At 62.3% G+C, this 56410-nt stretch carries 51 protein-coding genes, 9 tRNA genes and 1 other RNA gene (2 of these 61 only partly in view); 41 read left to right on the top strand and 20 right to left on the bottom strand.

Going from position 1 to position 56410, the window contains the following annotated elements:
• Together AB6O04_RS02460 and creB are read left to right on the top strand one after the other, a co-directional pair.
• A protein-coding gene (locus AB6O04_RS02460) for an FMN-dependent NADH-azoreductase (protein WP_368562076.1) crosses the window boundary here: on the top strand, nt 1-592 show its 3' portion. It extends 104 nt beyond the left edge of the window; 592 of the gene's 696 nt are visible here — the last part of the coding sequence; its start codon lies beyond the left edge, outside the window; it ends in the stop codon at nt 590-592.
• A gap of 52 nt (nt 593-644) precedes the next feature.
• Complete coding sequence (gene creB, locus AB6O04_RS02455) at nt 645-1322, top strand: two-component system response regulator CreB (protein WP_368562075.1); 678 nt, start codon at nt 645-647, stop codon at nt 1320-1322.
• On the opposite strand, the gene AB6O04_RS02450 is transcribed toward creB, so the two are convergent.
• Complete coding sequence (locus AB6O04_RS02450) at nt 1319-1579, bottom strand: hypothetical protein (protein WP_368562073.1); 261 nt, start codon at nt 1577-1579, stop codon at nt 1319-1321. The two genes, creB and AB6O04_RS02450, sit on opposite strands and share 4 nt — an antisense overlap.
• Before the next feature lie 11 nt (nt 1580-1590).
• Between AB6O04_RS02450 and creC the strand changes: the two genes are divergently transcribed.
• The 5 genes from creC (at nt 1591) to AB6O04_RS02425 (ending at nt 6774) form a co-directional block, all read left to right on the top strand.
• Nucleotides 1591-3021: a two-component system sensor histidine kinase CreC gene (gene creC / locus AB6O04_RS02445; RefSeq protein ID WP_368562072.1), complete on the top strand. Its 1431-nt coding sequence runs from the start codon at nt 1591-1593 to the stop codon at nt 3019-3021.
• 360 nt (nt 3022-3381) lie between these two features.
• Nucleotides 3382-4758: a cell envelope integrity protein CreD gene (creD, locus tag AB6O04_RS02440; RefSeq protein WP_368562071.1), complete on the top strand. Its 1377-nt coding sequence runs from the start codon at nt 3382-3384 to the stop codon at nt 4756-4758.
• Nucleotides 4759-4782: 24 nt separating this feature from the next.
• Complete coding sequence (locus tag AB6O04_RS02435) at nt 4783-5217, top strand: hypothetical protein (protein WP_368562070.1); 435 nt, start codon at nt 4783-4785, stop codon at nt 5215-5217.
• Nucleotides 5218-5290: 73 nt separating this feature from the next.
• Nucleotides 5291-5896: a GNAT family N-acetyltransferase gene (locus tag AB6O04_RS02430; protein ID WP_368562069.1), complete on the top strand. Its 606-nt coding sequence runs from the start codon at nt 5291-5293 to the stop codon at nt 5894-5896.
• On the top strand, nt 5893-6774 hold the full coding sequence (locus AB6O04_RS02425) for a carbon-nitrogen hydrolase family protein (protein ID WP_368562068.1): 882 nt from the start codon (nt 5893-5895) through the stop codon (nt 6772-6774). The genes AB6O04_RS02430 and AB6O04_RS02425 overlap by 4 nt, the downstream gene beginning before the upstream one ends.
• 107 nt (nt 6775-6881) lie before the next feature.
• On the opposite strand, the gene AB6O04_RS02420 is transcribed toward AB6O04_RS02425, so the two are convergent.
• The 8 genes from AB6O04_RS02420 to AB6O04_RS02385 all read right to left on the bottom strand — a co-directional run bounded on the left by AB6O04_RS02420 (nt 6882) and on the right by AB6O04_RS02385 (nt 17782).
• A complete protein-coding gene (locus AB6O04_RS02420; protein ID WP_368562067.1) occupies nt 6882-7406 on the bottom strand; it encodes a phosphatase PAP2 family protein in 525 nt (174 codons plus the stop codon).
• A gap of 34 nt (nt 7407-7440) precedes the next feature.
• The gene (locus tag AB6O04_RS02415) at nt 7441-8577 is read right to left on the bottom strand and encodes a glycosyltransferase family 4 protein (protein ID WP_368562066.1); all 1137 of its coding nucleotides are present in this window, start codon (nt 8575-8577) and stop codon (nt 7441-7443) included.
• A 200-nt stretch (nt 8578-8777) separates the two neighbouring features.
• Complete coding sequence (locus AB6O04_RS02410) at nt 8778-9752, bottom strand: aldo/keto reductase family oxidoreductase (protein ID WP_368562065.1); 975 nt, start codon at nt 9750-9752, stop codon at nt 8778-8780.
• Nucleotides 9749-11278: an exopolyphosphatase gene (gene ppx, locus AB6O04_RS02405; RefSeq protein WP_368562064.1), complete on the bottom strand. Its 1530-nt coding sequence runs from the start codon at nt 11276-11278 to the stop codon at nt 9749-9751. The genes AB6O04_RS02410 and ppx overlap by 4 nt, the downstream gene beginning before the upstream one ends.
• A 270-nt stretch (nt 11279-11548) precedes the next feature.
• Entirely contained in the window at nt 11549-13639 is a 2091-nt protein-coding gene (ppk1, locus tag AB6O04_RS02400) for a polyphosphate kinase 1 (RefSeq protein WP_368562063.1), read from the bottom strand.
• The gene (phoR, locus tag AB6O04_RS02395; RefSeq protein ID WP_368562062.1) at nt 13636-14976 is read right to left on the bottom strand and encodes a phosphate regulon sensor histidine kinase PhoR; all 1341 of its coding nucleotides are present in this window, start codon (nt 14974-14976) and stop codon (nt 13636-13638) included. Before phoR ends, ppk1 begins: the two co-directional genes overlap by 4 nt.
• A 285-nt stretch (nt 14977-15261) precedes the next feature.
• Entirely contained in the window at nt 15262-15951 is a 690-nt protein-coding gene (phoB, locus tag AB6O04_RS02390) for a phosphate regulon transcriptional regulator PhoB (protein WP_368562060.1), read from the bottom strand.
• A gap of 193 nt (nt 15952-16144) precedes the next feature.
• On the bottom strand, nt 16145-17782 hold the full coding sequence (locus AB6O04_RS02385; RefSeq protein WP_368562059.1) for a M48 family metalloprotease: 1638 nt from the start codon (nt 17780-17782) through the stop codon (nt 16145-16147).
• Between the two features lie 282 nt (nt 17783-18064).
• On the opposite strand from AB6O04_RS02385, the gene grxC reads away from it, so the two are divergent.
• The 4 genes from grxC to AB6O04_RS02365 all read left to right on the top strand — a co-directional run bounded on the left by grxC (nt 18065) and on the right by AB6O04_RS02365 (nt 21545).
• Nucleotides 18065-18343 (top strand): glutaredoxin 3, encoded by a 279-nt coding sequence (grxC, locus tag AB6O04_RS02380; RefSeq protein WP_368562215.1) that lies wholly within the window; start codon nt 18065-18067, stop codon nt 18341-18343.
• 98 nt (nt 18344-18441) lie between these two features.
• On the top strand, nt 18442-18777 hold the full coding sequence (locus AB6O04_RS02375) for a carboxymuconolactone decarboxylase family protein (RefSeq protein WP_368562214.1): 336 nt from the start codon (nt 18442-18444) through the stop codon (nt 18775-18777).
• 285 nt (nt 18778-19062) lie between these two features.
• Complete coding sequence (locus AB6O04_RS02370; protein ID WP_368562058.1) at nt 19063-20070, top strand: isocitrate dehydrogenase; 1008 nt, start codon at nt 19063-19065, stop codon at nt 20068-20070.
• Between the two features lie 134 nt (nt 20071-20204).
• Nucleotides 20205-21545 (top strand): Na+/H+ antiporter NhaC family protein, encoded by a 1341-nt coding sequence (locus tag AB6O04_RS02365; RefSeq protein ID WP_368562057.1) that lies wholly within the window; start codon nt 20205-20207, stop codon nt 21543-21545.
• A 128-nt stretch (nt 21546-21673) separates the two neighbouring features.
• On the opposite strand, the gene AB6O04_RS02360 is transcribed toward AB6O04_RS02365, so the two are convergent.
• Entirely contained in the window at nt 21674-22450 is a 777-nt protein-coding gene (locus AB6O04_RS02360; RefSeq protein WP_368562056.1) for a Bax inhibitor-1/YccA family protein, read from the bottom strand.
• Between the two features lie 146 nt (nt 22451-22596).
• Here AB6O04_RS02360 and AB6O04_RS02355 point away from each other — a divergent pair.
• The 13 genes from AB6O04_RS02355 to AB6O04_RS02295 all read left to right on the top strand — a co-directional run bounded on the left by AB6O04_RS02355 (nt 22597) and on the right by AB6O04_RS02295 (nt 32685).
• Nucleotides 22597-22673: transfer RNA gene (locus tag AB6O04_RS02355), tRNA-Pro, on the top strand.
• A 63-nt stretch (nt 22674-22736) separates the two neighbouring features.
• Nucleotides 22737-22813, top strand: a tRNA-Arg gene (locus AB6O04_RS02350).
• Between the two features lie 40 nt (nt 22814-22853).
• Nucleotides 22854-22930, top strand: a tRNA-His gene (locus tag AB6O04_RS02345).
• Nucleotides 22931-23005: 75 nt separating this feature from the next.
• Nucleotides 23006-23081 (top strand) — tRNA-Lys (locus AB6O04_RS02340).
• 83 nt (nt 23082-23164) lie between these two features.
• Nucleotides 23165-23250, top strand: a tRNA-Leu gene (locus tag AB6O04_RS02335).
• Between the two features lie 497 nt (nt 23251-23747).
• On the top strand, nt 23748-25040 hold the full coding sequence (tig, locus tag AB6O04_RS02330) for a trigger factor (protein WP_368562055.1): 1293 nt from the start codon (nt 23748-23750) through the stop codon (nt 25038-25040).
• An 83-nt stretch (nt 25041-25123) separates the two neighbouring features.
• On the top strand, nt 25124-25750 hold the full coding sequence (clpP, locus tag AB6O04_RS02325; protein ID WP_368562054.1) for an ATP-dependent Clp endopeptidase proteolytic subunit ClpP: 627 nt from the start codon (nt 25124-25126) through the stop codon (nt 25748-25750).
• Between the two features lie 126 nt (nt 25751-25876).
• Nucleotides 25877-27160, top strand: a complete 1284-nt coding sequence (gene clpX / locus AB6O04_RS02320; RefSeq protein WP_337342816.1) for an ATP-dependent Clp protease ATP-binding subunit ClpX — start codon at nt 25877-25879, stop codon at nt 27158-27160.
• Between the two features lie 180 nt (nt 27161-27340).
• Nucleotides 27341-29794, top strand: coding sequence for an endopeptidase La (gene lon, locus AB6O04_RS02315; protein WP_368562052.1), 2454 nt, complete (start codon nt 27341-27343; stop codon nt 29792-29794).
• A gap of 221 nt (nt 29795-30015) precedes the next feature.
• Complete coding sequence (locus AB6O04_RS02310) at nt 30016-30288, top strand: HU family DNA-binding protein (protein ID WP_337342814.1); 273 nt, start codon at nt 30016-30018, stop codon at nt 30286-30288.
• Nucleotides 30289-30327: 39 nt separating this feature from the next.
• Nucleotides 30328-30402, top strand: a tRNA-Val gene (locus tag AB6O04_RS02305).
• Between the two features lie 84 nt (nt 30403-30486).
• A tRNA-Asp gene (locus tag AB6O04_RS02300) sits at nt 30487-30563 on the top strand.
• Between the two features lie 145 nt (nt 30564-30708).
• The gene (locus AB6O04_RS02295) at nt 30709-32685 is read left to right on the top strand and encodes a peptidyl-prolyl cis-trans isomerase (RefSeq protein WP_368562051.1); all 1977 of its coding nucleotides are present in this window, start codon (nt 30709-30711) and stop codon (nt 32683-32685) included.
• Nucleotides 32686-33003: 318 nt separating this feature from the next.
• On the opposite strand, the gene AB6O04_RS02290 is transcribed toward AB6O04_RS02295, so the two are convergent.
• Nucleotides 33004-34275, bottom strand: coding sequence for a transglycosylase SLT domain-containing protein (locus AB6O04_RS02290; protein WP_368562050.1), 1272 nt, complete (start codon nt 34273-34275; stop codon nt 33004-33006).
• The gene (gene gloB, locus AB6O04_RS02285) at nt 34272-35051 is read right to left on the bottom strand and encodes a hydroxyacylglutathione hydrolase (protein ID WP_368562049.1); all 780 of its coding nucleotides are present in this window, start codon (nt 35049-35051) and stop codon (nt 34272-34274) included. The genes AB6O04_RS02290 and gloB overlap by 4 nt, the downstream gene beginning before the upstream one ends.
• Before the next feature lie 64 nt (nt 35052-35115).
• Between gloB and AB6O04_RS02280 the strand changes: the two genes are divergently transcribed.
• The 4 genes from AB6O04_RS02280 to dnaQ all read left to right on the top strand — a co-directional run bounded on the left by AB6O04_RS02280 (nt 35116) and on the right by dnaQ (nt 37564).
• Nucleotides 35116-35766 (top strand): methyltransferase domain-containing protein, encoded by a 651-nt coding sequence (locus tag AB6O04_RS02280; RefSeq protein WP_368562046.1) that lies wholly within the window; start codon nt 35116-35118, stop codon nt 35764-35766.
• 62 nt (nt 35767-35828) lie between these two features.
• Nucleotides 35829-36281 carry a ribonuclease HI gene (gene rnhA / locus AB6O04_RS02275; protein WP_368562045.1) on the top strand — a complete coding sequence of 151 codons (453 nt, stop codon included), beginning with the start codon at nt 35829-35831 and terminating at the stop codon, nt 36279-36281.
• Complete coding sequence (locus AB6O04_RS02270) at nt 36282-36809, top strand: GNAT family N-acetyltransferase (RefSeq protein WP_368562044.1); 528 nt, start codon at nt 36282-36284, stop codon at nt 36807-36809.
• Nucleotides 36810-36826: 17 nt separating this feature from the next.
• Nucleotides 36827-37564 carry a DNA polymerase III subunit epsilon gene (gene dnaQ, locus AB6O04_RS02265; RefSeq protein ID WP_368562043.1) on the top strand — a complete coding sequence of 246 codons (738 nt, stop codon included), beginning with the start codon at nt 36827-36829 and terminating at the stop codon, nt 37562-37564.
• 136 nt (nt 37565-37700) lie between these two features.
• On the opposite strand, the gene AB6O04_RS02260 is transcribed toward dnaQ, so the two are convergent.
• Complete coding sequence (locus AB6O04_RS02260) at nt 37701-38405, bottom strand: PP2C family serine/threonine-protein phosphatase (RefSeq protein ID WP_368562042.1); 705 nt, start codon at nt 38403-38405, stop codon at nt 37701-37703.
• A gap of 200 nt (nt 38406-38605) precedes the next feature.
• On the opposite strand from AB6O04_RS02260, the gene AB6O04_RS02255 reads away from it, so the two are divergent.
• Nucleotides 38606-38696: transfer RNA gene (locus AB6O04_RS02255), tRNA-Ser, on the top strand.
• A gap of 402 nt (nt 38697-39098) precedes the next feature.
• Entirely contained in the window at nt 39099-39506 is a 408-nt protein-coding gene (locus AB6O04_RS02250) for a DUF6165 family protein (protein WP_368562041.1), read from the top strand.
• 176 nt (nt 39507-39682) lie between these two features.
• On the opposite strand, the gene AB6O04_RS02245 is transcribed toward AB6O04_RS02250, so the two are convergent.
• From AB6O04_RS02245 to AB6O04_RS02235, 3 genes are all read right to left on the bottom strand, one after another.
• On the bottom strand, nt 39683-40747 hold the full coding sequence (locus AB6O04_RS02245) for an NAD(P)H-dependent flavin oxidoreductase (RefSeq protein WP_368562039.1): 1065 nt from the start codon (nt 40745-40747) through the stop codon (nt 39683-39685).
• Nucleotides 40748-40888: 141 nt separating this feature from the next.
• Nucleotides 40889-43954, bottom strand: coding sequence for a fused MFS/spermidine synthase (locus tag AB6O04_RS02240; protein ID WP_368562037.1), 3066 nt, complete (start codon nt 43952-43954; stop codon nt 40889-40891).
• 66 nt (nt 43955-44020) lie between these two features.
• Nucleotides 44021-45076 (bottom strand): glycosyltransferase family 9 protein, encoded by a 1056-nt coding sequence (locus AB6O04_RS02235; protein ID WP_368562036.1) that lies wholly within the window; start codon nt 45074-45076, stop codon nt 44021-44023.
• 221 nt (nt 45077-45297) lie between these two features.
• On the opposite strand from AB6O04_RS02235, the gene AB6O04_RS02230 reads away from it, so the two are divergent.
• From AB6O04_RS02230 to AB6O04_RS02200, 7 genes are read left to right on the top strand one after another with little or no spacing between them, the layout of a single operon-like run.
• Nucleotides 45298-46047: a 3-deoxy-D-manno-octulosonic acid kinase gene (locus AB6O04_RS02230; RefSeq protein WP_368562034.1), complete on the top strand. Its 750-nt coding sequence runs from the start codon at nt 45298-45300 to the stop codon at nt 46045-46047.
• The gene (locus AB6O04_RS02225; RefSeq protein ID WP_368562032.1) at nt 46047-46805 is read left to right on the top strand and encodes an MBL fold metallo-hydrolase; all 759 of its coding nucleotides are present in this window, start codon (nt 46047-46049) and stop codon (nt 46803-46805) included. The genes AB6O04_RS02230 and AB6O04_RS02225 overlap by 1 nt, the downstream gene beginning before the upstream one ends.
• Complete coding sequence (gene moaA, locus AB6O04_RS02220) at nt 46802-47836, top strand: GTP 3',8-cyclase MoaA (protein WP_368562031.1); 1035 nt, start codon at nt 46802-46804, stop codon at nt 47834-47836. The genes AB6O04_RS02225 and moaA overlap by 4 nt, the downstream gene beginning before the upstream one ends.
• Before the next feature lie 52 nt (nt 47837-47888).
• On the top strand, nt 47889-48380 hold the full coding sequence (gene moaC / locus AB6O04_RS02215; protein WP_368562029.1) for a cyclic pyranopterin monophosphate synthase MoaC: 492 nt from the start codon (nt 47889-47891) through the stop codon (nt 48378-48380).
• Nucleotides 48377-48619, top strand: a complete 243-nt coding sequence (locus AB6O04_RS02210) for a MoaD/ThiS family protein (RefSeq protein WP_368562027.1) — start codon at nt 48377-48379, stop codon at nt 48617-48619. The genes moaC and AB6O04_RS02210 overlap by 4 nt, the downstream gene beginning before the upstream one ends.
• Nucleotide 48620: 1 nt before the next feature.
• On the top strand, nt 48621-49058 hold the full coding sequence (locus AB6O04_RS02205) for a molybdenum cofactor biosynthesis protein MoaE (RefSeq protein ID WP_368562025.1): 438 nt from the start codon (nt 48621-48623) through the stop codon (nt 49056-49058).
• 15 nt (nt 49059-49073) lie between these two features.
• Nucleotides 49074-50102: a cytochrome D1 domain-containing protein gene (locus AB6O04_RS02200; protein ID WP_368562023.1), complete on the top strand. Its 1029-nt coding sequence runs from the start codon at nt 49074-49076 to the stop codon at nt 50100-50102.
• Nucleotides 50103-50806: 704 nt separating this feature from the next.
• On the opposite strand, the gene ffs is transcribed toward AB6O04_RS02200, so the two are convergent.
• Nucleotides 50807-50903: signal recognition particle sRNA small type (gene ffs / locus AB6O04_RS02195), an RNA gene on the bottom strand.
• A gap of 211 nt (nt 50904-51114) precedes the next feature.
• Nucleotides 51115-51207, bottom strand: a tRNA-Ser gene (locus tag AB6O04_RS02190).
• A 152-nt stretch (nt 51208-51359) separates the two neighbouring features.
• Between AB6O04_RS02190 and dnaX the strand changes: the two genes are divergently transcribed.
• The 4 genes from dnaX to AB6O04_RS02170 all read left to right on the top strand — a co-directional run bounded on the left by dnaX (nt 51360) and on the right by AB6O04_RS02170 (nt 54683).
• Nucleotides 51360-53075 carry a DNA polymerase III subunit gamma/tau gene (gene dnaX, locus AB6O04_RS02185; protein WP_368562021.1) on the top strand — a complete coding sequence of 572 codons (1716 nt, stop codon included), beginning with the start codon at nt 51360-51362 and terminating at the stop codon, nt 53073-53075.
• Between the two features lie 114 nt (nt 53076-53189).
• Nucleotides 53190-53510: a YbaB/EbfC family nucleoid-associated protein gene (locus tag AB6O04_RS02180; protein ID WP_368562019.1), complete on the top strand. Its 321-nt coding sequence runs from the start codon at nt 53190-53192 to the stop codon at nt 53508-53510.
• A 191-nt stretch (nt 53511-53701) separates the two neighbouring features.
• On the top strand, nt 53702-54301 hold the full coding sequence (gene recR / locus AB6O04_RS02175; RefSeq protein WP_368562016.1) for a recombination mediator RecR: 600 nt from the start codon (nt 53702-53704) through the stop codon (nt 54299-54301).
• Between the two features lie 22 nt (nt 54302-54323).
• Nucleotides 54324-54683 (top strand): histidine triad nucleotide-binding protein, encoded by a 360-nt coding sequence (locus AB6O04_RS02170; RefSeq protein WP_368562014.1) that lies wholly within the window; start codon nt 54324-54326, stop codon nt 54681-54683.
• A 219-nt stretch (nt 54684-54902) separates the two neighbouring features.
• Here the strand turns inward: AB6O04_RS02170 and AB6O04_RS02165 are convergent, their stop codons facing one another.
• A complete protein-coding gene (locus AB6O04_RS02165) occupies nt 54903-55427 on the bottom strand; it encodes a Slp family lipoprotein (RefSeq protein WP_368562012.1) in 525 nt (174 codons plus the stop codon).
• A gap of 17 nt (nt 55428-55444) precedes the next feature.
• Nucleotides 55445-56410 carry the 3' portion of a transglutaminaseTgpA domain-containing protein gene (locus tag AB6O04_RS02160; RefSeq protein ID WP_368562010.1) on the bottom strand. It continues 978 nt past the right edge of the window, so the window shows 966 of its 1944 coding nt (coding positions 979-1944); its start codon lies beyond the right edge, outside the window; its stop codon occupies nt 55445-55447.

The raw sequence follows: 56410 nt of genomic DNA, 5'->3' as shown, positions 1-56410 counted from the left end.
GTGGCACGCATTGCGGCCGGAGGACACGGTGACCCATCGCGATATCGGCGCTTCGCCTCCTTCGCCCGTCACGGGTGCGTGGATCCACGCGGCGTTCACGTCGCCGGAACAGCGAGAACCCTGGATGCAGGAGGTGCTGGCGGAAAGCGACCGGCTGGTGGATGAGTTGGCGGCCAGCGATCTCATCGTCGCTGGAGTGCCCATGTACAACTTCGGCATGCCCGCGCCGTTCAAGGCCTACCTAGATAACGTGGTCCGGGTAGGGCGCACGTTCGGATTCGATCGCAGCCGCTCGGGTGAACCCTACTGGCCCATGCTGGCGGGGCAGGGCAAACGCCTGATCATTGTCAGTGCGCGTGGCGATTTCGGTTATGGGCCGGGCCAGCGACTGGCGCACGCCAACCATGTGGAAAGTGGCGTCGCCACGCCATTGCAATACCTGGGGATCGATTTCGCCGCCAGTGTGGCGGTGGAATACGACGAATTCGGCGACGAGCGCCTGGCACAGTCGTTGCAGCACGCCGAAGCCGAAGTGGATCGTTGGGTGGAGGTGTTGGCCGACGAGGTGACCACGGCTCCAGCATGCGCCTGAGGAACGGCGCGCACATGGCCTGTCGGCGCCATTGCCCTATATCCTGCGCACCATGCCGACGATCCTGGTTGCCGAAGACGAACCCGCCATCGCCGACGCAGTGCTGTATGCGCTGCGCAGCGAGGGTCTGAGTGCCGAGCACTGCCTGCTGGGGCGCGACGTGGAGCCACGGCTGCGTGCCGGCGGTGTGGACTTGGTGGTGCTGGACGTGGGGTTGCCGGATGTCAGCGGTTTCGATGTCTGCCGCCAATTGCGTGGCTTCAGCGATGTGCCGGTGATCTTCCTGACCGCACGCAACGACGAGATTGACCGGGTGTTGGGATTGGAACTGGGCGCCGATGACTACATGGCCAAGCCATTCTCGCCGCGCGAATTGGTCGCGCGGGTGCGCGCACGACTGCGTCGCACTCATGCTGTAATCGAGGCGAAGGACTGGGCGGTGCAAGGCGATTTCGCCATCGATCATGAAGGCCACCGCATCCGTTTCCGCGGGCAGGTGCTGGAGTTGACCCGCTACGAATACGCGCTGCTGGCCGCACTGCTGCAACGGCCCGGCGCGATTCTCAGCCGTACGCAACTGATGGACCGCGGCTGGGACAGCGACGCCGACAGCACCGACCGCACCGTCGATACGCACATCAAGACATTGCGGAACAAACTGCGCGCCGCCGGCGCCGATCCCGACCCGATCCGCACGCACCGCGGTATCGGCTATGCGATAGAGGTTTAGAGGGTGTTATGGACTTTGGGATGAGATGCGTTGTCCGCCAGCGCCGTTGCAGCAAGACGCCTGGCGCCGTCCTTGGGTGGTGCCCAAGGCAAGCCGGGCAACGCGGCTGCGGCGGCGCTGGCGGACAACCCTTCGGGAAGGCCACTGTTGCGGCGCCATGCCGCGTTGCACGCCTTGACCAGGCGGCCGGCCTGCCCGGCGGCGTGCGCCTTGCCTGGCACCGCAACAGCGGCCTTCGCACTCACCCCAAAGTTCATAACACCCTCTAATGCGCCTAGGCCTGCGGTTGTTCCTGGGTTTTTTCCTGATCGTGGGGTTGGCGGCATTCTTCGTGATGCGCGTCTTCGTCAACGAGGTAAAGCCGGGCGTGCGCCAGGCGATGGAATCGACGCTGGTTGACGCGGCCAATGTGCTGGCAGTGATGGCGGCCGATGATATGAAGGCGGGCCGCATCGCCGACGGCGAATTCGCCCAGCGCATCAATGAAGCCAACCTTCGCGATCTGAACGCGCAAGTGTGGCGCTTTCCCAAGCGTCATCTGGACTATCGCGTGACCGTCACCGATACGCGGGGCGTCGTGGTCTACGACTCGCAAGGCCGCGATATCGGTCGCGACAATTCACGCTGGAACGATGTTTATCGCACCTTGCGCGGCGAGTACGGCGCGCGATCCAGCCCGGAGACGCCCGACGACACGACCCGCACCGTCATGCACGTCGCAGCGCCGATCCGCGACGGCGACAGGTTGATCGGGGTGCTGACGGTCGCCCAGCCCAACCGCACCATCGATCCTTTCATCGCCGCCAGCCAGCGCGCCATCATGCGACAAGGTGGGTGGTTGATTGGCTTGTCGGCCTTGATCGGCGCGTTGATCACGTGGTGGCTGGTGCGTGGTATCCAACGCTTGAATCGATACGCGCAGGCGGTCAGCGCCGGGCAACCCGCCCGCCCGCCGCCGCCACGCCGTGACGAGATCGGCGACCTGGGCCGCGCTGTCGAGGAAATGCGCCGAAAGCTGGAAGGCAAGGCGTACGTCGAGCAATACGTGCAGTCGCTGACCCACGAGATGAAGAGCCCGCTGGCCGCGATTCGTGGCGCGGCTGAACTGTTGCAGGAACCGCTTCCTGAAGAAGATCGCAAGCGCTTCGCCCACAACATCCAGACCCAGCAACAACGGCTGACCGAAACCATCGACAAGCTGTTGGCACTGGCCGAAGTGGAACAGCACGGTTGGCTGCAGAAGCATGAACCGGTCAACGTGGCGTCGTTGCTGGCGGAAGCCGGGGAGGGCGTGTCGGCCAAACTGGCCGCGGCAGGCCTGGCTTTATCGGTGAACGTCGAAGATCCGCAAGCGGTCGTCCAAGGCGATCCGTATCTGTTGCGTCAGTCGCTATCCAACTTACTGGACAACGCCATTGCATTCTCGCCTCCCGGCGGGAAGATATTCCTGTCCAGCGAGGTCGACAACGGCATGCTGGAGATCCGGGTGACCGACCAGGGCCCGGGTATCCCCGACTACGCCTACGACCGGGTGTTCGAACGCTTCTACTCCTTGTCGCGACCGGGTGGTGAGCCACGCAGTTCTGGGCTGGGCCTGCCGTTCGTAGCCGAAGTCGCGCGGCTGCATGGCGGCGAAAGCGATCTGTGCAATCTGGAGCTAGGCGGGGCGATGGCGACGCTGCGGTTGCCGGTGGTTTAGGCGAATCCCTTTATTTGTCCCTGTGGGAGCGACGGCTTTCAACAGCCGAATGGCTGGTCAAGTCGCGACCGGAAGTCTAAAAGCTCTTGGACACGGATCAACGCAGATGAACACGGATAAAAAGCTTTCAATACTTTATTCGCTTTTTTTGTGTTGATCCGTGTCTAAAGCTTTTGATTGTTCTTCCGGTCGCGACTTGACCAGCCATTCGGCTGTTGAAAGCCGTCGTTCCCACAAGGATAGATCCAGATAGGTGCAGGAAAGCTACACCCTGCGCTTCACACAGACTTCAAACTCGGCTCAAACCGCCACCACATGGCACCGGCAAGCTTCGCCTCGTATTCAACCGGGGCGAAATCCATGAAGTCATTACGTTTGTTGTTGCGTTTCCTCACCATCGGCGGCCTGGTGCTGCTGTTGCTGATTCCCTTGATGATGATCCGGGGCACTATCAATGACCGCGAACGCTATCGGGCGCAAGCGGTGGAACGAGTATCCCAAAGCATGGCAGGCCCGCAGCAATTGGTGGGGCCGCTGCGTGTCGTGCCATGGAAGGCGACGCGCAAAGTCAATGTAACCAATGCCAGCGGCCAGCCTGAAGTGCGTGATGAAGTAACCGAAGGCTATATCTATCAGACACCCAAGCGTCTGAGCATTGAGGGAGGGCTCAAGCCTGACAAGCGCAGGATAGGACTGTACGACGTGCGCGTGTTCCAGTTGAAGGCGAACGTCAAAGCCGATTTTGATGAACTGCCCATCACCGAAGTCTCCGACCGCATCTACGGTGAGCCTTACGTTGTCCTGGGCGTTGCCGATGTGCGCGGTTTCGTCGGTACGCCCACATTGAAAATAGATGGAAGACCGTTGGCATTGGAGTCGGGTACGGGCGTGATGGCCGACCGGATGGCAGGTATGCACGCAATTCTGCCGAAGAGCGAGCTTGCGTTGCCTTCAAGCCGGCTGGAGATGGACTTGACGCTGGCCGGTACGCAATCCCTGGGCATCGCGCCGCTGGGCGACAGTAACCATATTTCGCTGCATTCGGCTTGGCCGCATCCCTTGTTCGGGGGGCGTTTCCTGCCCAACGATCGCAAGATTGGCGCGGACGGTTTCAGCGCCAGTTGGGAAATATCATCGCTGGCCAGTGCTGCACAAAGTCAGTTGGCCACAAGTAGCGGCAAGCTGACCCGTCGCGATTCCAGCGCCTACGCTCAAACGATTTCGTCGTCCGATGAAGGCAGCAGCAGCGGCGCTCTGGACAGCGTCGACATCAGCTTGGTGGATCCTGTCGATGTGTATACCCAGGCCGACCGCGCCAGCAAGTACGGCATCCTGTTCGTGGTGCTGACGTTCGTCGGCTTCGCGTTGTTCGAGCTCATAAAGCGACTGCCGATCCACCCACTGCAGTATCTGCTGGTGGGACTGGCGTTAGCGATCTTCTTCCTGCTGCTGCTCAGCCTGTCCGAGCACATCGACTTCTGGAAGGCTTACCTGATCTCGGCGGTCGCCTGTATCGGCCTGCAGTTCGTCTATCTATCCGGCGTATTGAAGAGCTGGCTGCGCGCGGCGGGCTTCGCCACCATGCTCACCGCTTTGTACGGCGTGCTCTACGGCTTGCTGGTTTCGGAAGACAACGCGTTGCTGATGGGTTCGTTGATGCTGTTCGGCATCCTGGCGGTGATCATGTGGGTAACTCGCAAGATCGACTGGTATGACCTGAGTGCTTCATTGCGCTGAGTGGCACGAAGCGTGAATAGTGCGATGCTCGACCTCTTCACCTTGCACCGGCGCGCAATCAAAGTGCTGCCGCCGGCCATCCAGACGTCCGAGGTAGTCGCGGAGGACGACCCCCGCAGTCTGTCGAAGCTGCTGTTCCCGTTGCGTCGCAGATCCAGCGGTGCGGTGGTCTATCGGCTGACCGAAGAAGCCGTGTCGGCAATGGCGAATGATCCGTTGGTTTATCTCAAGGATGCGGTCCAGGCCAGGGAAGGCCTCAGCCGCCGGTGCGCTCCATTTGCGTACCGCGACTGGCGAAAAGCGTGGCTACCCGCCGGATGGGCAAGCGCCTGGATGCCGAAGGTCGCGGCGCCGATCCCCGGTGCCGTGGAGGCTTATTTCACCGCGAAGACCGACGGAAAGGCGTTGTTGGTCGTGGTTCCCACGCAACGCCTTGCGTTCTATATCTGGTGCGATTGAACGGGCAGGTGCGTGCCGCATCGGCACGCACCGCAACCTCGCCCCGGCCGATGGCGTGCGGTAGAGTTCAAGGATGAATTCTCCGCACACTATCGGCCTTTTTCGCGGGCCGGATATCCTGCCGTATCTCAAAGACGTGGCGCGTCTACGCGCGGAGGTGTTCCGCGATTGGCCGTATCTGTACCAAGGCGATGAAGGTTCCGAGCGGGAGTATTTGGCTCCGTACGCCAACTCGGCCGACAGCCTGTTCGTCCTTGCCACGGTGGGTGATCGCGTGATCGGCGCTTCCACCGCATTGCCGTTGATCGACGATACCGAAGCGTTCCAGAAGCCTTTCGCGCATGCGGGTATTGCTGCGGAGGAAGTGTTCTATTTCGGCGAATCGGTGCTGCTACCGCAATACCATGGCCGCGGAATCGGTCACGCGTTCTTCGATCATCGCGAAGCGCATGCGCGCGCCTTGGGACGATTCCGCTGGACCGCCTTCTGCGCGGTGGATCGCGATGAAGCGGATCCTCGCCGTCCGGCTGATTACCGTTCCAATCACGATTTCTGGCACAAACGCGGCTACGCGCGTCGCGAGGGTATGACCATGCAGTTGCCTTGGGCCGAGATAGGGCAGGGCGAGATAGTTCACCGGTTGACGTTCTGGTTGCGGCCGTTGGAGGCGAAGCCATGAAAATTGCGGTGGCGAAGTATCCGGTGAGCGCGCCTGCGACGTTCGTTGATTTCGCGGAGAAGCAAGCTCGCCTGCTGGCCGAAGCGGCCGCACAGGACGCCGGTATTGCGGTATTGCCTGAGTATTTGTCGCTGGAGCTGGGCGCGACCTTCGAGGTTTCCGTACGCGGTGATCTGTTGGCCTCGCTGGCCGCGACCCAGGCTTATCACGCCGACTGGTTGGCTCTGTTCTCGCGATTGGCCCGCGGAACCCGGATGCATGTGGTCGCCGGGACCTTCCTGCTGGCGACGGCGCACGGGCGCTATCGCAATCGTAGCTATTGGTTCACGCCGTCTGGTGCGCATGGGTGGCAGGACAAGCTGCAACTGACCGGCTTTGAAAAATCCACTGCAGTGATCGAAGGCGGCGATGAGTTGAACGTCTTCGAAGCCGGCAACGTCCGCACCGGAATTGCGGTGTGCTACGACGGCGAATTTCCGTTGCCGGTGCGTGCGCAGTACGAAGCAGGCGCGCGGTTGCTGCTGGTGCCAAGCTGCACGGATACGGAAGCCGGCGCCACCCGCGTGCGCGTCGGCTGCCTGGCGCGCGCGCTGGAAAACCGGATGTTCGTTGCCCAGTCGGTCACCGCCGGAGAGGCGCCCTGGAGTCCGGCGCTGGACGTCAATACCGGCGAAGCGGCGATCTTCGCGCCGATGGATGCGGGCTTTCCCGCTGAAGGCGTGCTGGCGCAGACGCAAGGCGACCAGGTGTGGGCCATCGCCGATCTCGACTTCGGCGCGCTGGAGGCAAGCCGCGTCAATGCGCAGGTGGCGAATGATCGTGATTGGATGGGGCAGCTGGCGCCGGCGATAGCGCGTGCGCGGGTGAAACCGCTGTAAAGGACGTTGTAGAGATTTTTTTCACTGTGGGAGCGACGTAAGTCGCGACCGTAGATTCCGGTCGCGACTTACGTCGCTCCCACAAGGAAAGATTCCCTGGTAATCAGCTATGCAAACAAGCTGACACCCGGCACCAGCCACAGCGAGATACCGGCCAGCGCTGAGCCGATACCCGTGGCAGCCAACACATCGCTCGGATAGTGCAAACCCAGCACGACGCGCGATATCGCCACGCAGGCGGCGAAGGGGATTAATATCGCCGCCAGCACCGGATAATGCGCCAGCGCGACGATGGTGAAGGCAACGGCATGCAGCGTGTGCCCGGAAGGAAAGCTGAACTCGTCCAGCGGTGCGATCCAGGCGCGGATGCGCACGTCCGAGGCGAATGGGCGCGGACGCTTGGTCCAGCGCTTCAGTAGCTTGTACAACGTCAACGCGATGACACCTGTCGCGGCCAGATGTGCGGAAGCGGCCAGGCCGTCCATGCCATCGGCGACGATCAATGCACCCATCAACACGTACCAGAACACACCGTCGCCCAAGCGGCTGACGATGGAAAAGAATCGGCGCAGGCCGCTCCATTCGCCCCAGCGATTGGCGCGCAGGCACCAACCTCTGTCTTGACCTGACATGTTCTGGCCCAGCATGTTTCGGCTCGATAGAGCGTTACGCGGCGGCAGCGGATGCATGGCTTCTCCTCTGGACGAGTTCCATCAGCAGGTCGTCAAAATCGGCTGCCACCTGTTCCGGGCGTAGCGACTGCATGGCGTCGCTGGCGGCCAGGCCCATGGAGCGGCGCAAGGCAGGCGCACCGGCAAGATTGACGGCGGCATGGATGAAATCCTCGTCGTTCTCGACGGCGGCGCCATGCACGGCATCGTGCAGGTGTTCCTTGGCCGCGCCGTAGTTGAACGCCACCGTCGGCACACCGCTGGCCATCGCTTCCAGCGTCACGTTGCCGAAGGTTTCGCTGTGGCTGGGAAACAGGAACAGATCGCCACTGGCGAAGTGACGGGCCAGCGCTTCACCGCGCTGCACACCGCAGAACACGAAATCCGGGTTCTCCCGTGCCAGCTTTTCCCGCATCGGGCCATCGCCTACCCAAACGAAACGTGCGGTGGGGTGGCGAGCCTGTATCTCGCGGAAGCTGCGCACTGCCAGTTCCAGATTCTTCTCCGCGGCAATGCGGCCTACGTAGATGGCGACAAGGCCGTCGTCGCTCATGCCCCAGGCGGTACGCAACGTGCTGTCGCGCTTGCGCGGGCTGAACTGAGTCGTGTCCACCGCGCGAGCCAGGCGCATCACGCGGTGGAAACCGCTTTGCTCCAGGAATTCCGCCAGTTCTCGCGTCGGCACCAGCGTGGCATCGGCACCGTTATGGAACCTGCGCATCCAGCGCAATGCGGTCTGTTGCAGGAACGCTGCGCCATAGTCGCGCATGTATTCGTCGAAGCGGGTGTGGAAGCCCGTTGCCACGGGAATACCCAGCTTCCGCGCCGCTCGCAATGCCGACCAACCCAAGGGACCTTCGGTGGCGACGTAGACGGCATCGGGCGGCGATTGGCTCCAATGCCGTAGCAACTTGCGAGTGGCGGGCAGGCCGAACTTCAATCCCGGATAGCGCGGCAAACTGGCACCGCGTACCAGCAATGCCTCGGCCCCGGCTGCATCGTTGTCCTGACGGGGACGGACCACAGAAACCTCATGCCCGCGGGAACGCAGGCCAGTCTCCAGTCCCTGCACGGTCAAGGCTACGCCGTTGACCTCGGGCGGATACGTTTCGGTAACGATGGTAAACCGCATACGCAACTCCACGTTTTGCGTATGCTGCGACCGCGCCATGAAGCTGTTGTTGCATTTGGATGACGCGCAGATGACACGCGTGGCCAGAACATGCCCAAGTGGGCCGCACCAAGTTGGAACTGGGGCCTACAGTCGCTCCCACGGGATGGCTATGTCGGCACTGCCACCATGACGGGTTGGCAGTCAGCATAGGATCTCAATCAAGGCACGCGATGGCCGCGCGCAGCGGCGAACAATGCGTACCACTGCTCGCGACTCACCTCGATCGTGTCGCCTGCACAGCTGGCGATGAGCCGTTCGGGATGAGTGGTGCCCACGATGGGTTGAATGCCGGCCGGATGCCGCAACAGCCAAGCCAGCAGGATCGCTTCCATTTCAACGCCATGCGTCTGCGCCAGTTGGAGGGCCAACTCGGCGGTGGTGCGTAGCGTTTCATCCATGGATTCCAGCGGCGCCGCCAAACGGCCTGACGCCAGCGGCGACCAGGCTTGCACGAGAATGTCGTGCTGCCGGCAATAATCCAATGTGCCGCTAGCCAAATAAGGTGCGCCGGCCTGGTTGGCCATGAGGCCTTCGTCGATCAGCACGTGATGCAGCAGGCTCAGTTCCACCTGGTTGATGATCAGCGGCTGGCGGACGTGACGTTGTAGCAGCGCGATCTGCGCGCCGGTATGGTTGCTGACGCCGAAGTGACGTACTTTGCCAGCCCCGTGCAATGCGTCGAACGCTTGCGCCACTTCTTCCGGTTGCCCCAGCGGGTCCGGCCGGTGCAACAGCAGGATATCCAGATAGTCGGTGCCCAGGCGCTGCAGGCTGGCTTCCACCGAAGCGACAATGTGGGCATGGCTGAAGTCGTAGCGCTGCGGCGCACCGGGGTCCGGATCGCCGGCCAGGCGGATGCCGCATTTGGATTGCAGCACCATCTGCCCACGCAGGTTGGGACGCTGCCGCAGAACTTCGCCGAACAGGCGCTCCGACTTGCCGCGTGCATAGATATCAGCGTGGTCGAACAGATTGATGCCCTGCGCCAGCGCCGTGTCGATCATGGCGTGGGTGCGCGAGCGTTCCCCGGCGGTCAGTGGTGCTTCGTCCCAGGCACGGCTGAGGTGCATGCACCCGTACCCGATGCGTGAAATTTCCAGTTCGCTACGGGGAATACGGTACGTCTTCATCATGCGATGTAAGGCTTGAACGCCAAGCCCAGTCCCTGCATGTCCTCCGCTTCGCCGATCAGGTCCGAACGCAGCAGCGGCCGTGACTCAAGCCAACGCTTGCCGACGATCAGCTCCAGTTTTTCGCCGTCGGCGCTCAGCTCCAGCTTCGGAATGAACTCGTTGTCGTGGGCGCGGTGCAGCAATACGGCCAGCCTCAACAGTGCCGCCTTGCGTTTGGCGCTGACCAGCAAGCGGTCGGGTATGGATTCAAAGGCATTCTTGGAGATATTGCGGCGATGGGTGCGGACCAGTACAGCCAGTACTTGCTGTTCCTGTCGTGAGAAGCCGGCAATATCCGAGTGCTCCAGCACATAGGCGCCGTGCGCGTGGTATTGGCTGTGGGCAATGGCCAGGCCGGTTTCATGCAGGCGCGCCGCCCAGCCCAGCATGCGCGCGTCGTCGTCTTCCAAGGACCAGGGCTTCGCCACCTGTTCGAACAGGCGCAGCGCCGTGGCTTCGACGCGGGCGGCTTGGATTTCGTCGATGCCGTAGCGATGGATCAGCGCCGCCACCGACAGATCGCGCGGATCGTTTTCGCTGCCGCGGCCCAGCATGTCGTACAGGATGCCTTCGCGCATGGCCGCCTTGCTGACCATCAAACGCTGCAGCCCCAAGGTTTCGAACGCAGCTTCCAGCACCAGGACGCCACCGGCGATGATGGGGCGGCGGTCATTGGAAAGCCCGGGTAGATCGATATCTTCGATGCGCTGCGCTTCCAGCAGGCGGTCGCGCACATGCGGCAGTGCCTCGGCGGTGACCGAGCCTTTGGTCAGCTTCATGGCGGCGCAGATTTCGCCGATGGCCTTGTTGGTACCGGAGGAGCCGATGGCTTCCTGCCAGCCCAGGTTGCGGTAAAGACCGGCGAATTGTTGGAATTCGGCGCCGATCTCGGTCAATGCATCCTTCCAGCGCTTCTTCGACAGTTTGCCGCCGGGAAAGAACCGGCGCGTGCTGGCGATACAGCCGGCCTGCAGGCTTTCGCGTTCCAGCGTTTCCATGCCGCGGCCGATGATGAATTCCGTGGAGCCGCCACCAATGTCCATCACCAGGCGCAGTTGCCCTGGCTTGGGTGGCTGCGCATGTGCCACGCCCAAGTAGATCAAGCGCGCTTCTTCGCGTCCGGAAACGACTTCGATGGGTTTGCCCAATGCAGCTTCGGCGGGAACCAGGAAGCTCTGCGGCGCGGAGAGCTGGCGGACGGTGTTGGTGGCCAGAGCGCGGACGCGCGCGGCGGGAATGTCGCGTATGCGCTGGCCGAAACGGGCCAGGCAGTCCAATGCGCGCTGGCGGGCTTCATCGGAGATGCCGCCTTTGCCATCCAGGCCGTCGGCCATGCGTACGGTTTCCCGTAGCCGGTCGACCACCCGCAATTGCCCCAGGGTGTATCGCGCGACCACCATGTGGAAACTATTGGAGCCCAGGTCTATCGCAGCGATTTGATCGCCGTCCTGCAATGGCGGCGAAGCGGAGGAGGATAGGGGCGGCATGTGAGAAGTTTAGCGGTTGTCGGCCGCGGGCGCTGCTACTCGGTCAATGATTCGGAAGTTGTCTTTTGCAGGGCAATTTTCCGTAGGAGCGGCGTCCCGCCGCGAGCTCTTCGCTTCTATCGCGACCTGACGGAAAAAGCTCGCGGCGGGGCGCCGCTCCGCGCCTCGATAGCTGTTCAGCGTCCGAGACTAGAAGCGCGCCGCGGCGCGTGGGGATGGCGAACCGCCGGGCTATTGTTCTTGGGACACAGGTCGCGACTTATATCGCTCCTACACCTTCGACAACAGCGTTGCCTGCGCAGAATAGGGCGCCTCGCCTTCAGCCGGCACCAGCTTGCGGTATTCGCCGTCCGAAGTGAGCTCCCAGGCGTTCTGATTGTCGGCCAGGTAGTTCTGCAAGCCGTCTTCCAACACCTGTCGCGCCAACTCGCGATTGAGAATGGGGAAGCAAGTCTCGACCCGATGCAGCAGATTGCGTTCCAGCCAGTCGGCGCTGGCGCAGTACAGTTCCGGATTACCGTTGTTGCCAAACCAGTAGATGCGGCTGTGTTCCAGGAACCGCCCGACGATCGAGCGCACACGGATGTTGTCGGAAACGCCGGGAACCCCCGGGCGCAACGTGCATGCACCGCGTACGATCAGATCGATCTGCACACCGGCTTGCGACGCGGCATACAGGGCGCGCATCACGCGAGGTTCGTTCAATGCATTGACCTTGGCGATGATGCGCGCCGGCTTGCCGGCTTGCGCCAGGCTTGCCTCGCGTTCGATCTTCTTGATCAGTCCGGGGTGTAGCGTGAACGGTGATTGCAGCAGGCGCTTGAGCTTGGTGGCCGGCGCAAGCCCGGACAATTGCTGGAACAGCTGGTGTACGTCGTTGCCGATGTCTGGATCAGCGGTGATCAGGCCCAGGTCGGTGTAAACGCGGGCGGTGCCGCTGTGATAGTTGCCGGTCCCCAGGTGCACGTAGCGGCGCAGCTTCTTGCCCTCGCGTCGCACGATGAGCAGCATCTTGGCGTGCGTCTTGTAGCCCACCACGCCGTACACCACCTGCACGCCAGCCTCTTGCAGGCGATCGGCGACGCCCAGGTTGGCGTCTTCGTCGAAACGCGCCCGTAGCTCGACTACCACGGTGACATCCTTGCCATTGCGCGCGGCCAACACCAGCGCCTCGACGATGGCCGAGTCCTTGCCGGTGCGGTAGAGCGTTTGCTTGATCGCCAGCACCTGCGGGTCGATGGCCGCCTGCTTGATCAGTTCCAGCACCGGCGTGAACGCATCGAACGGGTGGTGGAGCAATATGTCGCCTTCGGCGGCTTTCTCGAAAATGGTATCCATGTCGCGCAGGGTGCGCGGAGTGAAGACCGGATATTTCAGTTCCGGTCGCTGTACCAGGTCGTAGACCTGGATGACACGATTGAGGTTGACCGGTCCATCGATGGGATACACCGCATTTTCTGGCAGTTCGAAATTCTGCAGCAGCGTGCGCACGATAGGCTTGGGACAATCGTGCGCGATCTCCAGCCGTACGGCGGGCCGGTAGCCGCGGCCGACCAGCTCGTCGCGCAACGCCAGCGCCAGATTCTCCACTTCTTCTTCGTCCACCACCAGCTCGGAATTCCGGGTGACGCGGAACTGATAGGAGCCTTTGACTTCCATGCCGGGGAACAGATCGTCGACGAATGCCGACAGCACCGACGACAACAGTACGAAATCGTGTTCGCCGCCGGATACCCGCTGCGGCAAATGGATGATGCGCGACAGAGAACGCGGTGCGCGAACGATGGCCAAGTGACCAGCGCGTCCGAACGCATCCTTGCCCTTCAGCACCACCACGATGTTGAGCGATTTGTTGAGGATCTTCGGGAACGGATGTGCCGGGTCCAGCCCCAACGGCGACAGCACCGGCATGATCTCGTTGCGGAAATACGCGCGCAGCCAGCGGGTCTGGCGCGGGCTCCAGCGGCCGCGGCCAAACACACGCACGCCGGCTTCGTTCAATGCCGGCCTCAACACGTCGTTCCAGCATTTGTATTGCGCGTCCACCAGTTCGGCGGCGCGGTCGTGAATCTTGTTCAACACGACGACCGGGCTCATGCCGTCGGCACCCGGCGGCAAGCCGAAGTCCTGCGCGTGGCGCACCGTGGCCGCGCGTATCTCGAAGAATTCGTCCAGGTTGGTGCAGGAGATGCACAGGAAGCGCAGTCGCTCCAGCACCGGCACCTGCGGATCCAGCGCTTGCGCGAGTACCCGGAAATTGAAGTCCAATTGCGACAGCTCGCGGTTGAGATACAGGGATGGGTCGCGCAGGGCGTCGTCGTCGCTCAGGTTGTCCGGCGACGTGTCGATGGCAGCATTCATGCGGTCTGACTGTCCGGCAGGGAAAAGTGGGGTGTATCGTTGCGGGGGTGCACGCGTTGCGGGCCGAAGTGCACCGAGAACGTGCTGCCGTGGCCGACTTCGCTTTCGATTTCCAGTCGCGCCTGGTGCAGATTCAAGACGTGCTTGACGATGGACAGGCCCAAACCCGTGCCGCCGCTTTCGCGTGAGCGGCTGGTGGAGACACGATAAAAGCGTTCGGTAATGCGCGGCAAGTGCGAAGCGGGGATACCATAGCCGGTATCACGTACGCTGAGCGCCGCGCCTTCGCCCTCACGTACGAAGCGCACGGTGATGGTGCCGCCCACCGGGGTGTAGCGCACCGCATTGCTGACCAGGTTTGAGAACGCGCTGTGCAGTTCCTTATTGGAGCCCCAGAGGTCAACGCCCGCTTCGTCCTGCACGACGATGGTGTGGCGCTTGTGGCTGAGCGCCTCGGCTTCGCGCCGCAGGGTCGCGAGCATGGGGGCCATCGCCACGCTTTCGTCCGGCAGGCTGTCTTGCGCTTCCAGTCGCGACAACGTCAACAGATCTTCGACCAGCTGGGTCATTCGTTGCGACTGTTTCTGCATTTCGGCCAGCATCGGCGCCCATTCGGGGAATTCCTCCGGCTCCAGCATGTCGAGATAGCCGTGCACCACTGTCAGTGGAGTGCGCAACTCGTGCGAGACATTGGCGACGAAATCACGGCGCATCTGTTCCAGGCGCAACATCTTGCTGACATCACGCGCGACCAGCAGCCAGTACTGGTCCGAGTAGGGAATCAGCCGCAGGTTGAGGCGCACATTGGGATCGACGGGCGATCCGGCATCCAGCATCGGTTCGGCATTGCGGCCGGCCGCCAGCCAGTGCGACATCGGCAGCGGCTGCATGCGGTCACCGACGGGCGCGCCGATGTCGTTCGGATACTGCAGCCCCAACAGTGAGGTGGCCGCCTTGTTGAACCATTGCACGCGCTGGCTATTGCGATCCACCACCACGACCGCGTCTGGCAGGGCGGCCGCCGCGGCACGATAGGCGCGCAGGATGTCCAGCAGCCGGCGCTTGCGCGCACGCATTTCCGCCTGGCTACGGTGCAGCAGGCGGTCCAGTTCGTTCCAGACACCGGTGCCCTGGACGGGCGCCAGCCGCTCCCGCGCCGTCAGGCGCAGCAACAATTTGCGCAGCCGCCAGTAGTGCCAAGCCACCACGCCCAGCGCCGCAAGCGTCACCACCGGCCAAACGTGACCCAGCAGCAATCCGACGATCACCGCCAAGGTCAGCACCGCGGCGAGTTCGCCAAGCGTCTTCAACCAGGCAGATCGGATGTAATGGGGCATGGATTGGATTGTGGCAGATGTGTGTGACAGGGGATGTGGGGAAGCAAAGCAGTGGCGCTGACGCTGACGCTGACGAGTCCGATAGCCTCCCTTGAAAGCGCTTCTCAACAGCCGAGTGGCGGGTCAAATGGGGGCGGGCGTCCGCGTAGCGCGCGATGGGGGATCTGCTTCTGCTCCAAAGTCAAAAGCAAATCCCCCTTATTGATCCCCCTTTCATGCTTTTAACAGCCGAATGGCGGGTCAAGGGGGAGGTAAACGCTGCAGCTTTCGGCTCTGCGCAACCATCTACACCGACGCTGAGAACCGGTAGCCCGAGCCGCGCACGGTCTGCACCATGTTTTCCAAGCCATGCGGTTCAAGAGTCTTGCGTAGGCGGCGGATGTGCACGTCGACGGTGCGTTCTTCGACGTAGACGCTGCCGCCCCAGACGTGGTCCAGCAGCTGGGTGCGGCTGTAGACGCGTTCCGGATGGGTCATGAAGAAATGCAGCAGGCGGTATTCGGTGGGACCGATCGGCACCGGCGTGTCGCCTGCGAACACGCGGTGAGCCGCGCCGTCGATGCGCAAGGGACCCACGGCAACGCTGCCGTCTTCGTCGTCTTCGCGCGAGCGGCGCATCACCGCCCGGATACGGGCCAGCAATTCCCGCGCCGAGAAGGGTTTGACCACGTAGTCGTCCACGCCGGCTTCCAACCCGCCGACGCGGTCGTTCTCTTCGCCGCGTGCGGTCAGCATGATGATCGGAATGTCGCGCGTCATGGCGTCCTTGCGCCAGCGCCGGGCAAGCTCCAGTCCACTAGTGCCGGGCAGCATCCAGTCCAGCAGGATCAGGTCCGGTACCCGGTCGGCGATTGCGTTCTGCGCCTCGCGGGCATCGCCGGCATGTACCGGTTCGTACTCACCCTTGCGCAGGGCAAAGGCGACCATTTCGCGGATGGCGGGTTCATCGTCAACGATCAGGATGTGCTTCTGCACGAGGATACCGTTGGCTCAGGGGGATTCACGCCAGTAGACGACAATTTTATGACGAATACATGACATGCCGCCGAGCTGTCATGAATGGCTGGTTTCCCGGGCGGGCTTCGGCCAGCGGGCCGGCTGCTGGTTACCGTCTCACGACCCGAGGAAACCAGGAGCTATTCCTGAGCCGACGCAGCATTGTGGCCGCTCAGCGCCGGTTGACGTCGGGGTCGCGGATACCCTGGCGGCGCAGTTCCAGCACTTGCGGGGTGATAACCGCGATGCGCGCATCGACACGTGCCCGGGCGTAATAGTCCAGATCGTCCCGGCGCTTGAGCGTTTGCAGCTGGATCAAAGCCTGTTCCGGCCGACCGTTAAGGAAAGCGGCCTCGGCATAAGCCTCGCCAGCGCGAGCGGTGTCGCCGGCCAGTTCGTTGGCGCGGCCGAACTGCTGCTGGAAGGTGGGATCTTCCGCCGACCGGCCCAGCAGGGGCCGCAACACCGCTTGCGCGCGCTGTCCGGCTTCGCGGCCGCCTTGCTCATTCAGCACCTTGGCGAAGGTCAGCGCGACCGCCCGATTGGTAGGCATCTGCTTCAGCAAAGCGGAGAACCGCTGATTGGCCGCCGCCGTTTTACCGCTGCGGGATTCGGCTTCGCCCATGGCCATTTGCAGCCATAGATTGTCGGGATGCTTGTCCAGCAGCGCAGATAGTTCGGCGTTGGCGGTCTTCAACTCACCACCCTGCAGGTGGGCGATAGCCAGGCCATAGGCTTGCGCATCGGTCAGCTTGCCGGTGTCCCGGCGGATGGTTTCGTATTCGCGTATCGCGGCTACCTGCGTGGGAGCACTAAGCACCCGTAGCCGTTCCCGTGCCCAGTCGAACTGTCCCGTGCCGCCGCGGCTGAAGGATTGCGAGGAAATAGTGACGGCGACCGGCAGCAGCGGATTGTCGCTGAGCATGTCGGGTAGCACGATCGTGTTGGGGTTGTAGGTTTCTACCCGCTTTCCGCCTGGAACCGTGGTGACCAGGGGAATATTGTCCTTGCGCAGCTGCTCGGCCCGTTGCTGAGCCTCGCTGATACGGGTGGTGGTGACCGGGTGGGTCATCAGATAGTCGGGGGTACGGTCACGGTCGCTGCCACGGTTGCTGCGGGTGGCCTGCGCCATTCGCGCGAAAAAGCCGGCCATGGCGTCCACGTCGTAGCCGGCGCGGGCAAGGGTGCGGATGCCCACGCGATCCGCTTCGGATTCGTTGGAACGGGTGTAATCGATCTGGCGCTGCTGCATCAGGCCCATCGCCGAGGCGATGGCGGCTTGCGAGGCATCGCCGCTGGAATTGCCGCCGGCCGCCTGCGCCAGCACGATGGCACCCAGCATGCCGAGCAGGATCGGGATCTGGTCGCGCTGGGCGCGCTCCGCGCCGCGCAGAACGTGCTGCTGCGTGACGTGGGCGATTTCGTGCGACAGCACCGCGGCGACTTCGTCCTCTCGCTGGGCCGTCAATACCAGGCCCGCATTCATCCCGATATAGCCGCCCAGCGTGGCGAAGGCGTTGATCTGACGGTCCTTCATCATGAAGAACGTGAACGGCTGCTGCGGGTTGTCGCTGTCCGCTGCCAGCTGATTGCCCATGGTTTGCAGCCAATCCGTGATCAGCGGGTCTTCCAGCAGATAGCCGTAGTTGCGTAGTTCGCGCAGCAGCATGCCGCCGTATTCCGCCTGCTTGGCTGGCGTCAGCAGTTCGCCCGCTGAGGAACCGATGTCCGGCAGCCGGGAATCCTGGGGCGACGCCAAAGGCGCAGCGACAGCCAGAGTCAATGCGGTGACGAGCAGCAAGGGACGCAAGGGGTAACTCCGTAACAGACGGTTGCTAACAGCATCAATCAGAATGACGCGCGGTTGAGTCTGGGGCGTGAATATGTCGTTAATTGCCAGCCCGTTGGCTGGTGGCCGTTAACCAACGGCCACCACCAGGCAACTCACCCGATGCAATCATTAATCAGACCTTGCCCGGTCCGGATTGTTCCGCTGCCGTGGCTGGAAACTCGCCATCCCGTCACCCATATTGGCCTCAGACAAGATTGCGCCCGGAGAATTCCCTTGAGCGACACCCGCGACAACTCCCCTATCGATGCCCCAAAACCGGAGATCACGCTTTACACCACAGCTATCTGTCCGTACTGCGTGGCGGCCAAGAATTTCCTCAAAAGCAAAGGGCAATCCTGGACAGAAGTCCGAGTGGACCTGGATCCCGCGGAACGTCAGAAGATGATGGCGCTGGCCAAACGCACCAGCGTGCCGCAGATATTCATTGGTGACACGCATGTGGGTGGCTATGACGACATGGTCGCGCTGCACCGCGCCGGTAAGCTCGAGCCATTGCTGTCGGCAGGCCGCTCCGCATGAGCGCCGATCAGAAAGGTAACGAGCAAACGGGCAGCGAACCGCTGGGCAATGCTGGCGAACAGGATCGCGTGCGCCAGTTCACCGAATTCCGCCAACGCATGAACCAGCGGATCCTGGCCGAACCCAACCAAGTGGTGCGCCGGTTCTTCGCCCTGGACACGCAGACTTACCAAGCTGGCGCACTGGACGTAAAGACCAAGGAATTGCTTGGTCTGGTGGCGTCAATGGTGCTGCGCTGCGACGACTGCATCAGCTACCACGTGGCCCAATGCAAGGAAGTCGGCGTCACCCGCGAGGAATTCTTCGAAACCTTCTCGGTGGGATTGGTGGTGGGGGGTTCCATCGTCATTCCGCACCTGCGCAGGGCAGTGGATTTTTTGGACCGGTTGGAAGCTGGCGGGGCGGATAGTCCTGAAGCGCACGAGCATGGGTGATTGTGTGCAGAAGCGGGAACGGGGAACGGGGAACAGGGAATGATGCATCGCCGCAGTTGATGTTCTCTGTCTTTAGCCAAATTCAGGAATGCCAATTCGATATTGTTCGTAGCGCCAAGGCTGTTTTCCTATCGAAGGTCCATGGGCATTCGGACCGCACGGCAATGCATTCCCTGTTCCCCGTTCCCTGTTCCCGGCTCCCCATTAAGGCATAATTGCCGCACTTATCCCTTTTGCGTCGCCTCCGGTCCCGCCGGCGTGCGCCCCCTGTTCGGAACTCAAGCAATGACCCAGACAATTACGGTCATCCGCGGCGATGGTATTGGCCCGGAGATCATGGACGCCACCTTGTATGTGCTGGATGCGATGAAGGTCGGCCTGACCTACGAAGAAGCCGACGCCGGCCTGGTGGCGTTGGAGAAGCACGGCGACCTGCTGCCGCAGGCGACGCTGGATTCGATCCGTAAGAACAAGATCGCCTTGAAGAGCCCGCTGACCACGCCGGTGGGCGAAGGCTTCAGCTCCATCAACGTGGCGATGCGCCGGCACTTCGACCTGTACGCCAACGTTCGTCCAGCCAAGTCGTTCCCCAACACGAAATCGCGTTTTCCATCGGGCGTGGACGTCATCACCGTCCGTGAGAACACCGAAGGCGCGTATATCGGCGAGGGCCAGTCGATTTCCGAGGACGGCGAGACTGCGCTGCTGACGCAGAAGATCACCCGCAAGGGCTCCGAGCGCATTGTCCGCTACGCGTTCGAACTGGCCCGCAAGACCGGCCGCAAGAAGATCACCGTGGTCCACAAGGCCAACATTTTGAAGACCACTTCGGGCCTGTTCCTGAAGGTGGCGCGCGAAGTGGCCGCGCTGTATCCGGATATCGAGTGCAACGAGATGATCGTGGACAACACCTGCATGCAGCTGGTGATGCGTCCGGAGCAGTTCGACATCATCGTCACCACCAATCTGTTCGGCGACATCATTTCCGATCTGTGCGCCGGTCTGGTGGGCGGCCTGGGTTTGGCCCCGGGCGCGAACATCGGCATTGATGCCGCGATCTTCGAAGCCGTGCATGGTTCGGCTCCGGACATCGCCGGCAAGGGCATCGCCAATCCGTGCGCGTTGTTGTTGGGCGCGGCGCAAATGCTGGACCACATCGGCCAGCCGGAAAAGGCCGAGCGACTGCGCGCGGCCATCATCGCCACGCTGGAAGCCAAGGATTCGTTGACCCCTGACCTGGGCGGGCAGGGCAACACCATGTCCTTCGCCAAGGCGATCGCCAGCCGGGTTTGACACCCTTCAGCGATGATCTCCACGAACGGGACGCCTAGCGTCCCGTTTTTGTTGGCGTGCGTCCTATTCGCAGGGGTTGGTGCGATCGCCAATAGCCCGCAGAATCGCGGAGCTTCCCCAATCAGGCCCCGTCGATGACTGTCCGCCCCAGCGCCACCGCGCTGACTCCAATCCTGCTGTTCCTGTTGCTGTTTTTCGGCGCGGGCTTGTATTTCACTCTGCAGGGCGAGCCGATGGGCTTCTATCAACTGCGCGCGCCGGTGGCAATTCTGCCGGCGCTAGCACTGGGCGCTTGGCTGGCCAGGCGCCGAGGTGTCGCGCCCATGCGAACGTTGCTGTCGGGAATGGGCGACAACAACATCATGTTGATGTGCCTGATTTTCCTGCTGGCAGGAGGCTTCGCTACGGTCACCAAGGCGATCGGTGCGGTGGATGCAGTCGTGGCCTTGGGCTTAGGGGCACTGCCCAGCGGGCTGATCTTGCCGGGGTTGTTCCTGGTGGCCGCCTTCGTCTCGCTGTCCATCGGCACTTCGATGGGAACGCTGGCCGCGGTAGTGCCCATCGCACTAGGCATTTCGGATGCCGCAGGATTGGACCGCGCGCTGGTCATCGGCGCGGTGATGGGCGGTGCCATGTTCGGCGACAACCTGTCCATCATCTCCGACACCACGATCGCCGCCACCCGCAGCCAGGGTGCGGAGATGCGCGACAAATTCCGCGAGAACTTCAAGATCGCCGTTCCCGCCGCACTGGTGACGGTAGCGATGCTGGCGTTCCTGGGTGATGCAGCACCGGTAACGGCACCGAATGCGGCTTCCCCTTGGTTGGTGTTGCCCTACTTGATAGTGCTGGGACTGGCGTTGACCGGGTTGGACGTGGTGCTGGTGCTGGGCATTGGCTTGGTGGTGTCCGGCGTATTCGGCTTGATGCTCAGCAGTGAATACGATCTGGTCACTTTCAGTGGCGATATCTACACCGGTTTCGAAAGCATGTTGGAAGTGACCCTGGTATCGATCCTGATAGGCGGCCTGGGTGCGTTGATGAAGGCCGCCGGTGGCATGGATTGGCTGGCGCAGACGATTGCCCGGTTTGCGAGAGGTCATACCGGGCGTCGCTCTGGTGAGTTCAGCATCGCCGCGCTGGCGGCAGGCACTGATGCGTTGAGCGCCAACAACACGGTCGCCATTCTGATCTCCGGTAGCTTGGCGAAGGACATCGCCGAACGGCATGGCATCACGCCACGTCGTTCGGCCAGTGTCCTGGATATCTTTGCCTGCGTAGTACAAGGCGTCCTGCCGTACGGTGCACAGATATTGCTGGCGTCCTCGTTGGCAGCGGTATCGCCGTTAGTCTTGGCAGGCAACGTCCACTACTGCTGGTTGTTGGCGCTGGTGGCGATAGGTTTCATGCTGTGGCCAGCGCGGGGCAAGCGGATACGCTTGGGTGAGCAGGGGGAGTCTGCGCCGCAACTGTGAGTGTTGCTGACGGGTTTGGCGCCGATCGCCTTCACTGCCAACGCGCGAAGCCAGTCGACGCATCGGTTCGGGCTTTGAAACAAAACGGGGCGCCAAGGCGCCCCGTTTTTCTTGATGCGCCAACCGAATCAGTTGCGCGATTGCAGCTTGGACAGCAGGCGCAGGAACTCGATGTACAACCACACCAGCGTGACCATCAAACCAAACGCGCCGTACCACTCCATGTACTTGGGTGCGCCTTGTTCAACGCCGCTTTCGATGAAATCGAAATCCAGCACTAGGTTTAGTGCGGCAATCACCACGACAAACAAGCTGAAGGCGATGCCGATAAGGCCGGATTCGTGGATCAGTGGGATTTGGATATTGAAGAAGCCCAATACGATCGTGGCCAGATAAACCAGCGCGATACCGCCGGTAGCCGCGACCACACCCAATTTGAAGTTCTCGGTGGCCTTGATCAGACCGCTGCGGTAGGCAAACAGTAGTGCGAACAGGGTGCCGAAGGTGAGCAGGACGGCCTGGAATACGATGCCTTCGAAGCGCAATTCATACATCGCCGAAATCGAGCCCAGGAAGAAGCCTTCGACTAGCGCATACAGCGGCGCGGTAACCGGTGCCCAGGTCTTCTTGAATACGGTAACCATGGCCAGGATGAAGCCGCCGATGGCACCACCCAAGGCATAACCCATAAGTCCCGGTGCAACGGCAGGCAGGCCGTCCGGTCCGGTGACGATGGATTGGCTCCAGGCGAATGCAGCCGTCAGCACGCTCAGCAGCAGCAGGATGCCGGTTTTATTGACGGTGCCGTTCAGCGTCATCGCACCGGCGTCGCGCGAGACGACGGTGCCGCTGCCCAGATCGAGGAAGGTGGATTCTTTTAGTGCTGGATTGCCGCTGCGTATCATGGTGCCCTCATTGTGGATTCGGACGTCGGTCCCTGAACAAGAGGATATCTTACGCCGACAATCGCACGCGGCGTTTGACAGCGAGCCCGCAGGTTCCGACAATACGCGGCCTTGTGGTGCCGCTGGTGCCACGCCGGGACCCTCGTCGGGGTATAGCGCAGTCTGGTAGCGCATCTGCTTTGGGAGCAGAGGGTCGGGGGTTCGAATCCCTCTACCCCGACCAGTCTGGCCAGGCTGGTTTGCCGGGTGGGGCGGAATGCGACAATCCGGTGCGACGGAGTGAAATGCGCCCGTAGCTCAACCGGATAGAGCACCGGCCTTCTAAGCCGGCGGTTACAGGTTCGAGTCCTGTCGGGCGCGCCACACCGGACCGGCAGGATTGATGTAGTGTTTGCGACATATGGTGGATGTAGCTCAGTTGGTTAGAGCACCGGATTGTGATTCCGGGGGTCGCGGGTTCAAATCCCGTCTTCCACCCCATTGATTTCAAAACCTCGCCGCGGCTAGGTTTGTAACAAGACAAGATAAACGCGTAGAATACGCGACCGGTTTTCAGGGCTGTTAGCTCAGTTGGTAGAGCAGTTGACTCTTAATCAATAGGTCGAAGGTTCGAATCCTTCACAGCCCACCAAATCAAAAAACGCCCGGCAACCCGGGCGTTTTTTATTGCCGGATGCGGGACGACGGCAGGCCGGGTTAGAATGCGCGGCACCTGCGAAAGTGGCGGAATTGGTAGACGCACTGGATTTAGGTTCCAGCGGGTAACCCCCGTGCGGGTTCGAGTCCCGCCTTTCGCACCAGGCCTCGCCAAACCCAACGCGGCAGGGTAATGAGCGCGCCCTAGCGCGATGCGATGCCAGGCAACCGGCTGTTTCGCGACCCTGCCGAGACCGCGCCCTAGCGCGAGGCGATGCCAAGCAACCGGCTTTTTCGCGAACCCTGCCGAAGCCGCGCCGTAGCGCGAGGCGATGCTAGGCGATCAGCTTTTCCAAACCCTGCCGAATCGCACCCTGGCGCGAGACAAGCGTCATCGCTTTATTCCCGGACCGGCGGCAAGCACTCCACTGTTCGAATCGGTTAAGCGCGGCCGCACTCGTTCAGCCCAGGCCGCCCATGCCTGGGCCCTGGCGAGCCCGCTCACCCTTCGAGTCGCGGCAGCCTACTCCAAACGCTGGCAGCCAAGCCCAGAATCAGCCAAACTATCCCGTTCCGCCGGCCTGGGCGCCTTGTCCCTGCCTGCGAACCAGATCATCAACATATGCCGTGGCACAGACCAGGGCGGTAGGAGTCAGTGAGTATGCAAGTTTCGGTCGAATCGATCGGCAATCTCGAACGTCGCATGAGTTTCAGCCTGCCGGCTGATCGCCTGGACACGCATATTGGTGGTCGCCTGCGCGAGCTCGCGCGGACCGCGCGCATCAAAGGCTTTCGTCCGGGCAAAGTGCCGACCAAGGTCATCGAACAGCGCTACGGCGAGCAAGTGCGCGCCGAGGCCCTGGATGGTCTGCTGCGCGAAACCTTCAATTCGGCCGTGCGCGAACAAGCGCTGCAATTGGCCGGCAGCCCACGCATCGAGAAAGCCGGCGACAGCGAACTGGAATTCGTCGCCACTTTTGAGGTAGTGCCTGATTTCGGCGATATCGACGTGGCCGCGCTCAAGGTTGTCCGCCACACCGCGGAAGTGACCGATGCCGACATCGACCAGATGGTCGAGAACCTGCGCCTGCAGCGCCGTACCTTCCAGACCGTCGAGCGTGGCGCGAAGGAAGGCGATCGCGTGGCGCTGGAAACCTGGTCGCAGGCGGGCGATGAACGCTTGCCGGCCGAAGGCAGTGAGAAGGGTGCCACGCTGATCGGCTCGGGCGTGATGTTCGGCACCATCGAACAGGCATTGATTGGCTTGGCCAAGGGCGAAGAAAAGACGGTCGACGTGGATTTCCCGGCCGATTGGCGCGTCCCCCAGTTGGCGGGCCGTCAAGTCCAGGTCCATCTGAAGGTCACGGAAGTCTCCGAGCCCGTACTGCCGGAAGTGGACAAGGATTTCATCCGCAGCTTCGGCGTGAAGAGCGGTGATCCGGAGCAGTTCCGCGCCGATATCCGCGCCAACCTGGAGCGCGAGCTGAAAGGCGCCCTGATGACCCGCCTGCGCCGCGAAGTAGGTGAGCAGCTGATCGTTGCCTATTCGCACATTGATATGCCGCCGCGTTTGGTCGAAAATGAAGCGCGTTCGATGGTGCAGCAAGCCGCCGAGCAGGCGCAACGCAACGGCCAGCAGGTGCAAATTCCTGAAAACGCCCACGAAGGGTTCAAGGATGCCGCCCGCAAGCGCGTGCTGGTGGGCTTGCTGGTCGGTGAAGTGGCCCGCCGCAACCAGTTGCGCCTGGACCCCAAGCGCCTGAACGAAACGCTTCGCCTGATTGCGTCCACCTACGAAGAACCGGAACAGGTCATTGAGTTGTACCGCAACGACCCCCAACTGATGAATGGTCTGCAGAGCCGTGTGATGGAAGAGCAGGTGATCGATTGGATCGCCGAGCGCGCCCAGCACACGGAGCAGGCCCTCAGTTTCCAGGAAGCCATCCGGAACTAAGCGGTCCCGGACCCTAATGGTCCGGCCCGACTCCGGTCAGGCTATTCTTGGCCGGACTCCACGAACGTAGGCGCGATAAACCAATGAGCATTCCAACTAGAGCCCTGAACCTGGTGCCGATGGTGGTCGAACAGACCAGCCGCGGCGAGCGCGCCTACGACATCTATTCGCGCCTGTTGAAAGAGCGAGTGATCTTTCTGGTGGGTGGCGTCGACGACCATGTCGCCAACGTCATCGTGGCGCAGATGTTGTTCCTGGAAGCGGAAAACCCCGAAAAGGACATCAGCTTCTACATCAACTCGCCCGGTGGCGTGGTCACGGCCGGCATGGCCATCTACGACACCATGCAGTACATCAAACCGGACGTCAGCACCATCTGCGTCGGCCAAGCTGCGAGCATGGGCGCGTTGTTGCTGGCTGCAGGCGCCAAGGGCAAGCGTTATGCACTGCCTAACTCCCGCGTCATGATCCATCAGCCGCTGGGCGGCTTCCAAGGCCAAGCGACGGACATCGATATTCACGCTCGTGAAATCCTGACCCTGCGCTCCCGCCTGAATGAAATCCTGGCCAAGCACACGGGGCAGGCACTGGAAACCATCGAGCGCGACACTGAGCGCGACAATTTCAAGAGCGCTGCCGACGCCCAGACCTACGGGCTGGTCGATTCAGTGCTGGAACGCCGACCTGACGAATCCATCCAGTCGGCGTAATGCCGAGACGCGGGACCATTTCCCGCGTTTTTCCTCCCATTCCACGCCCCGGCGACAACGCTGGAGCGTGTGCTATTCTGCGACCGAAAGCCCGTTTGGCGGGCAGGGTGACCGAGTAACCGAAGCATGAGCGAAGACCGTCAGGGCCGTTCCGGCGACAGCAACAAAATCCTGTATTGCTCGTTCTGCGGCAAAAGCCAGCATGAAGTCCGCAAGCTGATTGCGGGCCCGAGCGTATTCATCTGCGATGAATGCGTCGAGCTGTGCAACGACATCATCCGCGAGGAACTCGAGGAGAAGGCGCAGTCTGCCCGCAGCCATCTGCCCAAGCCACGCGAAATCCTGGAAGTACTGGACCAATACGTGATCGGCCAGCAGCGCGCCAAGCGCACGCTCGCCGTGGCCGTATACAATCATTACAAGCGCATCGAGAGCCGCAGCAAGAACGACGAAGTCGAACTGGCCAAGTCCAACATCCTGCTGGCCGGCCCGACCGGCTCTGGCAAGACGCTGCTGGCCGAAACGCTGGCCCGCTTGCTCAACGTGCCGTTCACCATTGCCGATGCGACCACGTTGACCGAAGCCGGTTATGTGGGCGAGGACGTCGAGAACATCATCCAGAAGCTGCTGCAGAAGTGCGACTACGACGTCGACAAAGCGCAGCAGGGCATTGTCTATATCGATGAAATCGACAAGATTTCGCGCAAAAGCGAGAACCCGTCCATCACTCGCGACGTGTCGGGCGAAGGTGTGCAGCAAGCGCTACTGAAGCTGATCGAAGGTACGGTGGCCAGCGTGCCGCCGCAGGGCGGGCGCAAGCACCCGCAGCAGGAATTCCTGCAGGTGGACACCAAGAACATTCTGTTCATCTGTGGCGGTGCATTCGCTGGCTTGGACAAGATCATCCAGCAACGTTCCACCGAGGCCAGCGGCATCGGCTTTGGCGCCAAGGTGAAGAGCTCCGAGCGCAAGACGGAAATGGGCAAGGTGTTGTCGGAAGTCGAGCCGGAAGATCTGATCAAGTTCGGCCTGATTCCCGAGTTCGTTGGCCGCCTGCCCGTCGTCGCCACGCTGGAAGAACTGGACGAGGCCGCGCTGGTCAAGATCCTGACCGAGCCGAAGAACGCCATCACCAAGCAGTTCAAGAAGCTGTTCGACATGGAAGGCGTGGAACTGGAGTTCCGGCCGGACGCGTTGTCCGCGATCGCCCGCAAGGCGCTCAAGCGCAAGACCGGCGCACGTGGCCTGCGCACCATCGTGGAATCCGTGCTGCTGGACACCATGTACGACCTGCCGTCGCTTGAGAACGTCGGCAAGGTGGTAGTGGACGAATCGGTTATCGAGCACAAATCCGAGCCTTATCTGATCTATCAGAACCCGCCGGCACCCAAGGTCGCCGCCGCGGAGTGATGAGGCTGGGCAGCGAGTTTCGTAAAGAACTTGTTGGCCGTTCCTCACAGATTCTCAAATCTGTAAATCTCTGAGTTTCAAAGGCTTTCAGGATTCCTCTTGCATCCATCTCCCAATGGCCCCATAACGGGGCCATTAGCGTTTTCTGCCGTCCGAATTCCACAATCGCTGGAGCCCCCCATGCCCCGCCGTCCTCAACCCGAAACTCTCGACCTGCCGGTCCTGCCACTACGCGACGTCGTGGTATTCCCGCACATGGTCATTCCCTTGTTTGTGGGGCGCGACAAATCGATGCGTGCGCTGGAACAAGCCATGGAAGCGGACAAGCGCATCCTGTTGCTGGCGCAGAAGTCGGCCGAGACCGACGATCCCGCCGCCGCGGATCTGTACACCATCGGCACGCTGGCCCAGGTGCTGCAGTTGCTGAAGCTGCCAGACGGCACTATCAAAGTGCTGGTGGAAGGCACTGCGCGCGTGCAGGTGACCAACGTGGCCGAGCGTGATGGCTCGCTGTACGGCCAAGGCCAGGAAATCGAATCCAGCGACACCCGTGAACCGCGCGAGATCGAAGCGGTGGCGCGCTCGCTGATGAGCCTGTTTGAGCAATACGTAAAGACCAACCGCAAGTTGCCGCCGGAACTGTTGCAGACGCTGAGCGGTATCGACGAACCCAGCCGTCTGGCCGACACCATCGCCGCGCACCTGGGTGTACGCCTGAGCGACAAGCAGCGGCTGCTGGAAACCATCGAGGTTGGCGAGCGCCTGGAACTGCTGGTGGGTTTTGTCGACGGCGAGATCGACGTACAGCAGCTGGAGAAGCGCATCCGCGGCCGCGTCAAGTCGCAGATGGAGAAGAGCCAGCGCGAGTACTACCTCAACGAACAGATGAAGGCCATCCAGAAGGAGCTGGGTGAGTTGGACGAGGCCCCCAACGAGTTGGAGGATCTGGCACGCAAGATCGCCGAGGCGGGCATGCCGAAGCCCGTGGAGACCAAGGCCAAGAACGAACTCAACAAGCTTAAGCAGATGTCACCGATGTCCGCAGAGGCCGCCGTGGTGCGCAACTACCTGGATTGGCTATTGGGCGTGCCGTGGAAGAAGCGCACCAAAGTGCGCAAGGACCTCAAAGTTGCCCAGGACACGCTGGACAATGATCACTACGGCCTGGAGAAGGTCAAGGAACGCATTCTCGAGTACCTGGCAGTGCAGTCTCGGGTCAAGCAGATGAAGGGCCCAATCCTTTGCCTGGTCGGACCGCCAGGCGTGGGTAAGACGTCGCTTGGCCAGAGCATCGCCAAGGCGACCAACCGCAAGTTCGTGCGCATGTCGTTGGGCGGCGTTCGTGACGAGGCGGAAATCCGCGGACACCGCCGTACGTACGTGGGTTCGATGCCCGGGCGCATCGTGCAGAACCTCAACAAGACCGGCAGCAAGAATCCGCTGTTCGTACTTGATGAGATCGACAAGATGTCGATGGATTTCCGCGGCGATCCTTCTTCGGCCTTGCTGGAAGTGCTGGATCCCGAGCAGAACCATTCGTTCAACGATCACTATCTGGAAGTCGATCTCGACCTGTCCGAAGTGATGTTTGTGGCGACATCGAATTCGCTGAACATTCCGGGTCCGCTGCTTGACCGCATGGAAGTCATCCGCATTCCAGGTTACACGGAAGATGAGAAGCTCAACATCGCCCAGCGCTATCTGGTGCCGAAGCAGTTGAAGGCCAACGGACTGAAGCCGGAGGAATTGAAGATTTCCGAAGGCGCTGTCCGCGATATCGTCCGTTATTACACGCGCGAATCCGGTGTGCGTAACCTGGAGCGCGAGCTCGCCAAGATCTGCCGCAAGGTGGTGAGAGAGATCGCGTTGGCGGGTCCGAAGCCCGCCAAAAAGAAGGGCGCCAAAACTCCCGTGGTGCAGGTCACCTCCAAGAATCTCGACAAGTATTCCGGCGTCCGTCGATTCGACTACGGTCGCGCTGAGGAGCAGAACGAAATCGGACTGGTCACCGGTCTGGCCTGGACCGAAGTAGGCGGCGATCTGCTGCAGATCGAAGTCGCGCTGGTGCCGGGCAAAGGAGGCGTCACGCTCACCGGCCAGCTGGGTGACGTGATGAAGGAGTCCGCGTCGGCGGCGTTGTCGGTCGTGCGTGCCCGCACGGAGCGCCTCGGCATTGAGTTGGATTTCCTGCAGAAGCACGACGTGCACTTGCATGTGCCCGAAGGCGCGACGCCCAAAGATGGCCCCAGTGCCGGCATCGCCATGGCGACCGCGCTCGTTTCCACATTGACCAAGAATCCGGTGCACGCCAATGTGGCGATGACCGGTGAGATCACCTTGCGCGGACGCGTGCTGCCCATCGGCGGGTTGAAGGAGAAGCTGCTGGCCGCGCTGCGCGGAGGCATTACCACGGTGATCATCCCGGAGGAAAATCGCAAGGACTTGGCGGATATCCCTGCCAACGTCACCGAGGGAATGAAGATTGTGCCGGTGCGTTGGATCGATGAAGTTCTGGACTTGGCGTTGGAGCGGCCGATCTCTCCAACCGCACCGGCAACGGCAGCCGGCAGCGCGAAGGAGCACTCTTTGCCGGAGTCGGGTACAGCATCTCAACAACTAGACGTCAAGCATTGATCGCTAGGTGGACGCCACACAAGCAAAAGCCGCAAAACCCGCGCCGTTATTAGGTTTTCGGCTTGCGTGCGATTTTCGCCGCTGGTATAACGGCGTCACCCCGAAGGCGCTTCGCACTGCGCGCGCGCCTACGGCAAAATCGACCGGATCCTCGTACGACCGTAACGCTCGGCAGGATCCGGTTATACATTCCGCGGATATTCCGCAACGGGAGTTTCTAAATGAATAAATCCGAATTGATCGATGCTGTCGCCGACGAAGCCGAAGTTTCCAAAGCCGAAGCTGGCCGTGCTGTCGACGCCGTCATCTCCAGCATCACCAAAGCCCTCAAGAAGGGTGACAGCGTGACGCTGGTGGGCTTCGGCACTTTCCAGGTTCGCGAGCGTGCTGCGCGCACCGGCCGCAACCCCAAGACGGGCGACACGATCAAGATTGATGCGTCGAAGAACCCCGCGTTCAAGGCTGGCAAAGCCCTGAAGGATGCCGTAAACTAATTAGCTCGCCGCCGATGCCCTGGTGTCGGCCAAGCACCCGGGTGCTTAGCTCAGCGGTAGAGCGTCTCCCTTACACGGAGAGGGTCGGGGGTTCGAAACCCTCAGCACCCACCATCTTAGGGTGGTGCACGGTTAAAAAAGTCCTCGGCAGCTATAGCCGAAACGACCGGGATAATCGTACAATGTTCGTCTTAGCGCGGAGTGGTAGTTCAGTCGGTTAGAATGCTGGCCTGTCACGCCGGAGGTCGCGGGTTCGAGTCCCGTCCACTCCGCCAGTTATCTCAAAAAGCCCGCGAAAGCGGGCTTTTTGCGTGGGCGGTTAATGCCAAACGTCGCCGCACCGGCGGAACGACCGGGCGGGCAAGGACCTAAGAAGCGCGGTAAACTGCACGGCTTAACGAAATCAGGCTGCGTGCACCGATGCTGCAAAAACTCCGCGATAAGACCACTGGCTGGATCGCCACCCTCATCCTGGGCTTGTTGATCGTTCCTTTCGCATTCGTTGGCGTGAACGAATACATGACCGGTGGTGCGGCCAATGATGTCGCCACGGTAAAGGCGCCGCCGAAGTGGTGGGAATCGGCACCGCAGTGGTGGCCGGTATCGCTACTGTGGGAAAGCGAAGAAGTCACGACCGATGAGTTCCGCGCTCAGTTCGAGCAAGTGCGTGCGCAGCAGCGCCAGGCCATGGGCGAGAATTTCGATCCGCGCGAATTCGAAAGCAAGGAGAACAAGCTCAAGGTGCTGGAGCAGCTGATCGATCAAAAGGTGCTGGCGCTGGCTTCTCAGCGTGCGGGCATATCGATCAGCGACGCCGCGATACAGAAGGCCATCAGCAGCGAGCCTGCATTCCAGACCGACGGCAAGTTCGACGCACAGCGCTATCAAATGTTGCTGTCGCAGCAAGTGCCCGCTGTGACGCCATTGAAGTTCGAGGAGGAGCAGCGCGAGCGTCTGCGCACGCTGCTGATTCCAGAGGCCATTGGCAGCTCCGATTTCACGACCCAAGGTGAAACCGACCGGTTGTTCAAACTGCTGGGCCAGACGCGAGACGTCACCGTCGCCGTTCTGCCGCTACCTGCAGAAGACACGGCGCCGGTTACCGATGCTGATATCAAAGCCTGGTACGAAGGCCACACCGCGGATTTCAAGCAGCCGGAAAGTGTCGCGCTGGAATACATCGAAATCGACGGCAATGCCTTGCCGGTAGAGACGACTCCGGACGAGGCCGCATTGCGCAAGCGCTACGAAGATGAGAAGGCTCGCTTCATGTCGCCTGAGCAACGTCTAGCGGCGCATATCCTGATTGGTGCGCCAGCGGACGCTGATGCGGCCACCTTGAAAGCAGCCGAAGAGAAAGCTGCGGCGTTGACCGCGCAGGCGAAAGCGGGCGCTGATTTCGCAGCCCTGGCGCGTGCCAACTCCGAAGATCCTGGTTCCAAGGACACCGGCGGCGAGCTGCCTTGGATCGCGCGTGATGGTTCGATGGTCAAACCGTTTGAAGATGCCGTGTTCTCGATGCAAGCGGGTGAAGTAAGCGGCCCGGTGAAAACCGACTACGGCTACCACGTGCTGAAATTGAAGGAGATCAAGCCGGGTGCCGGTCGTTCGTACGAGGAAGTGCGCGGTGAGCTGGCGCGCGAACAGATGGAAACTGCCCGCGAACGTGCCTACAACGACCTGGCTGGCCGGGTCGTGACCGAGACACTGAAGAACCCGACCTCATTGGAATCCGCCGCCAAGGCGGTGGGCCTGCCCGTGCAGAAAGCTGGCCCGGTCTCACGCAACGATCCTGCTGGCATCGCTGCCAATCCGGCGGTACTGCGTGCCGCGTTCTCCGATACCTTGGTGCAGGACGGTACGGTGAGCGATCCCATTGAGCTGGCACCCAACCATAGCGTCGTCATTCGAGTCACGCAGCATACGCCGGAGCAGACTCAGCCTCTCGCCAAAGTGCGCGACGCGGTGATCGCCGCTGTTCGTGCGAACCGTCGCAGCAAGGCGGCGGAAGCCGCTGCCGACGCGTTGATGGCCCGCATTGGCAAAGGCGAAACGCTGCAAAGCATCGCCGCCGCAGAGAGCCTGCAAGTCCACCAGATCCCAGGCATGCAGCGCGGTATGCCGGCACCTACGCCGGAGGTCAACGAAGCGATCTTCGCGGCGCAACGTCCGGCAGAAGGCAAGGTATCGGCGGGCAAGGCCGAACTGCCCGACGGCGCCTATGCGGTCTTCGCCGTCGAAAAGGTTACCGAAGGCGATCTGACGGAACTCCCGGCCGAGCAGCGCGCGATGATGCAGCAGCAGTTGGCGCAACTGGGCGGCAACAGTGCGGTGCAGGCCTACATCGATGCAATGCGCAAGCGCTTCAAGATCGAAATCATGGAAGATCGCCTGTAGTCGGGACTAATACCAGTACCCGTAACCAGAACAAGAAAGCCCGGTTAATGCCGGGCTTTTTTATGTAGAGCTAAATCCACTTGGCTGCTTTTCTTCACAACCGGTATCGTCGATCTTGTGGGAGCGACGTGAGTCGCGACCGGAAACATAAACGTCGCGACTCATGTCGCTCCTACAAGAGACGCGTCTGCGCTTTTGTAGAGCCAGTTCGCTCGGCTGCTTGGCTCTTAGCGTTGCCCCCGTTTATCCAGAAGGGCACTGGAGCAAGGTCCGCGCTCTACGCGCCGCCGGCAAAAGATTCGAGAGCATGAGCAACCGCTAAGGCGCTTCTTCGTCCAGGCTCAGCACCATGCCAGGACGCAACACGCTGTTGGCACTCAGGCCGTTGCGAGTGAGAAGTTGTCTGGTCGGCAGCCCGTAGCGCTTCGCGATGATCCAAGCCGACTCGCCGCGGCGTACCGTGTGCGAACGATGGGTAGAGACGTCTGCGGCTGTAGCAGTGCCCGCGGCCAGCGTGGCTGGGATGACGGCAGCCTCTTTCTTTGCGCTTTCCGTCGGCATGCTTGCTGCGGACATGCTTCCCGGCGTGTTTTCCTGAGGCAGGTCCGCGTGGGCCAGCGCAATGGCTACCGCACCTTCTGGCGCGAGCACGCGCAGGGGCTTATCGCCGCGGCTGAACTTACCTGCCAGCGCTGGGTTCAAACGTTTCAGTAATCCGCTGTCATGGCCCTGGCGGGCAGCCCAGCCTTCCAGAGTGGCGGCGTCCTTCGGCAGGGGATGCGCCGCCAACAATGGCACCGGGCGGTCGAGGCGTTGCAGCCATTCGTCACCATCGTCTGCCTGCTGGAAGATGCACGCCAGCGCGTGCAACTTTTCAACGTAGGCGTAGGTGATGCCGGACAGGCTAGGCAGTTCCGCTGGCTTCGCATTTTGCGCATTCATGCCGGCCCGGCGCATCGACTGCAGTATCCGGTACTCACCGGCGTTGTAAGCCATCACTGCCAGTCGCCAGTCGCCGCCGAACATGCCATGCAGCGTTTTGAGATAGCGCACCGCCGCCTGGGTGGAGTCGACGGGCGACAGGCGCCCGTCATAGCCAGCGCGCATCGGCACGCCATGGTTCTTTGCGGTGGTGCCGATGAGTTGCCAAAGCCCCGCCGGACCGCTGGCACTGCGGGCGCCCGGTTTGTAGCCGCTTTCGACGAAAGGAATCAGGGCGTATTCGGTCGGTAGATGAGCGTCATGCAGCGCATCGACCACATAGCCGAACAGCGGTAGCAGATCGTCGTTGGTTTTCGCCAACTGCCCCGGCGCATGCCCGAACTGCTTCTTCCAGCGACCGCCGGTGGCCGCGGCATCGCAATCGGGATCGGCCAAACCTTCGCGGAACCGCGCATAGATATCCAGGCCGGTGCGTTGACCCGCAAGCGGCACGGTCGCGGGGTCGACAGGTGGTGCAGACGGAATGTCGGGCTGGACGCCGGCACTCAACTCGACCGGGGAAGTGGAGGGTGGCGGCGCCGGCGCGTCGGCTGCGGACAGCTGGCCGCTGGCCAGCAGCAGGCAAGCCAATAGACGGCGCCGTTTCATACGCGGAAGTCATCCTTCCAGCGCCGCAGTTCGGCGAACGTTTCCACCCGGTCCTGCGGCGAGCGGCCCAGGCGATGGGTCACCGCCTCGCGAATGGCAGGCGTATCGACCCGCAGGAATGGGTTGGTACCGACTTCTTGCGCCAATGTGGAAGGAACAGTGGGACGTCCGGAATTGCGCATGGTTTGAGCTTCCTCGGTACGGCGACGCCGGGCGTCGTTGGCGGGATCCACGACGCGTGCGAAGGCCGCGTTGGCCAGGGTGTATTCATGGCCGCAGCACACCGCGGTCTGGCCAGGCAGGGCAGCCAAACGATCCAGCGAGCCGAGCATCTGCGAGGCAGTACCTTCGAACATCCGTCCACAGCCCAGGCTGAATAGCGTATCGCCACAGAACAGGTGCGACTGGCCGTTTCCGCCTCCGCCGAAAAAAGCAATGTGGCTGCGGGTATGCCCTGGTACGGCCAATACCGAAAACCGCCAGTTCTTCAGCGATATCCCGGCGCCGTCGCCAACCCGCTCGGTCGCGTGGGGAATGCGCGTGTCTTCGGGTGCGAACACCGGCAATGTGGGCCATCGTTGGCGCAGATCGTCCACGCCCCCGCAATGGTCGTGATGGTGATGGGTGAGCAGCACGGCCGCCGGCCACAGCCCGTTTTCGGCGGCCGCCAGTACTGGCGCAGCGTCGCCGGGATCCACGATCAGCGCGTCGCCTTCGTCATCTACCAGGGCCCAGATGTAGTTGTCTTCGAACGCAGGAAGGGCTAGCAGACGCATGCTGGGCGTGCTCGCAGGGAACGGGGAAGGACGCTCGGGGGCGGCGTCCTCTACAATTGCGAACATGCCTGCCTTTATGTTCAGCCGTCAACCCGATGCCCTGACGTGGTTCGGGAACGGCCCCGGCGGGCGACTGCTGGCCATTGAGCACCCTTGGGTGGCGGCCGCGTTGAAGGCTCGGGCTCCGCAGCCTTGGCTGTGGCTTGGTCCGGCTGCCCAGGATCTGTCCGTAACCCCCTCACCGCGGGGCGTCCAGCTGCATCGGCAGGCACAGGGCTTTACCGGCAGTGTGCGCTGCGACCTGCCGTTGCCGTTGCCTACCGAAGCCATTGGCGCTGTCGTGCTGCAGCACGCGCTGGAGACCGGACACGATGATCTGCTGGAGGAATGCGCCCGTGTCCTGGAGCCCGGCGGGCGCCTTTGGCTGTTCACCCTGAATCCCTGGAGCCCATACCGTGCCCGCTGGCGCGGTCTGGACCTGATTGTCCACGACGCGGTTGGCTGGCGGGAGCGGCTCCGGGCTGCAGGCCTGCAGCCAGTCGGCCGCGAAATCCACTATATGGGCCCCGTCTGGCGAACCAAAAGCGATGGCACCGGCCGGGCGCCTGGCCATTTGCGCGCCGTTTGCCTGCTGGAAGCTGAAAAACGTGTCGCTGCCCTGATCCCCCCATCGCCGGTCAAACGTCCGTGGCGGACCGATGCCGCGCCCGCATGAAAGAGAAGAATCCCCTGCATGAAGAATCCCCGCATGAAGCCGCACCGCAAGAAGTGCCCCGCATGAAGCAAGTGAGCATCCATACCGACGGTTCCTGCCTCGGCAACCCGGGGCCGGGCGGCTGGGCGGCGCTGCTGCGCTACCAGGACCGCGAACGCGAGCTGGCCGGCGGCGAGGCGCTGACCACCAACAACCGCATGGAACTGATGGCGGCCATCGCCGCGCTTGAGGCATTGACCGAACCGTGCGGCATCGCGCTCTACATCGATTCCCAGTACGTACGCCAAGGCATCACCGAATGGATGCCCAACTGGGTACGCCGGAACTGGAAGACCGCCGCCGGTGAGCCGGTGAAGAATCGCGACCTGTGGGAGCGCTTGTACGCGGCAACACTGCGCCACCAGATCGAATGGCATTGGGTGCGGGGTCACTCAGGCGATCCGGACAATGAGCGGGTGGATGTACTGGCCCGCAACGAAGCACTGAAGTTTCGTGCAGCCGCGGCGGTAGGCTGAATGAAATCGCGCGCGTTGCTGGAAACCGAACGCCTACAACTCCGGGAACTATCGGCGTCTTCCGTCGAAGATGCCGCCTTTATATTGCGGTTGTTGAACGAGCCTTCGTTCCTTCGCAACATCGGCGATCGCGGCGTCCGCAATCTCGACAACGCGCACGACTACGTGGCTAACGGCCCGGCCAGCAGCTATCGCACCCATGGCTACGGCCTGTATCGCGTCGATATCAAGGCCAGCGGCGCCATCGCCGGCCTATGCGGCTTGGTACGGCGCGAAGGCTTGGACCATCCGGACCTGGGCTACGCCTTCCTGCCTGAATTCTGGTCACAGGGATACGCTTTGGAATCGACGCGAGCGGTACTGGCGCACGCCCGCGATTCATTGGCGCTGGACCGCATTTTGGCGATTGTCGATCCGGCCAATACAGATTCCATTCGGCTGTTGCAGAAACTGGGATTCGGGTTTGAGAGAATGGTGCAGCTGTCGGAAGACCACAGCCCCGTGAATTTGTTTGTCCTTGAGCAGTAGAGAGGTAACCCGCCCGCATGCGCCAGATCGTTCTCGATACCGAAACCACCGGCCTGGAGTGGAAGAAGGGCAACCGCGTCGTCGAAATCGGTTGCGTCGAATTGCTGGAACGCCGGCCGACCGGGCGCACTTACCATCAATACCTCAATCCCAAGCGGGAGTTCGAGCAAGGCGCTGCTGAAGTAACCGGCCTGAGCCTGGAGTTCCTGGCCGACAAGCCGCTGTTTGCCGAGGTGGCCGATGAATTCCTGGCGTTCATCGATGGCGCCGAACTCATCATCCACAACGCCGCGTTCGATATCGGTTTCTTGAACTACGAGCTATCGCTGCTGGGCGATCACTACGGCCGCATGCAGGACCGGGTGCGCGTCGAAGATTCGCTGCTGCTGGCGCGGCAGCGCTTTCCGGGCCAACGCAATTCGTTGGACGCGCTGTGCAAGCGTCTGGGGGTGGATAACACCCACCGCCAGTTGCATGGAGCATTGCTCGATGCGCAACTGCTATGCGACGTGTATTTGAACCTGACTGCCGGCCAGAGCGAGATTGGTTTCGGCGGATTGGATGAACCTGGACAGACAACCGTCGTGGTGACCCAAGCGTTCGCCATTGCCGCCGCAGGCCCGCGTCCGCGCGTGCAGCCGTCGGCCGAAGAACTGGCCGCGCACGAAGCGCGATTGGCCAAGCTGCGCAAAAAAGCCGGCGGCACTTGCCTGTGGGACGAACCGGAACCTATCGCCACGGCAGTGGGCATGTAGGAATGAATACTGGGATGCTGGCGCTGTAGGTCGCGAATCCGAATCTGTAGGAGCGCCGTCTCGGCGCGAGCTCTTCGCTTCCGCGATCTGACCGAAAAAGCTCGCGCCGAGACGGCGCTACAGGGAAGGCGGGAAATCAGTGGCAGCGCACCAGGATCGCGGTGACGTTGTCGGAGCCGCCTCCATCCAGAGCCGCGGCCACCAGGGTGTCCACGCACTCCTGCGCGCTGCAGTCGTCGTGACGCAAGGTATCGGCGATGCCACTGTCGTCGACCTCTTCGGTCAGTCCGTCGCTGCATAACAGCAACTGCATGCCGGGCTTCAATTCGCCCGTCATGGTTTCCACGTTCAGGTGATTGGGATCGGTGACCCCCAGGGCCTGCGTAACCACATTGCGGTGCGGGTGCGAACGCGCCTGTTCGCTGGTCAGCGCACCTTGGGCGATGAGTTCCTGCACATAGCTGTGATCCTGGCTGAGCTGGGCCAGCTGGCCGTCGCGCCACAGATAGGCGCGGCTGTCGCCGACCCAGGCCACCTCGAACCGATTGCCCTGTACCCGGGCGGCCACCACGGTCGTGCCCATCGGCAGGGTGTCGTTGCGGCGGCGAGAGGTACGGATGATCTCTTCGTCGGCGATGCGGATGGCTTGCGTCAGCGGCGTGCCTTCGCGGATTTCGCGCACGATGGTCTCGCGCGCAAGCGCGCTGGCCACTTCACCGCAAGCATGCCCTCCCATTCCGTCGGCCACCAGCCACAGCCCCAGCTCGCTGTCGCCGTAGTAGGTGTCCTCGTTCAATTCCCGTCTTAGGCCTACGTGGGTGATATGCCCGAATTCGATCATGGTGCCCTATGGTGTCTGACGGGATTTTCCCTACCCATTCATACGGAATGATCCGGAGGAAACGGACAGCAAGCAAGAAAGCCGGATATCCCTGGGCAGGTGGTGTTCAGCGGATTCAGCCAGGAATCTGCCCGCTCGCTTGTCCGGACGCGGGGCGCCCCGTATCATGCACGGCCCCGGTTCGCGCCGGGAAACCACCCGGAGAGGTGGCAGAGTGGTTGAATGTACCTGACTCGAAATCAGGCATGCGTTTATAGCGCATCGGGGGTTCGAATCCCCCCCTCTCCGCCAGATACGAAAAGGCCCCCTTGCGGGGCTTTTTTTCGTATCTGGCGGAGAGGGGGATTTGGAAGAGAACCCAAGGTTCGACAGAACGGCAGGATTGCCGTTCTGCGCGGCGCAGCCGCCCGAAGGGCGAGGCACAAGGATGTGCCGAGTGACAAACGGCAGGATTGCCGTTCTGCACGACGGAGCCGCCTGAAGGGCGAGGCACAAGGATGTTGTAGGAGCGCCGTCTCGGCGCGAGCTTTTCGCTTCTATCGGGATCTGACAGGAAGAGCTCGCGCCGAGACGGCGCTCCTACGGGTCAGGGCCGCTCCTACGGGTTCTTCGGGGTTGCGGGGTCGGCAAACGAGTACGCCACATTCAGCCGCCTCGGCTAAACTGGCCCGATTCACGTACCGGCGCAGCCTTATGTCAGAAATTCTGGTTCCAGTTTCCTTCGGCGAATTGCTCGACAAGATCGCCATTTTGCAAATCAAGTCCGAGCGCATGAGCGATCCGGCGAAGCTCGCGAATGTGCGCAATGAACTGACCGCATTGGAAAAGACCTGGATGGCGCACCCAGCCGCGGGCGGCAATATCGCGGAACTGCGCGCGCAGCTGAAGGCGGTCAATGAGCGCCTGTGGGTGATCGAAGACGACATCCGTATCAAGGAAAAAGCGCAGGCGTTCGATGAGGGATTCATCCGCCTGGCCCGCAGCGTCTATTTCGAAAACGACGAGCGCGCCCGCATCAAGAAAGACATCAATCTGGCACTGGGTTCCAGCTACGTGGAAGAAAAGTCCTATCAGGACTACAGGGCCGGCGCGGCGTCCTGACACCGGCTGTTTGCGAACTTTTCAATGCTGTCATCCCAGCGAAAGCTGGGATGACGCCGTGAAGGGCTCCGCCATATAGGCACACTGGAGATTCAACGCTGGTCCGGTTCTAAAAGGGGAGATAAAGCAAAAGCCTTGCGCTCCCCGCTTGCAGATAGCGGTTTTCGGCAAGTGTTCTAAACGATGCAAGGCGGCTCTTGGCTGCCGAACCCTGCCGCCAGTTCCCATGTCAGTTGCGCGGCCGGGATTTCCTTGCACCCGGTGACGTTTTGACCCGCCCATAGCGGCGAATAGTCACCACGGCCTTGCGCTTCGGCAGCTTGGCGCAGCGGAGCCGATGCGCTGGTCGCCAAGGGAAATGCAGGTACGTCGCTGCTGATAGGACCCCATGAACGGACCGCATGATTGACGATGCCGCGGGCCGGACGGCCAGTGAAGACATTGGTCAGTGCCGTGTGATGCGCGGCCGGGCTTCGCAGCGCATCCCGGTGGACCTGCCGGGTATCGGCCTCCGGGCACAGCAGGTAGGCAGTACCGATTTGCACTCCCGCGGCGCCCAACGCCATTGCCGCGGCCACGCCCCGCGCGTTGGCGATGCCCCCCGCTGCGATCACCGGCACATCAACCGCTGCCACGATCTGCGGCAACAATGCGAAGGTGCCCATCTGCAGCGTCAAGTCGTCCGACAGGAACGTGCCGCGATGACCGCCTGCTTCCAAACCCTGCGCGATAACGGCATCCACGCCGCGTGCCTGAAGCCAGCGCGCTTCATCGGCCGTGGTAGCGGAACTCAATATCCGGCAACCCCATTCGCGCAGCGGCGCCAGCCAATCGGAAGGCGGCAGTCCGAAATGGAAACTGACCACCGGTGGCTGGAATTCACGTAGAAATTCCGCCATGGCCGCATCGAAAGGATGACGCCCGGGTCCCGCGGATATGGCGGCAGGATCTATGCCCCACGCGCGATAGTCGTCCGCCAAGCGCGAGCGCCACGCCGCTTCACGCACTGGATCGGCGAGCGGCGACGCATGGCAGAAGAAGTTGAGGTTGTAGGGATGTGCGGTCTGCGCGCGTATCGCCGCGATTTCCTCACGCAGGGTCTCTTGCGACAGCATGGCGCACGGCAGTGCGCCCAGCCCGCCGGCAGTGCTGACGGCAATCGCCAAGCGACTACCTTGCACGCCAGCCATCGGCGCTTGCAGAAGAGGAAGTTCTGTTCCCAGTAGCGTTTGCAGCGACATGTGTATTCCGCGGTAATGGCGAAAGAATTATGCGCTCAGCCCGGCCAGCGCCGAGTCAAAAAGGAGCAATCCCCGCTTCCAGATAGCGTGCGCCGCGGGCGCGACGCGGGAAGCTCGACTTCGTTCCGTGGAAGAGCATCGCTACTCCAATGCGCGTTCCGCCGCCCAGACCCGTAGCAGGTGCCTGACCCTGCGTAGCCGTTCGCTGGACGGCAGAGCGGCGCCATGAGCCGCATGCAGCGCTTCGACCGCCTCGAAATCGCGCATGCCAATTGCGCCCAGCTGCGCAATCACCAAGGCCTGCTCCTGCACGTGCACCGGTAATCGTCCGGGCGACTGCAGCACCGCTTCTCCGGCGTCGCGCATCGCGGCCGAGTCCCGGCTGGCTGAGGCTCCGTATAGCAACAACAGTTTCCTCACTTCGTCAGGCTGATTGGGGTGGTTCTCAATCCAGGCCGGTTCTATCCATAGTCCGCGCAAGTCTTCGGCGGGCAGTAGTCCGATGGTCGCCGTTGCGACCGTATAAGCGACTTCGGTCCATAGCGGGACATTTTCGATCACACGCTGCACGGACAACCCGCGCAGGGTTTCCGCTGCCGATGCCAACGACGCATCCAGCTCTTCGTCTCTGGCGCGGTCCACCGTTTCGTTGCGCATGCGCGCGGCCAATGTCGCAGCGCTACGGTGAGCTCGGGTGAAGCGGTGTTCGGGCTGAAGGCTTATTGCACTGCGGGCGGCCGGTGGCGAGCGTTGTCCCAGCATATCCAGCACAGGCAACCCGTTATCGACCAGATTCTGAAAGGCTACGGAGGTGTCGCTACGGAACCGGCTTGCAGGGGCGCGCAAGGCGACCCGCGGATAGAAATCGCTATGCGCTTCCGCACCAAGCCCTCTTACCAGCAGCCTAAGCACATCGTCGTCGCCTATGCGGCGCAAGGCGAGCTCTTGGGCGTTGCCCAAACCTACGCGCGCAAGCTCCCGCTGCAGATCGGGATGCTGCAGCCGTGCGTAGTCAGCGCGATGACGCTTGCCGGCGTAGGCCACCACTACCAGATCCACGTCATGGGCCAGATAGACCTCTGCATTGGGGAACTCCGCCAGCAAGGCAGCCAGAAGAGTAGCCAAAAGCGCATCGTCCATTTCGTAGGTCTGCAGCCATTGCACCAATACCCCGTCATCGGTCAGGTGCGTACGCAGGAATGCATAGAATTCGCGCGTGAACAGGCTGGCTGTGCCACTGACCCAAGGATTGGATGGTTCGGAGACGATGACGTCGTAGCGGCGTTGGCCAGTGGCGAAAAACCGGCGCGCATCATCGAAATGCACGTGCGAACGTGGATCTTCATAAGCCCGGACCACGCGATTTCCGAACAGCTTGGCAGCGGCGTGGATGGCCGGTTCGATCTCCACCGTTTCCACTTTCGCCACCCGAGGACTACCCAGCAACGTGTGGGTGGTCAGACCCGAACCCCAACCAATCACCCCGATGTTCCGCGGCTCCGGATGCACCGCCAGCGGCAGCGCACCCAACATCACCATGGTCAATTCGTCGCCGCGCGGAGGTGTGGCCATATCCAAGGCCATGGCTGCGTCCGATTTGCCGTTGGTGATGATGGCGGCGGAGCGGTGGGCCGGCGAACGCACAATGGCCACCGTGGTGGTTTTGCCGTCGCGCAGGAAAGGCAGCTGGGATTCTTCCGACAAACGCGCGACACCGCTGCGGAACACTCCGCCTGCCTGCTCGCGTGGATCGGGACGCCCCAGTGTCAAGCTGAGTATCAGCACGAACGCCAGCACCAGGGCGGCCGCACCCGCGCGGTGCGGCGGTACTTCCTGTTGCGCGCGGGCCAACAACCAGAAGCCCAGCAGGGCATCGCCCAACGCGGCCAGCAGCACGCCCAGGCGCACGCCAATTAATGGAATCAGCACATGCATCATCAGCATCACGCCGGCGATGGCCCCCAAGGTGTTGGCGGCATACAGCCTGCCGATGCCCGCTTCGCCGCCTCCCGCGCGCAGCCAGGCGACAGTGAACAGCGGCAGCGTCATGCCAGCGAAAAACGCTGCCGGAAACATCACCAGCAGCGCGATGGCGGCGCTGCCCAAGGTGTACAGCAGGTAGCCTGAGTCGCTGCGGGACAGTGCGCCCATGAGCCATTCCATCCAGCCGAAGGCATTGGCGAATGCCACCAGCGAAAGCAGCGCCGCCATTCCCAATGCGATCTGCGCGAATCCCGCCAATCGCACCGCATCATTGACGCGGCCGGCGCGGCGGCGTACCCACAGTCCGCCGAACGCCAATCCCAACAGGAAAGCGGCCAGCATCAGCTCGAAAGCGTGCAGCGTGGTGCCCAGTACCTGATTGAGCAGGCGCACCCAGCCGATTTCGTAGACGAAGGAAAACGCGCTGGACAGGAAAGCCACGGCTGGCAGGCGATGACGGATCCACGTGTTGCCAGTTTGTTCTTGCGGAAAGGTCGGAGGGAGCGTCGTATCGAAGGAGTGCTCTTCAATAGCGTGCTCTTCGATAGCTCGCTCTCCATGGACGCGCTCTCCAAGGACGTGCTCTTCCCGCAGCCCTCGCGACACTCCCCACGCCGCCACTGCCACCAGCAGATTGGCCGCACCAGCAAACCCAAGGGTGCCGGGCATGCCGAATGCAGGCAGCAATAGGAAGGTGGCGACCAGCGCGCCGGCCGCAGCTCCGAGGCTGTTGGCGAAGTAAAGGCCGCCGAGCACGCGTTCTTCTTGCGCGGGCAGCGTGCGTAACCAGCCGACACTCAGCAGAGGAAACGTCGCGCCCAGCAACACGCACGCAGGCAGGATCAGCAGCGTCGCCGACAACCACGGGTACAGACGTCCCCAGAGGCCTTCGCCCAGCAACGGTAGTACGAACTCCTGCGAAACCGAAGAGTAGGCGGAAAACAGCGGATGAAAGCCCAGCCCGAATAAGCCGATGGCGGCCTCAGCGACGGCGTATAGCAGGATCAGCCGACGCCATTGCCGCAGGCCGCGGCTGACCAGCCAAGCGCCCAGGGCCATGCCGCCCATGAAAATCGACAACACCAGGCTTTGCGCAAATGCCGCATGCCCCAGCAGCAGGCCCAGATAGTGGGACCACATCGATTGGTAGATCAGACCGGCGAAGCCCGACGCCACGAATAGCCATAGCAGCGCCGCGCCACGTAGTGGTGGTGCCTTGGTCATCACTCGCGCTCTACTATCGCGGACCGCTACCTTAACAACCGTGCCGTCGCGCGGCCAATTCGGGCGTCAATTCTCCGCAGCGTCGGCAACGAACCGCTCGAAAGCGTCGACAGCGTCCTGAACTGAAACAAGCGCCATCACGTCGTCGAACTCGATCTTGGTCCCCCATTTGAGTTCGCTGGCAGGCTTGCCCAGGAACTTGCGCGCCGCGGCGTCGTATTTGTCCACGCAATAACGCACATCCGAGTAAGGCCCGCTGCGCAACGGATTGCTGGCCGCGTGCAGGCCCAGCACCTTGGCCCCCATGGCATTGGCGATATGCATGGGCCCGGAATCCGGCGTCATGACCAAATCGGCGCGCTCAAGCAAGGCCGGCAGCTGCTTCAAGGTGTCCTTGCCCACCAGATCCAGCGCAGGCGCCTGCATCGCGGCCAGGATGGCATCGGTGGTGCTGCGTTCCAGTTCGCTGCGCCCGCCGCACAGCACCACCCGCCAGCCTCGGCTCGCCGCGTGATCGGCCACCGCGGCATATCGGTCGGGGTACCAGTTGCGACGAACATGGCTGGAACAGGGCGAGATCATCAGCACCGGCGCGCCATCGTCTTCCCACTGTGCCGCTGCCCACTGACGGGCTTCCGCAGGTACCGGCAGATCCCAGACGACCTCGGTCTGGCGCAGGCCCAAGGGCTCGCAAAAGCTGCCGATCGCATCCAGAACATGGATGCCGGGGCGGTCGGGAATGCGTTCGTTGATGAAAAGTCCGTGCAGGTCCTTGGAACGGGAACGGTCGTAGCCGATGCGGCGGCGCGCGGGAACGAAGCCCGACAACACGTTGGCGCGAAACGCTACCTGCATCTGCAGCAGCGCATCGAAGCCCTCCGCCGGCAGATCCCGTCGTAACGCACGCATGCCTGCCAGCCCGGTTTTTTTGTCATAGACGTGAAACACCACGCCTTCCAGCCCTTCAAGCAGCTTGTGCCCGGCTTTGTCGATGATCCAGTGCAATCGGATGTGCGACTGCGGCCAATGCTTCTGCAACGTACGGACCAGCGGTACGACATGGGTAACGTCGCCCAGGGCGGACAGGCGGAGCAGGCAGAAAGAAGAAGGGCTGGTAGGCAAGTTCAGGCCTGTCGAAGCGGGGAAGGGCGCCGGTGCCGGTGCACAAGCGTGAGGAAAGAAGAGGAAGTGTATGTCGATAAGCGATGGGCCACGAGAGCGTAGCGGAACGCGCTGCAGGCGGCTTCCGCTTACGATTTTTTTCATGTATCCGCCGCATGAAAGGGCCTTGCGCTGCGCCGGCAAGCTATCCAAACGGCGCTGACACGCTCTAGACTCGGCGGATGGTCAGCTTCGACGCCTCGGAATCCTTGACGCCGTTCCGCGAAGGCGACGCCTACGGCGCGATTTTATTCGACCGAAAGCATGTGCGGCAGGCCAATCCGGACTGGTTTGTCCCGGAAAAATGGGGCGACCGCGCACAGCCCGTAGACAGCGGCGGGCGAGGCGGCGCCTGGTTCATCGATGCGCCGTCCAATCATTGCGTACTACGGATTTATCGGCGTGGCGGGTTGGCGGCGCGTTTCAGCCGTGATCGCTACCTATGGCGGGGGCCCAACCGCACGCGCAGTTTCGCCGAGTTCCGCCTGACCCGCGCGCTGCTGGAGCGTGGCCTGCCCGTGCCCCGGCCGGTGGCAGCCAGCTACGTACGCGAAGGCATGTTTTATCGCGCGGCGCTGCTGATGGAGCGTCTGCTGGACGTGCGCCCGCTGGCCGACCTGGCTCATTCGCAAGCTGGCGATGCGCCCTGGGAAGCCAGCGGCCGCTTGATCGCGCGCTTTCACCGGGCAGGTCTGGACCATGCCGACCTCAATGCCCACAACATACTGTTCGACCAAAAAGGCCATGGCTGGCTGATCGACTTCGACCGTGGGGCGCTGCGGATTCCCGCCACTCGCTGGCGGGAAGCGAATCTTTCCCGCCTCAAGCGTTCTCTCTTGAAGACACGTGGCGAACGATCGGTGGATGAAGTGAACTACGACTATGCGCGCCTGCGCAAAGCCTACGACGTTGCCTGGGCGCGGGGATTCTGATGTCCTGGCGGTTGCGTTTCCATGGTGTGGGCAATGCGTCGGCGGTCGAATTGGGTTCGGCCATGGCCACGGTGGAGCGCGATGGCGCTCCGTGGCTGACGATCGACTGCGGCGCGGAAGGCCTGACGGCGTACTCAGCGCAATACGGCGAGCTACCTTCGGCATTGTTCGTCACGCATGTGCACCTGGACCATGTGGCGGGATTCGAGCGACTGTTCGTCGGCAGCTATTTCGACCCTGCCCGGCACGGCAAAACCAGGGTGTACGTGCCGGCGCCGGTGGTACCGCTGCTGCACCAGCGAGTGGGCGAATATCCCAACGTCCTGGCTGAAGGCGGCGCCAATTTCTGGGACGCCTTTCAATTGATCCCGGTCGGCAATGCGTTCTGGCACGACGGCATCCGGCTGGAGGTGTTTCCGGTGCGCCATCATTGGCCGGATTCGGCGTTCGGCCTGCGCCTGCGCGGCAGTGTGGTATGGACCGGCGACACCCGGCCCATTCCGGAAATGCTGGCGCGCTACGCCGACGCGGATGAGCTCATCGCGCACGACTGCGCATTGCACGGCAATCCGTCGCATAGCGGCATCGACGACCTGGAACGTGAATACGCCTCCGAACTGCTGCGGCGGTGCGTGCTGTATCACTACGCCAGCGACGCCGACGCTCGGCAACTGGAGGCGCGTGGTCATCGCGTCGCTGGGCCGGGAGAAGTGGTGGCGTTGAACGAACCGGCCATAATGCGGGTCCAAACCGCATGAACACCACTGTGCCGACCCCTGAATTGCCCATCACGCCACGCGATGTCCGGGGGCGTCCGCTTCGCGACCTGCGGCTGTCGGTGATCGAAGCCTGCAACTACCGCTGCGGCTACTGCATGCCGGCCGATCAGGTGCCGGACGATTACGGCCTGGATGCCGCATCACGATTGTCGTTCGACGAGATAGAAGCGCTGGTGAGGGGCTTCGTGCGTGTTGGTGTACGTAAGCTGCGCCTGACCGGTGGTGAGCCGTTGCTGCGCAAGCGCTTGCCCGAGCTGGTGCGGCGCCTGGCTGCCATTGACCAGTTGGAAGACTTGGCGCTGACCACCAATGGTTCGCTGCTCGCCGCGCACGCGCGTCCGCTTCACGATGCCGGCCTGCGCCGGATTACCGTCAGTCTCGACGCTTTGGAGCCGCATGTGTTCGATGTGATGTCGGGCGGACGCGGGCGCGTGGAAGATGTGCTGGCAGGCATCGAGGCCGCCGTGGACGCTGGCTTTCGCCGTCTCAAGATCAATACCGTGATCCAGCGCGGGGTCAATGAGGACCAGGTGCTGCCCCTGGTCGAACACTTCCGCGGCAGCGGGCACGTGCTGCGGTTCATCGAATACATGGACGTAGGCACCTGCAACGGCTGGAAGCGCGAACAGATGGTGTCGTCGGCCGAATTGCGCGACCGCATCGCCGCACGTTGGCCGCTTCGACCGTTGGATGCCAATTATCGAGGCGAGGTGGCCACCCGCTACGGCTTCGAAGATGGCAACGGCGAGATAGGTTTCGTCAGCTCGGTCAGCGAGCCGTTCTGCGGTGATTGCCATCGTGCGCGCGTATCCGCCGATGGCCAGCTGTATACCTGCTTGTTCGCCGCCGCAGGCACCGATCTGCGCGCCGCGCTGACACAGGGCGAAGACGCACTGGTCGCCCGCGTATCGGCGCTGTGGACGCGCCGCGCCGACCGATACAGCGAACTGCGCGACCTGCCATCGGCACGCAACCGCAAGCACGTCGAAATGTTCCTGATTGGCGGGTAAGCTCTACCCAGCTCCCGCCAAGGCGGCGAATCTCCCTTTTTTCGACCCGACTATGGCCGCAGGCAAGAAATCACTGACGCATCTGGACGCCGCTGGAAGGCCCGCCATGGTGGACGTATCCGCAAAGGCAGTCACCGCGCGCGAAGCCCGTGCCGAATGCCGCGTGCGTTTCCCCAAGGACGTGGCGCAGCAATTGCGGAAGAATGGTTTGCGTAGCGTCAAAGGCGGCATTGTGGACACCGCCGTTATCGCCGGCACGATGGCGGTCAAGCGCACGCATGAGCTGATCCCGTTCTGTCATCCGCTGCCTATCGAGGGTTGCCGTATCGCGATCGATTGGGATGGCGAACACTCGCTGCGGATCGAATGCCAGGTCAAGACCACGCACCGTACCGGCGTGGAAATGGAAGCGCTGACCGGTGCCACGGTGGCGGCATTGACGGTTTACGACATGTGCAAGGCACTGTCGCACAGCATTGTGATTGGTCCGGCCAAACTGGCCGGCAAACGCGGGGGCAAGCGCGATTTTGGTGAAACTTCATGACGCGGGTGACGCTGCTTTATTTCGCGAGCCTGCGCGATGCTGCGGGCACGGCGTCGGAAACAATCGAGACCTCCGCGCAGGATCTGTCGATGCTGTACGCGGAGGTGCGTCTGCGGCACAGCATCGCATGGCCAATTGAGCAACTACGCGTGGCAGTCAACGGCGAGTTCGCGCGCTGGAGCGATCCGTTGCCCGATAGCGGCGAGATTGCATTCATCCCACCAGTAAGTGGAGGCTGAGATGACACGCTTTCGATTGGCTGATGCACCGTTCGAGATCGACAGCCTTCGTGCGCGACTGCTCAATGAGCGCGCTGGCGGCTATGCGTCCTTCGAAGGTTGGGTGCGCGACCACAACGATGGCCGCAAAGTCGGTGGCTTGCGTTATGAAGTGTATGTCGCGCTGGCGGAAAGCGAAGGCGAGCGCATCTTGAGCCAAGCCATGGAGCGCTTCGATATCGTGGAAGCCTGTTGCGTGCACCGCATCGGTGACTTGGCCATCGGCGATCTGGCGGTGTGGGTCGGCGTGAGCGCGGGGCATCGCGGCGCGGCCTTCGATGCCTGCCGCTTCATCATCGATGAGGTCAAGGGGAGGGTGCCGATCTGGAAGCACGAACACTATCGCGATGGTGATGCGGGCTGGCTGCATCCGCAGAGCAATGCGCTGCAAGATGGTTGAAAAAGAGGTGGGGGAATGAGGGGCGCTACATTGATGTTGGGGTGGCTGCTTGGGCTGTCGGCAGCGGTTTCGCACGCCTCGGAATTGCTGGTCGCCAACAAATCGGCCGACACGGTGTGGCGCTTGTCGCTGAAGGACGGTCGCAGGGTTGGCGAGTTCCGCACCGGCGATGCGCCGCATGAAATATCGGTGTCGCCGGACGGGCGCACCGCCGTGGTCAGCAACTATGGCGGTATTCGGTCCGGCAATACCTTGTCGGTGCTCGACCTAGCCACCGGCAAACCAAGCCGGCAGATCGATCTCGGCCAGCATGGCGCGCCGCATGGTTTGCGATTCCTGGCGGATGGCCGGCGTGTTGTAGTCACCACCGAAGCGTCCGCACGCTTGCTGGTGGTCGATATCACGGAGGACCGGATCGACAAGGAGATCGATATTGGCGATGGCGTGGGTCATATGGTGGCCTTGTCGCCAGACGAGCGTTTCGCCTATGTGGCCAAGATCGCCAAGGGTGCGGTCAGCCGCGTCGATCTGGTCACGGGCGGGGAAACCCACGAGCGCCCGGCGGGCAAGGGTGCCGAAGGGATCGCGGTGCGCCCGGACGGGCGCGAAGTCTGGGTCACCAATCGCGAGGATGGCACCATCACCGTGCACGACCCCAAGACATTGGCGATTCGCCGCCGCATGAGCAGCCAGGGGTTTCCTATCCGCGTGACGTTTTCAGCAGACGGTCGGATGGCGTTCGTGACCAAAGCCCGATCCGCCATGCTGGAGGTCTTCGACGCCCGCACCAAACTGTCATTGGCCACAGTGGCACTGTCCCGCGAAGACACCGAATACCAGGACACCATGCTGGGCAAAGCGGCGTTGCCAATCGGCGTGATCGTCGCCCCGGACCAACCACGTGCCTACGTGGCCATCAGTGGCGGTGATCGCATTGCGGTGATCGACACCGAGCGCTGGCAAGTGATCGATTATTGGGTGACCGGGCGCGAGCCTGATGCGTTGGCCATTGTGGCGCGCCCGCGCCCTGCGGTCTTGCCCTAGCGATAGCGCGCCTCGCGATAACCCCGATCTGCAGCAACAAGGCCGTCGCAACGGCCGGGGATAACGAATAGCCGCTTGAAGCTGCGTGTCGTAGAGCGGAGCTTGCTCCGCTGCTTTTGCTTTCGATCTCGCGGGTCTTCACGAAGAGCAGCCGAGCAAGCTCGGCTCTACCAGGTTTCGATGCCCGCGCCTCGTGATAATCAGGAGGCGGTAGCAACAAGGCCGTCGCAACGGCCGGCTATAACGAATAGCCGCAGTAGAGCGGAGCTCGCTCCGCTGCTCTTGCTTGGCGGGAAATAGAAGCAGCCGAGCAAGCTCGCCTCTACATAAACCCAAAAAAGGCGGCGGCCCCGCCGGCTGACCTCGGCGCCGCGCCCCGCGGTCTTGCCGTAGCGATAGCAACAATGCCGTCGCAACGGCGGACGATAACGAATCGCCGCTGTAGAGCGGAGCTTGCTCCGCTGCTCCTGCTTGCCGGGAAATAGAAGCAGCCGAAGCTCGGCTCTACCAGGTTTCGATGCCCGCGCCTCGTGATAATCAGGAGGCGGTAGCAACGAGGCCGTCGCAACGGCACGCCATAACGAATAGCCGCTGTAGAGCGGAGCTTGCTCCGCTGCTCTTAATTCGGAGGCGCATTGGACGGGTGCGGATCGAAGAGCAGCCGAGCTCAGCTCTACAGGCTTTGATGTCCCAAAAAGGTGGCGGCCCCGCCGGCTGACCTCGGCGCCCGCATCAGTCGATACCGTTGCTGCCTTCCGGCCCTGGCGGGATTTTCAACCTAGCGTCGCGAGGGGCCGACGGAGCCACCATAGGACTGAATGCGCGTTGCGACGCATCGAAACTACTAATCTGGCGGAGAGAGGGGGATTCACTCGGCATCTTTCGATGCCTCGCCCTGCGGGCGGCTTCGCCGTGCAAACCGGCAAGCCGGTTTGTCGAACCCGGGGGTTCTCACCCCCTCCCGTGCTTCGGCAAAGCTAACAACACGGAACCATCACTACGTTTACTAAACTGGCGGAGAGAGGGGGATTCGAACCCCCGAAGCGCGGTTTAGACGCTTACACACTTTCCAGGCGTGCTCCTTCAACCACTCGGACACCTCTCCGGACCTGCCCGCTGCCTTCCGGCGGCTTTCAGGGCCGCAAATTCTAGCTGTCGCGGGGATTTATTGCGAGTACCTGTTGAATCGCCCGCTTCAATCACGGCCATGCCGCGGCGGACCGCAGGCTCGGCGACCCGCCGTGGCACAATGTCGGAATGTCCTATCTCGTCCTTGCCCGTAAGTGGCGTCCGAAGCGTTTTGCCGAGCTGGTGGGCCAGGAACACGTGGTCCGGGCGCTGACCAATGCGCTGGATAGCGGCCGTGTTCATCATGCGTTCCTGTTCACCGGCACCCGCGGCGTAGGCAAGACCACGATCGCCCGTATCTTCGCCAAGTCGCTGAATTGCGAACATGGCACCAGCGCCGATCCCTGCGGCCAGTGCGCGGCCTGCCTGGATATCGACGCCGGCCGCTATATCGACCTGCTGGAAATCGACGCCGCCTCCAACACCGGTGTCGATGACGTCCGTGAGGTGATCGAAAACGCCCAGTACATGCCGTCGCGCGGCAAGTTCAAGGTCTATCTGATCGACGAAGTGCACATGTTGTCGAAGGCAGCGTTCAACGCGCTGTTGAAAACGCTGGAAGAGCCGCCGGAGCACGTCAAGTTCCTGCTGGCCACCACGGACCCGCAGAAGCTGCCGGTCACCGTGCTATCGCGTTGTTTGCAGTTCAACCTCAAGCGCCTGGACGAGGGCCAGATTTCCGGCCAGATCGCCAAGATACTGAGCGCCGAGCAGATCGAAGCCGACGACAGCGCCATCCGCCAGATCGCCAAGGCCGCCGATGGCAGTCTGCGTGACGGTTTGTCGCTGCTTGATCAGGCCATCGCCTATGCCGGTGGCGCCCTGCGTGAAGACGGCGTGCGCACCATGCTGGGTACGGTAGACCGCACTCAGGTGAACGCCATGCTGGAAGCATTGGCTGATGGCGACGGGGAAACGTTGCTGAAAGTGGTTGCCGCGCTAGCGGAGTTCTCCCCCGACTGGGGTGGCGTGCTGGAGGCTTTGGCCGAGGCGTTGCACCGGATCCAGGTACGCCAACTGGTACCCAGCGCCGTCATTGACGCCGAAGGCATCGATGCCGAGGGTTTTGCTGGCCGGTTACGGCCAGAAGTGGTGCAGCTCTGGTACCAGATGGCCCTGAGCGGCCGCCGCGATCTTCATTTCGCGCCCAGCCAGCGCGCCGGTTTCGAAATGAGCGTATTGCGCATGCTGGCCTTCCGGCCCGCGCAGCCTGGCGAAATGAAAGCCGGCGAAATGAAGACCGAATCCAATATTGCGACCACGGCGGCCAAAAGCGCAGCACCCGCCGCGCCTGTCGCGCGCGCGCCGGCCGAGCCGATTCCGCAACAGATGGCGCGTCACGAAGCGCCATGGTCACCGCCGCCACCGCCACCGCCTGTGCGGAGCGCGGCGCCCTCTGCGCCGGAGCCCGTGGAGTCCGAATCTGCCGCTTCGTTTTCGCCGGGCGACATCGGCATCATCGACGCGGAAACTTGGCTGTATTTCGCCGATAACAGCGGACTGAAAGGCGCGGCGCGGCAGCTGGTGGAGAATGCCGGGTTCGCCGGCTATGAAGCAGGCGTGCTGAGACTTTCGCTGGATGCCGGTTTCGACTATCTGCGTTCCGAGCGCTCAGTGAAGGAATTGACCGATGCTATCGCCCAGCGGTACGGCGCCGCTCCAAAGCTGGTGTTCGTCGCGGCGGTGCCGGCAACCGAGACATTGAAAGAACGCGGGCACCGTCAGCGAAGCGAGCAACAGAACGCGGCCGAGGAAGCGTTCATGAATCACCCGGACGTACAGCGGTTGATTCAGCAGCACGGCGCCAAGGTGGTGCCGGACTCGATCCGTCCTTTCGAAGAATAAGGCCCAGGATTCGCGCCGCTCGGTTGCGTAGCGGCAAGCCCGCCCTCATTCTTTCCCGATCCGCGCGGCACCGGCCGTCGCGGCCCTTTCCGGACACGACAACAGGCCCAAGAGATGCGTGGAAATATCGCCCAACTGATGCAGCAGGCGCAGAAGATGCAGGAAAACCTGCAGCGTGCGCAGGAAGAGCTGGCCAAGCTGGAAGTCACCGGCAACGCCGGCGGCGGCATGGTCAGCGTGACCCTGACCGGCACCAAGGAATGCTGCAAGGTGCGGATCGACCCGTCGGTGCTGTCCGACGCGGAAATGCTGGAAGACCTGATCGCCGCCGCATTCAACGATGCTGCCAACAAGGTCGACGCGGAATCCAAGGCGAAGATGGGTTCGGCCACCGCCGGCATGCCGTTGCCGCCTGGCATGAAGCTGCCGTTCTGACGGCAGTCGCCTTCTTCCGTACTTGGAGAAGTCGCTCGCACTTGAGCTCGTTACCGGGAGTCAGGGTGTCGAAGGCGGATGAGGTAGGACGTGCCGCGGCTGCGCCTGAGACTCCCCGCATGTCCGCATAGGTCGTGCTTCCGCTTCGAACAAGCCCTCCGCCAAGACAACTCCGCCAAAACTATTCTCAGATGAGCGCGTCATTACTCGAACAATTGATCGAATCCCTGCGCGTCCTGCCTGGCGTCGGCCAGAAGACGGCGCAGCGGATGGCCTACCATCTGTTGGAGCGTGAGCGCGAAGGCGGCAAGCGGCTGGCCGGTGCGCTGGAGACGGCGATGGAGAAGATCGGCCATTGCGCGATGTGCCGCGACTTTGCTGAAACCGAGATCTGCGCCACCTGCGCCAGCGCCAGCCGCGACCGTCATCAGCTATGCGCCGTGGAATCGCCCGCGGACCGGTTGGCCATTGAACAGGCTACCGGCTACCGCGGACTGTATTTCGTACTGCAGGGTCGCCTGTCGCCGCTGGATGGTATCGGGCCGCGTGAGCTGGGCCTGGATATGCTCGCCAATCGTCTGGCCGAAGGCGAGATCGCCGAACTGATCATCGCCACCAATCCCACCGTGGAAGGCGAGGCCACGGCGCACTATCTGGCGCAACTGGCCCGCCAGCATGGCGTGCGTCCCAGCCGACTGACGCATGGCGTGCCGCTGGGTGGAGAACTGGAATACGTCGACCGCGGTACGCTGTCGCACGCATTCGGTTCGCGCAGCGAGATGCCTCAATAACTCAGTGCAGGATAATTCCATCATGTCCGACAACGACACACTCTTCGGCAAGATCATCCGCCGCGAAATCCCGGCCAATATCGTCTATGAGGACGATCAGGTGCTGGGCTTCAAGGACATCGCACCGCAGGCGCCGGTGCACGTGCTGTTTGTTCCGAAGAACGAAGCGATTCCCACCCTGGACGATCTGAAACCGCAGCAGGCGGAATTGGTGGGCCGGCTGGTGCTGGCGGCGGCCGAATACGCCCGCCGCGAAGGCCTGGCTGAAGATGGATACCGCGTCGTAATGAATTGCCGGGAACATGGCGGGCAGACGGTCTACCACATCCACTTGCACCTGTTGGCGGGCGCCCACCTGGGCCGGTTTGGTACCCCTCGCTGAAGCGCTCGGTGTCGAGTGGCTACTGGGATCAACCACTCATCTGGTATTGGATTTCCATGATGACGTGAGGAACTCTGAGGTGTTTCTGTTGCTTATTTGAGATCGAGATCCGGAAGCGGATCGCAGATTGCATACGCCACCAGCTTCCCGAAAGATCTGGATAAAAAAAACGCCACTCGATGAGTGGCGTTTTTTTATATATGGAAGCGGTGACCGTTGTTACCAGCCCCACCAACCCCAACGCGAACCCCAGTAAGGGCCCCGACCCCAGTAAGGATCGTAGAAAGGATAGGGACGTACTTCCACTTCACGCACTTCCGGCCATAGATAAACTACATCGGCGGCGACCCGCGGTAGTCGATAGTCGTACTCGCCGATGCGGGCGGTTTCATAGCCGTCGATGCGACCGACGAAAGTGACTTCGCGGCCTTCGGTGAACACGGCCGGGTCGTAGAACCCCGCGCGACAGGCGATGAAGCGGCCGTCGGTGGCGTCAGGTGCGGAGCTCATAGGCCGACCGCTACCCGATAGTGGACGCGATACCAATTGGAAGCAGGTGTTGTTCTGGCCTGGGTTGGTTTCGATGATGCGGCCGCCCCAGCGCACGGATGCGCCAACCTGAGGGTTGGCCACCGCATCCCGCGGATTGACGGGGGTGAAAGCGCCCTGCAGCGGCTTGGGAGCAGTGGCACAGGCAGCCAGTAATGCGGTGACTGCGGCGAGGGTGAGAATGCGAAGCTTCATGACCGGTCTCCAGAGATTCATGGGCGATGCCGGCGCAGTTCTTCGATCAGCGCGCCATGGTCCCCATTGGCGTCAGCGTAGCGCGCGGCGACGAAACGGCGGCTGAGCGAAAACAGCACATTGGCGCCCTGTGGCCGGGTGGCGGCGATCCGGCGCGCCCAGGTCAAAGCGGGCTCGTGTGGCTCGCGTGCCAGCCCTAGCCGGGCATAGCGCGCATTGAGTCCGTGCCAGGCACGCAATAGCGGATCGCGCTCACGCTCGCCGCGTGCCAGCAGCCAGGCCATCCAACCCAGCGCCGATAACGCGAACAGTCCGAACAAAACACCCAAGCCGGCAGTGCCCATGCCGTTCGCACCCACGCGTTGCAGCATCTGCAGCTGCCGGGCGGCATCGAAGCCGAGTACGAAGTCGTTCCAGCCGCGGCGCATCCAGTCGCCGAAGTCCGCCATGCGGACCATTCCGTCCAATCCGCCGGCCGATGCGGCACGATCCTCCAAGGTGTCGTAGATGCGCTCCGGCGCCACCGCCGCCGTGGGATCCACACGCACCCAGCCGCGCTGCGGCATCCAGACCTCCGCCCACGCATGCGCATCCATTCGCCTGACGACCCAGTAGTTGCCGAAAGCGTTGCGATAGCCGCCGACATAACCGGTGACAACACGCGCCGGAATACCGGCGCCACGCATCAGTACGACGAACGCGGAGCTGAAATGTTCGCAGTAGCCCCGCTTCTGATCGAACAGGAATTCATCTACGGCGTGCCGGCCCGGCAGCGGGGTATCCAGCGTGTAGGCGAACTCGGCGCGAACCCACCCCAGCGCGCGGCGAACGATGGCATCGTCGTTATCGCCGGCTTCCCGTCGCCATTGCGCGGCCAGAGCCAGCGTGCGCGGGTTATATCCCGTCGGCAATGTCAGGGCGCGTTGACGCAGCACCTGTTTGAGCCGCGGCTCGAAACTCGTGGGCGGCGCCGATTGCATCCG

Origin of the sequence: Pseudoxanthomonas sp. UTMC 1351 (assembly GCF_040948865.1) — a bacterium.
In the GTDB taxonomy this organism is placed as follows: Bacteria; Pseudomonadota; Gammaproteobacteria; order Xanthomonadales; family Xanthomonadaceae; genus Pseudoxanthomonas_A.
This window is presented reverse-complemented; position numbering and strand designations above follow the sequence as displayed.

Coding starts and splice junctions, on each gene's coding strand:
- AB6O04_RS02210 (WP_368562027.1), top strand. CDS start 48,377: ATGACGCGGGTGACGCTGCTTTATTTCGCGAGCCTGCGCGATGCTGCG.
- AB6O04_RS02245 (WP_368562039.1), bottom strand. CDS start 40,747: ATGTCGCTGCAAACGCTACTGGGAACAGAACTTCCTCTTCTGCAAGCG.
- AB6O04_RS02430 (WP_368562069.1), top strand. CDS start 5,291: ATGAATTCTCCGCACACTATCGGCCTTTTTCGCGGGCCGGATATCCTG.
- clpX (WP_337342816.1), top strand. CDS start 25,877: ATGAGCGAAGACCGTCAGGGCCGTTCCGGCGACAGCAACAAAATCCTG.
- AB6O04_RS02295 (WP_368562051.1), top strand. CDS start 30,709: ATGCTGCAAAAACTCCGCGATAAGACCACTGGCTGGATCGCCACCCTC.
- creC (WP_368562072.1), top strand. CDS start 1,591: ATGCGCCTAGGCCTGCGGTTGTTCCTGGGTTTTTTCCTGATCGTGGGG.
- AB6O04_RS02280 (WP_368562046.1), top strand. CDS start 35,116: ATGCCTGCCTTTATGTTCAGCCGTCAACCCGATGCCCTGACGTGGTTC.
- creB (WP_368562075.1), top strand. CDS start 645: ATGCCGACGATCCTGGTTGCCGAAGACGAACCCGCCATCGCCGACGCA.
- moaA (WP_368562031.1), top strand. CDS start 46,802: ATGAACACCACTGTGCCGACCCCTGAATTGCCCATCACGCCACGCGAT.
- AB6O04_RS02370 (WP_368562058.1), top strand. CDS start 19,063: ATGACCCAGACAATTACGGTCATCCGCGGCGATGGTATTGGCCCGGAG.
- phoR (WP_368562062.1), bottom strand. CDS start 14,976: ATGCCCCATTACATCCGATCTGCCTGGTTGAAGACGCTTGGCGAACTC.
- AB6O04_RS02425 (WP_368562068.1), top strand. CDS start 5,893: ATGAAAATTGCGGTGGCGAAGTATCCGGTGAGCGCGCCTGCGACGTTC.
- AB6O04_RS02260 (WP_368562042.1), bottom strand. CDS start 38,405: ATGATCGAATTCGGGCATATCACCCACGTAGGCCTAAGACGGGAATTG.
- dnaX (WP_368562021.1), top strand. CDS start 51,360: ATGTCCTATCTCGTCCTTGCCCGTAAGTGGCGTCCGAAGCGTTTTGCC.
- clpP (WP_368562054.1), top strand. CDS start 25,124: ATGAGCATTCCAACTAGAGCCCTGAACCTGGTGCCGATGGTGGTCGAA.
- AB6O04_RS02450 (WP_368562073.1), bottom strand. CDS start 1,579: ATGAACTTTGGGGTGAGTGCGAAGGCCGCTGTTGCGGTGCCAGGCAAG.
- creD (WP_368562071.1), top strand. CDS start 3,382: ATGAAGTCATTACGTTTGTTGTTGCGTTTCCTCACCATCGGCGGCCTG.
- AB6O04_RS02420 (WP_368562067.1), bottom strand. CDS start 7,406: ATGTCAGGTCAAGACAGAGGTTGGTGCCTGCGCGCCAATCGCTGGGGC.
- AB6O04_RS02365 (WP_368562057.1), top strand. CDS start 20,205: ATGACTGTCCGCCCCAGCGCCACCGCGCTGACTCCAATCCTGCTGTTC.
- rnhA (WP_368562045.1), top strand. CDS start 35,829: ATGAAGCAAGTGAGCATCCATACCGACGGTTCCTGCCTCGGCAACCCG.
- AB6O04_RS02200 (WP_368562023.1), top strand. CDS start 49,074: ATGAGGGGCGCTACATTGATGTTGGGGTGGCTGCTTGGGCTGTCGGCA.
- ppx (WP_368562064.1), bottom strand. CDS start 11,278: ATGCCGCCCCTATCCTCCTCCGCTTCGCCGCCATTGCAGGACGGCGAT.
- AB6O04_RS02230 (WP_368562034.1), top strand. CDS start 45,298: ATGGTCAGCTTCGACGCCTCGGAATCCTTGACGCCGTTCCGCGAAGGC.
- AB6O04_RS02415 (WP_368562066.1), bottom strand. CDS start 8,577: ATGCGGTTTACCATCGTTACCGAAACGTATCCGCCCGAGGTCAACGGC.
- lon (WP_368562052.1), top strand. CDS start 27,341: ATGCCCCGCCGTCCTCAACCCGAAACTCTCGACCTGCCGGTCCTGCCA.
- dnaQ (WP_368562043.1), top strand. CDS start 36,827: ATGCGCCAGATCGTTCTCGATACCGAAACCACCGGCCTGGAGTGGAAG.
- AB6O04_RS02240 (WP_368562037.1), bottom strand. CDS start 43,954: ATGACCAAGGCACCACCACTACGTGGCGCGGCGCTGCTATGGCTATTC.
- recR (WP_368562016.1), top strand. CDS start 53,702: ATGAGCGCGTCATTACTCGAACAATTGATCGAATCCCTGCGCGTCCTG.
- AB6O04_RS02270 (WP_368562044.1), top strand. CDS start 36,282: ATGAAATCGCGCGCGTTGCTGGAAACCGAACGCCTACAACTCCGGGAA.
- AB6O04_RS02250 (WP_368562041.1), top strand. CDS start 39,099: ATGTCAGAAATTCTGGTTCCAGTTTCCTTCGGCGAATTGCTCGACAAG.
- AB6O04_RS02410 (WP_368562065.1), bottom strand. CDS start 9,752: ATGATGAAGACGTACCGTATTCCCCGTAGCGAACTGGAAATTTCACGC.
- gloB (WP_368562049.1), bottom strand. CDS start 35,051: ATGCGTCTGCTAGCCCTTCCTGCGTTCGAAGACAACTACATCTGGGCC.
- AB6O04_RS02360 (WP_368562056.1), bottom strand. CDS start 22,450: ATGATACGCAGCGGCAATCCAGCACTAAAAGAATCCACCTTCCTCGAT.
- AB6O04_RS02310 (WP_337342814.1), top strand. CDS start 30,016: ATGAATAAATCCGAATTGATCGATGCTGTCGCCGACGAAGCCGAAGTT.
- AB6O04_RS02435 (WP_368562070.1), top strand. CDS start 4,783: ATGCTCGACCTCTTCACCTTGCACCGGCGCGCAATCAAAGTGCTGCCG.
- moaC (WP_368562029.1), top strand. CDS start 47,889: ATGGCCGCAGGCAAGAAATCACTGACGCATCTGGACGCCGCTGGAAGG.
- AB6O04_RS02205 (WP_368562025.1), top strand. CDS start 48,621: ATGACACGCTTTCGATTGGCTGATGCACCGTTCGAGATCGACAGCCTT.
- AB6O04_RS02375 (WP_368562214.1), top strand. CDS start 18,442: ATGAACCAGCGGATCCTGGCCGAACCCAACCAAGTGGTGCGCCGGTTC.
- AB6O04_RS02165 (WP_368562012.1), bottom strand. CDS start 55,427: ATGAAGCTTCGCATTCTCACCCTCGCCGCAGTCACCGCATTACTGGCT.
- AB6O04_RS02180 (WP_368562019.1), top strand. CDS start 53,190: ATGCGTGGAAATATCGCCCAACTGATGCAGCAGGCGCAGAAGATGCAG.
- AB6O04_RS02225 (WP_368562032.1), top strand. CDS start 46,047: ATGTCCTGGCGGTTGCGTTTCCATGGTGTGGGCAATGCGTCGGCGGTC.
- ppk1 (WP_368562063.1), bottom strand. CDS start 13,639: ATGAATGCTGCCATCGACACGTCGCCGGACAACCTGAGCGACGACGAC.
- AB6O04_RS02290 (WP_368562050.1), bottom strand. CDS start 34,275: ATGAAACGGCGCCGTCTATTGGCTTGCCTGCTGCTGGCCAGCGGCCAG.
- tig (WP_368562055.1), top strand. CDS start 23,748: ATGCAAGTTTCGGTCGAATCGATCGGCAATCTCGAACGTCGCATGAGT.
- AB6O04_RS02170 (WP_368562014.1), top strand. CDS start 54,324: ATGTCCGACAACGACACACTCTTCGGCAAGATCATCCGCCGCGAAATC.